Annotated in this window: 56 protein-coding genes, 3 tRNA genes and 2 pseudogenes (2 of these 61 cut by a window edge); 15 read left to right on the top strand and 46 right to left on the bottom strand. The window is 59.5% G+C overall.

What is annotated here, in order from left to right:
• The 13 genes from ACTG3X_RS05440 to ACTG3X_RS05380 all read right to left on the bottom strand — a co-directional run.
• Positions 1-711, bottom strand: partial view of an L-iditol 2-dehydrogenase gene (locus ACTG3X_RS05440; protein ID WP_439110308.1) — the 5' portion only. It extends 63 nt beyond the left edge of the window; only the first 711 of its 774 coding nucleotides appear in the window; the start codon lies at positions 709-711; its stop codon lies off the left edge, out of view.
• Positions 708-1712 carry an ABC transporter ATP-binding protein gene (locus ACTG3X_RS05435; protein ID WP_439110225.1) on the bottom strand — a complete coding sequence of 335 codons (1005 nt, stop codon included), beginning with the start codon at positions 1710-1712 and terminating at the stop codon, positions 708-710. The genes ACTG3X_RS05440 and ACTG3X_RS05435 overlap by 4 nt, the downstream gene beginning before the upstream one ends.
• Positions 1713-1726: 14 nt before the next feature.
• Positions 1727-2557, bottom strand: coding sequence for a carbohydrate ABC transporter permease (locus tag ACTG3X_RS05430; protein WP_439110224.1), 831 nt, complete (start codon positions 2555-2557; stop codon positions 1727-1729).
• A 10-nt stretch (positions 2558-2567) separates the two neighbouring features.
• The gene (locus ACTG3X_RS05425) at positions 2568-3434 is read right to left on the bottom strand and encodes a carbohydrate ABC transporter permease (RefSeq protein ID WP_439110223.1); all 867 of its coding nucleotides are present in this window, start codon (positions 3432-3434) and stop codon (positions 2568-2570) included.
• Between the two features lie 114 nt (positions 3435-3548).
• Entirely contained in the window at positions 3549-4853 is a 1305-nt protein-coding gene (locus ACTG3X_RS05420) for an ABC transporter substrate-binding protein (RefSeq protein WP_439110222.1), read from the bottom strand.
• A gap of 114 nt (positions 4854-4967) precedes the next feature.
• A complete protein-coding gene (locus ACTG3X_RS05415; protein WP_439110307.1) occupies positions 4968-5975 on the bottom strand; it encodes a LacI family DNA-binding transcriptional regulator in 1008 nt (335 codons plus the stop codon).
• A 158-nt stretch (positions 5976-6133) separates the two neighbouring features.
• Complete coding sequence (gene pgi, locus ACTG3X_RS05410) at positions 6134-7741, bottom strand: glucose-6-phosphate isomerase (RefSeq protein ID WP_439110221.1); 1608 nt, start codon at positions 7739-7741, stop codon at positions 6134-6136.
• Positions 7738-8391: a bifunctional 4-hydroxy-2-oxoglutarate aldolase/2-dehydro-3-deoxy-phosphogluconate aldolase gene (eda, locus tag ACTG3X_RS05405; RefSeq protein ID WP_439110220.1), complete on the bottom strand. Its 654-nt coding sequence runs from the start codon at positions 8389-8391 to the stop codon at positions 7738-7740. The genes pgi and eda overlap by 4 nt, the downstream gene beginning before the upstream one ends.
• Before the next feature lie 3 nt (positions 8392-8394).
• Entirely contained in the window at positions 8395-10203 is a 1809-nt protein-coding gene (gene edd / locus ACTG3X_RS05400; protein WP_439110219.1) for a phosphogluconate dehydratase, read from the bottom strand.
• A gap of 11 nt (positions 10204-10214) precedes the next feature.
• Positions 10215-11663: a glucose-6-phosphate dehydrogenase gene (zwf, locus tag ACTG3X_RS05395; RefSeq protein WP_439110218.1), complete on the bottom strand. Its 1449-nt coding sequence runs from the start codon at positions 11661-11663 to the stop codon at positions 10215-10217.
• 3 nt (positions 11664-11666) lie between these two features.
• Positions 11667-12695, bottom strand: a complete 1029-nt coding sequence (gene gap, locus ACTG3X_RS05390; RefSeq protein WP_439110217.1) for a type I glyceraldehyde-3-phosphate dehydrogenase — start codon at positions 12693-12695, stop codon at positions 11667-11669.
• Positions 12696-12768: 73 nt separating this feature from the next.
• On the bottom strand, positions 12769-13695 hold the full coding sequence (locus ACTG3X_RS05385; protein WP_439110216.1) for a carbohydrate kinase family protein: 927 nt from the start codon (positions 13693-13695) through the stop codon (positions 12769-12771).
• A gap of 4 nt (positions 13696-13699) precedes the next feature.
• Positions 13700-14965 (bottom strand): ROK family transcriptional regulator, encoded by a 1266-nt coding sequence (locus ACTG3X_RS05380; protein ID WP_439110215.1) that lies wholly within the window; start codon positions 14963-14965, stop codon positions 13700-13702.
• A 243-nt stretch (positions 14966-15208) separates the two neighbouring features.
• On the opposite strand from ACTG3X_RS05380, the gene ACTG3X_RS05375 reads away from it, so the two are divergent.
• Both ACTG3X_RS05375 and ACTG3X_RS05370 read left to right on the top strand, forming a co-directional pair.
• The gene (locus ACTG3X_RS05375) at positions 15209-18751 is read left to right on the top strand and encodes a CheR family methyltransferase (RefSeq protein WP_439110214.1); all 3543 of its coding nucleotides are present in this window, start codon (positions 15209-15211) and stop codon (positions 18749-18751) included.
• 19 nt (positions 18752-18770) lie between these two features.
• Positions 18771-19154 (top strand): response regulator, encoded by a 384-nt coding sequence (locus tag ACTG3X_RS05370; RefSeq protein WP_439110213.1) that lies wholly within the window; start codon positions 18771-18773, stop codon positions 19152-19154.
• Positions 19155-19162: 8 nt separating this feature from the next.
• Here the strand turns inward: ACTG3X_RS05370 and ACTG3X_RS05365 are convergent, their stop codons facing one another.
• Positions 19163-19861, bottom strand: a complete 699-nt coding sequence (locus tag ACTG3X_RS05365; RefSeq protein WP_439110212.1) for a GntR family transcriptional regulator — start codon at positions 19859-19861, stop codon at positions 19163-19165.
• Positions 19858-21219, bottom strand: coding sequence for a formimidoylglutamate deiminase (locus ACTG3X_RS05360; RefSeq protein WP_439110211.1), 1362 nt, complete (start codon positions 21217-21219; stop codon positions 19858-19860). Before ACTG3X_RS05360 ends, ACTG3X_RS05365 begins: the two co-directional genes overlap by 4 nt.
• Before the next feature lie 82 nt (positions 21220-21301).
• Here ACTG3X_RS05360 and hutI point away from each other — a divergent pair, with 82 nt between their 5' ends.
• Genes hutI through hutU form a run of 3 tightly spaced genes read left to right on the top strand, consistent with a single transcriptional unit; the run spans position 21302 to position 24962 of the window.
• On the top strand, positions 21302-22507 hold the full coding sequence (hutI, locus tag ACTG3X_RS05355) for an imidazolonepropionase (protein WP_439110210.1): 1206 nt from the start codon (positions 21302-21304) through the stop codon (positions 22505-22507).
• Positions 22504-23292: an N-formylglutamate deformylase gene (gene hutG, locus ACTG3X_RS05350; protein WP_439110209.1), complete on the top strand. Its 789-nt coding sequence runs from the start codon at positions 22504-22506 to the stop codon at positions 23290-23292. Before hutI ends, hutG begins: the two co-directional genes overlap by 4 nt.
• Positions 23289-24962 (top strand): urocanate hydratase, encoded by a 1674-nt coding sequence (gene hutU / locus ACTG3X_RS05345; protein ID WP_439110208.1) that lies wholly within the window; start codon positions 23289-23291, stop codon positions 24960-24962. The genes hutG and hutU overlap by 4 nt, the downstream gene beginning before the upstream one ends.
• A gap of 216 nt (positions 24963-25178) precedes the next feature.
• Here hutU and aroQ read toward each other — a convergent pair whose 3' ends face one another.
• The 6 genes from aroQ to ACTG3X_RS05315 all read right to left on the bottom strand — a co-directional run bounded on the left by aroQ (position 25179) and on the right by ACTG3X_RS05315 (position 29268).
• A complete protein-coding gene (gene aroQ / locus ACTG3X_RS05340; RefSeq protein ID WP_439110207.1) occupies positions 25179-25607 on the bottom strand; it encodes a type II 3-dehydroquinate dehydratase in 429 nt (142 codons plus the stop codon).
• Positions 25608-25683: 76 nt separating this feature from the next.
• Positions 25684-25998, bottom strand: coding sequence for a hypothetical protein (locus ACTG3X_RS05335; RefSeq protein ID WP_439110206.1), 315 nt, complete (start codon positions 25996-25998; stop codon positions 25684-25686).
• A gap of 128 nt (positions 25999-26126) precedes the next feature.
• On the bottom strand, positions 26127-26537 hold the full coding sequence (lysM, locus tag ACTG3X_RS05330) for a peptidoglycan-binding protein LysM (RefSeq protein WP_439110205.1): 411 nt from the start codon (positions 26535-26537) through the stop codon (positions 26127-26129).
• A 66-nt stretch (positions 26538-26603) separates the two neighbouring features.
• Positions 26604-28397, bottom strand: a complete 1794-nt coding sequence (locus tag ACTG3X_RS05325) for an ABC transporter transmembrane domain-containing protein (RefSeq protein WP_439110204.1) — start codon at positions 28395-28397, stop codon at positions 26604-26606.
• An 87-nt stretch (positions 28398-28484) separates the two neighbouring features.
• Positions 28485-28558, bottom strand: a tRNA-Gly gene (locus ACTG3X_RS05320).
• A gap of 35 nt (positions 28559-28593) precedes the next feature.
• Complete coding sequence (locus ACTG3X_RS05315; RefSeq protein WP_439110203.1) at positions 28594-29268, bottom strand: SOS response-associated peptidase; 675 nt, start codon at positions 29266-29268, stop codon at positions 28594-28596.
• 111 nt (positions 29269-29379) lie between these two features.
• On the opposite strand from ACTG3X_RS05315, the gene maiA reads away from it, so the two are divergent.
• The 3 genes from maiA (at position 29380) to ACTG3X_RS05300 (ending at position 31761) form a co-directional block, all read left to right on the top strand.
• Complete coding sequence (gene maiA, locus ACTG3X_RS05310; protein ID WP_439110202.1) at positions 29380-30024, top strand: maleylacetoacetate isomerase; 645 nt, start codon at positions 29380-29382, stop codon at positions 30022-30024.
• A 48-nt stretch (positions 30025-30072) separates the two neighbouring features.
• Positions 30073-31107: a TRAP transporter substrate-binding protein gene (locus tag ACTG3X_RS05305; protein WP_439110201.1), complete on the top strand. Its 1035-nt coding sequence runs from the start codon at positions 30073-30075 to the stop codon at positions 31105-31107.
• Between the two features lie 120 nt (positions 31108-31227).
• Positions 31228-31761 carry a hypothetical protein gene (locus ACTG3X_RS05300; protein ID WP_439110200.1) on the top strand — a complete coding sequence of 178 codons (534 nt, stop codon included), beginning with the start codon at positions 31228-31230 and terminating at the stop codon, positions 31759-31761.
• 8 nt (positions 31762-31769) lie between these two features.
• Here ACTG3X_RS05300 and ACTG3X_RS05295 read toward each other — a convergent pair whose 3' ends face one another.
• The 8 genes from ACTG3X_RS05295 to ACTG3X_RS05260 all read right to left on the bottom strand — a co-directional run bounded on the left by ACTG3X_RS05295 (position 31770) and on the right by ACTG3X_RS05260 (position 37080).
• The gene (locus tag ACTG3X_RS05295; RefSeq protein ID WP_439110199.1) at positions 31770-32348 is read right to left on the bottom strand and encodes a GNAT family N-acetyltransferase; all 579 of its coding nucleotides are present in this window, start codon (positions 32346-32348) and stop codon (positions 31770-31772) included.
• Position 32349: 1 nt separating this feature from the next.
• Complete coding sequence (locus ACTG3X_RS05290; RefSeq protein WP_439110198.1) at positions 32350-32745, bottom strand: ketosteroid isomerase-related protein; 396 nt, start codon at positions 32743-32745, stop codon at positions 32350-32352.
• Between the two features lie 2 nt (positions 32746-32747).
• The gene (locus ACTG3X_RS05285; protein WP_439110197.1) at positions 32748-33140 is read right to left on the bottom strand and encodes a low molecular weight phosphatase family protein; all 393 of its coding nucleotides are present in this window, start codon (positions 33138-33140) and stop codon (positions 32748-32750) included.
• A gap of 66 nt (positions 33141-33206) precedes the next feature.
• Positions 33207-33686, bottom strand: a complete 480-nt coding sequence (locus tag ACTG3X_RS05280; RefSeq protein ID WP_439110196.1) for a UPF0262 family protein — start codon at positions 33684-33686, stop codon at positions 33207-33209.
• A gap of 95 nt (positions 33687-33781) precedes the next feature.
• Positions 33782-35086 (bottom strand): histidinol dehydrogenase, encoded by a 1305-nt coding sequence (gene hisD / locus ACTG3X_RS05275; protein WP_439110195.1) that lies wholly within the window; start codon positions 35084-35086, stop codon positions 33782-33784.
• Positions 35087-35174: 88 nt separating this feature from the next.
• Complete coding sequence (locus ACTG3X_RS05270; RefSeq protein WP_439110194.1) at positions 35175-35645, bottom strand: DUF2948 family protein; 471 nt, start codon at positions 35643-35645, stop codon at positions 35175-35177.
• Positions 35642-36913 carry a UDP-N-acetylglucosamine 1-carboxyvinyltransferase gene (gene murA, locus ACTG3X_RS05265; RefSeq protein WP_439110193.1) on the bottom strand — a complete coding sequence of 424 codons (1272 nt, stop codon included), beginning with the start codon at positions 36911-36913 and terminating at the stop codon, positions 35642-35644. Before murA ends, ACTG3X_RS05270 begins: the two co-directional genes overlap by 4 nt.
• A gap of 5 nt (positions 36914-36918) precedes the next feature.
• Positions 36919-37080, bottom strand: a complete 162-nt coding sequence (locus ACTG3X_RS05260) for a hypothetical protein (protein ID WP_439110192.1) — start codon at positions 37078-37080, stop codon at positions 36919-36921.
• A gap of 86 nt (positions 37081-37166) precedes the next feature.
• Between ACTG3X_RS05260 and ACTG3X_RS05255 the strand changes: the two genes are divergently transcribed.
• Both ACTG3X_RS05255 and ACTG3X_RS05250 read left to right on the top strand, forming a co-directional pair.
• Positions 37167-37241 (top strand) — tRNA-Thr (locus ACTG3X_RS05255).
• A gap of 103 nt (positions 37242-37344) precedes the next feature.
• Positions 37345-38355: a hypothetical protein gene (locus ACTG3X_RS05250; RefSeq protein ID WP_439110191.1), complete on the top strand. Its 1011-nt coding sequence runs from the start codon at positions 37345-37347 to the stop codon at positions 38353-38355.
• A gap of 4 nt (positions 38356-38359) precedes the next feature.
• On the opposite strand, the gene ACTG3X_RS05245 is transcribed toward ACTG3X_RS05250, so the two are convergent.
• The 3 genes from ACTG3X_RS05245 to ACTG3X_RS05235 all read right to left on the bottom strand — a co-directional run bounded on the left by ACTG3X_RS05245 (position 38360) and on the right by ACTG3X_RS05235 (position 40084).
• A complete protein-coding gene (locus ACTG3X_RS05245) occupies positions 38360-38842 on the bottom strand; it encodes an RNA pyrophosphohydrolase (protein ID WP_439110190.1) in 483 nt (160 codons plus the stop codon).
• Positions 38843-38851: 9 nt separating this feature from the next.
• Positions 38852-39592 (bottom strand): sulfite exporter TauE/SafE family protein, encoded by a 741-nt coding sequence (locus ACTG3X_RS05240; RefSeq protein ID WP_439110189.1) that lies wholly within the window; start codon positions 39590-39592, stop codon positions 38852-38854.
• A gap of 75 nt (positions 39593-39667) precedes the next feature.
• Positions 39668-40084 (bottom strand): Lrp/AsnC family transcriptional regulator, encoded by a 417-nt coding sequence (locus tag ACTG3X_RS05235; RefSeq protein WP_439110188.1) that lies wholly within the window; start codon positions 40082-40084, stop codon positions 39668-39670.
• 99 nt (positions 40085-40183) lie between these two features.
• Here ACTG3X_RS05235 and ACTG3X_RS05230 point away from each other — a divergent pair, with 99 nt between their 5' ends.
• Positions 40184-40495 carry a cupin domain-containing protein gene (locus ACTG3X_RS05230; RefSeq protein WP_439110187.1) on the top strand — a complete coding sequence of 104 codons (312 nt, stop codon included), beginning with the start codon at positions 40184-40186 and terminating at the stop codon, positions 40493-40495.
• 67 nt (positions 40496-40562) lie between these two features.
• Here the strand turns inward: ACTG3X_RS05230 and ACTG3X_RS05225 are convergent, their stop codons facing one another.
• The 5 genes from ACTG3X_RS05225 to rsfS all read right to left on the bottom strand — a co-directional run bounded on the left by ACTG3X_RS05225 (position 40563) and on the right by rsfS (position 45547).
• Positions 40563-41903, bottom strand: a complete 1341-nt coding sequence (locus ACTG3X_RS05225; protein ID WP_439110186.1) for a S41 family peptidase — start codon at positions 41901-41903, stop codon at positions 40563-40565.
• A gap of 3 nt (positions 41904-41906) precedes the next feature.
• Entirely contained in the window at positions 41907-43049 is a 1143-nt protein-coding gene (locus tag ACTG3X_RS05220) for a murein hydrolase activator EnvC family protein (RefSeq protein WP_439110185.1), read from the bottom strand.
• Positions 43046-44563 (bottom strand): 2,3-bisphosphoglycerate-independent phosphoglycerate mutase, encoded by a 1518-nt coding sequence (gpmI, locus tag ACTG3X_RS05215; RefSeq protein WP_439110184.1) that lies wholly within the window; start codon positions 44561-44563, stop codon positions 43046-43048. Before gpmI ends, ACTG3X_RS05220 begins: the two co-directional genes overlap by 4 nt.
• Before the next feature lie 62 nt (positions 44564-44625).
• Entirely contained in the window at positions 44626-45096 is a 471-nt protein-coding gene (gene rlmH, locus ACTG3X_RS05210) for a 23S rRNA (pseudouridine(1915)-N(3))-methyltransferase RlmH (RefSeq protein WP_439110183.1), read from the bottom strand.
• Position 45097: 1 nt separating this feature from the next.
• Positions 45098-45547 (bottom strand): ribosome silencing factor, encoded by a 450-nt coding sequence (gene rsfS / locus ACTG3X_RS05205; RefSeq protein WP_439110182.1) that lies wholly within the window; start codon positions 45545-45547, stop codon positions 45098-45100.
• 100 nt (positions 45548-45647) lie between these two features.
• On the opposite strand from rsfS, the gene ACTG3X_RS05200 reads away from it, so the two are divergent.
• Entirely contained in the window at positions 45648-46133 is a 486-nt protein-coding gene (locus tag ACTG3X_RS05200; RefSeq protein WP_439110181.1) for a hypothetical protein, read from the top strand.
• A gap of 69 nt (positions 46134-46202) precedes the next feature.
• Positions 46203-47177 (top strand): quinone oxidoreductase family protein, encoded by a 975-nt coding sequence (locus tag ACTG3X_RS05195; protein WP_439110180.1) that lies wholly within the window; start codon positions 46203-46205, stop codon positions 47175-47177.
• Between the two features lie 123 nt (positions 47178-47300).
• On the opposite strand, the gene ACTG3X_RS05190 is transcribed toward ACTG3X_RS05195, so the two are convergent.
• Positions 47301-48146, bottom strand: a complete 846-nt coding sequence (locus tag ACTG3X_RS05190; RefSeq protein WP_439110179.1) for a hypothetical protein — start codon at positions 48144-48146, stop codon at positions 47301-47303.
• A gap of 466 nt (positions 48147-48612) precedes the next feature.
• Entirely contained in the window at positions 48613-49476 is an 864-nt protein-coding gene (locus ACTG3X_RS05185) for an N-formylglutamate amidohydrolase (protein ID WP_439110178.1), read from the bottom strand.
• A gap of 154 nt (positions 49477-49630) precedes the next feature.
• Here ACTG3X_RS05185 and ACTG3X_RS05180 point away from each other — a divergent pair.
• Positions 49631-49705: transfer RNA gene (locus ACTG3X_RS05180), tRNA-Val, on the top strand.
• Between the two features lie 87 nt (positions 49706-49792).
• Positions 49793-49918: a type B 50S ribosomal protein L36 gene (gene ykgO, locus ACTG3X_RS05175; protein WP_085850311.1), complete on the top strand. Its 126-nt coding sequence runs from the start codon at positions 49793-49795 to the stop codon at positions 49916-49918.
• 129 nt (positions 49919-50047) lie between these two features.
• On the opposite strand, the gene ACTG3X_RS05170 is transcribed toward ykgO, so the two are convergent.
• The 7 genes and pseudogenes from ACTG3X_RS05170 to ACTG3X_RS05140 form a co-directional block, all read right to left on the bottom strand.
• A complete protein-coding gene (locus ACTG3X_RS05170; protein WP_439110177.1) occupies positions 50048-51268 on the bottom strand; it encodes a phenylacetate--CoA ligase family protein in 1221 nt (406 codons plus the stop codon).
• A 108-nt stretch (positions 51269-51376) separates the two neighbouring features.
• Positions 51377-52201, bottom strand: a complete 825-nt coding sequence (locus ACTG3X_RS05165; RefSeq protein ID WP_439110176.1) for an ABC transporter ATP-binding protein — start codon at positions 52199-52201, stop codon at positions 51377-51379.
• 70 nt (positions 52202-52271) lie between these two features.
• Positions 52272-53555, bottom strand: coding sequence for an ABC transporter substrate-binding protein (locus tag ACTG3X_RS05160; protein WP_439110175.1), 1284 nt, complete (start codon positions 53553-53555; stop codon positions 52272-52274).
• A 75-nt stretch (positions 53556-53630) separates the two neighbouring features.
• Positions 53631-53780, bottom strand: a pseudogene (locus tag ACTG3X_RS05155) (branched-chain amino acid ABC transporter permease); the annotation flags it as partial.
• Between the two features lie 186 nt (positions 53781-53966).
• Positions 53967-54923: pseudogene (locus ACTG3X_RS05150) on the bottom strand (branched-chain amino acid ABC transporter permease); the annotation flags it as partial.
• The gene (locus ACTG3X_RS05145; RefSeq protein WP_439110174.1) at positions 54923-55174 is read right to left on the bottom strand and encodes a hypothetical protein; all 252 of its coding nucleotides are present in this window, start codon (positions 55172-55174) and stop codon (positions 54923-54925) included. The gene ACTG3X_RS05145 and the pseudogene ACTG3X_RS05150, both read right to left, overlap by 1 nt.
• Before the next feature lie 4 nt (positions 55175-55178).
• On the bottom strand, positions 55179-55309 hold the end of the coding sequence (locus ACTG3X_RS05140) for a branched-chain amino acid ABC transporter permease (RefSeq protein ID WP_439110173.1). It continues 871 nt past the right edge of the window; 131 of the gene's 1002 nt are visible here — the last part of the coding sequence; the start codon falls outside the window, past its right edge; it ends in the stop codon at positions 55179-55181.

The following is a 55309-nucleotide window of genomic DNA, read 5'->3' as shown; positions in this document are numbered from 1 at the left end:
GCTCGCCAGAAAAACGGCCATACCCGTCAAATCGTCCGCGCGCCCCATCCGCCCATACGGAACGGCAGCGCCCACTTCGGCCTTCTTCTGGCCAAGCGGCTTGTTCTCGTGCTTTGCAAAGAAAGCATCCACACCATCCCAGTGCTCGCCATCCACCACACCGGGCGATATCGCATTCACGTTGATGCCATGTTCAATCAGGTTCAGCCCGGCAGACTGGGTGAGGCTGATCACAGCGGCCTTGGTCGCGCAGTAGACCGCAACAAGCGGCTCACCGCGCCGCCCCGCTTGGCTGGCCATGTTGATGATCTTGCCGCGCACGCCCTGCGCAATCATCTGGCGCGCCACCGCCTGCATCATAAAGAGCGTCCCTGTGACGTTGATGTCAAAAGCGCGGGCATGGTCTTCGCGGCTGATCTCGACAAGAGGCGCAGCGGTAAACACTGCCGCGTTGTTGACCAGAATATCAATCTGCCCAAGCTCGGCCACAGCCGCCGCCACACAAGCGTCGATGCTGGCCTGACGGGTCACATCAAGCTCCAGCGCAATCGCTCCCTCGCCCAGCTCAGCTGCCGTGGCCTCGGCCGCAGATATGTTGATATCGGCAATCACAACGCGCGCGCCCTCGGCGATATAGCGTGCAGCAAATGCCCGCCCGATCCCTCGGGCAGACCCCGTGATCAGAGCCGTCTTCCCCGCCAGCCGCATCAGTCTACCCGCAGTCCCTGCGCATCAAACTTATGCAGCTTATCAAGCTGCGGCGTCAGGAATATCTCGTCGCCGTGCTTCACAGGCAGCTCGCCATCCACGCGCACAGTCATCGGGTCACACCCCGGCACGCCATGAATGTGCAAAAAGGTATCAGAACCGAGGTGCTCGGCCACGCCCACAGTCGCTTTCCAAGTGCCTTCGGTTGAGGACACATCCACATGCTCAGGGCGGATACCGATGGTCGCAACACCATGTTTGGCCGCTTCCTCACCCTTGATCAGGTTCATCTTGGGAGAGCCGATAAAACCAGCCACAAACTCGTTGCAAGGCTTGTGATAAAGCTCAAGCGGGCTACCCACTTGCTCAATGAACCCCGCGCGCAACACCACGATACGATCCGCCATCGTCATCGCTTCAACCTGATCGTGGGTCACATAAACCATCGTGGTTTTCAGCTTCTTGTGCAGTTCCGAAATCTCCATCCGCATCCCGACACGCAAGGCCGCATCAAGGTTGGACAGGGGTTCATCAAACAGGAACGCCTGCGGCTCACGCACAATCGCACGGCCAATGGCCACCCGCTGGCGCTGCCCGCCCGAAAGCTGGCCCGGGCGGCGGTCGAGGTAATCGGTCAGGTTGAGGGCTTCGGCTGCCGCCGCAATACGGCGCTCCTGTTCCTCAAGCGGCACCTTTGCCATGCGCATCGGAAAGGCGATGTTCTTCTTCACCGACATATGCGGATAAAGCGCATATGACTGGAAAACCATCGCAAGGCCGCGCTTGGCAGGGGGCACATAGGTTGTGTCGGCCCCGTCAATTTCGATATGCCCTGAAGTGATGTCTTCCAGCCCAGCAATCAGGCGCAGAAGCGTTGACTTACCACAGCCCGAAGGGCCGACGAACACCGTAAATTCACCATCTTCAATCGTGAGATCAAGCGGCGGAATAACTTCCACTTCACCGAAGCGTTTTGACACCTGGCTGAGTTTGATTTGTCCCATTTTCTGGTCCTTCCTTATTTCACAGCGCCGAAGGTGAGGCCGCTGACGAGTTGTTTCTGGCTGAACCAGCCAAGGATAAGAATTGGCGCAATTGCCATTGTCGAAGCCGCACTCAGCTTGGCATAAAACAGGCCCTCAGGGCTTGAGTAGCTGGCAATAAAGGCCGTAAGCGGAGCCGCCTTGGCCGCTGTCAGGTTGAGCGTCCAGAAGGCCTCGTTCCAGGCCAGAATGACGTTCAACAAAATGGTCGAGGCAATGCCGGGAATGGCCATAGGCGTCAGCACATAAAGCACCTCTTCCTTCAGGCTCGCACCATCCATCCGCGCCGCTTCAAGGATCTCGCCGGGGATCTCTTTGAAGTAGGTGTAAAGCATCCAGACAATGATCGGCAGGTTGATCAGCATCAGAATAAAAACCAGAGCGATCTTGCTGTCCAGAATGCCGAACTGAATACAGATCAGATAGATCGGGTAAAGCACCCCCACCGCTGGCAGCATCTTGGTCGAGAGCATCCAAAGCAGGATATCCTTGGTGCGCTTTGAGGGCACAAAAGCCATCGACCACGCCGCAGGCACAGCAATCAGGATACCGAGAAAGGTGGAGCCCCCCGCAATGATGATCGAGTTCCACAAAAAGCGGCCATAGTTTGAGCGCTCAAGAACGTCTGCGTAGTTTTCCAGCGTCCAGTCAAACCCGAGGAAGATGGGCGGATCGGCAATCGCCTGCGCCTCGGTCTTGAAGCTGGTCAGGATCGTCCAGAGGATCGGAAAGAAGATCAACAAGCCAACGGCCCATGCGGCGGCGGTGTTGATGACCTTGCGTTGTTGGGTAATTGCGCGTGCCATGATGCCCTCCTTATTTGTCCAGGTTCTTGCCAACGATGCGCATCAGGAAGATGGCAACGATATTGGCGAGAATGATTGCATAGACGCCGCCCGCCGAGCCGAGGCCCACGTTCTGGCTTTCCAGCACGCGCTGGAAGATGAGATATGTCAGGGTCTTGGTGCCAAAAGCACCGCCCGTGGTGACAAAGATTTCCGCGAAGATCGACAGCAAGAAGATCGTCTGGATCAGCAGAACAACCGTAATCGCGCGGCCAAGATGCGGCATGGTGATAAAGGCAAACCGCTTGAGCGCAGGCGCCCCGTCCATCTCTGCGGCCTCCAGCTGTTCGCTGTCGAGCGACTGGATGGCTGTCAGCAAAATTAGCGTCGCAAAGGGCAGCCACTGCCACGAAACGATCATCACGATCGAGGTGAGTGAAGCCTGACTGAGCCACTCAACAGGCTGCGCGCCGAAAAACTCCCAAAGATGCGCCAGAAGGCCATAGTTGGGATCCATAAACATGTTCTTCCACACCAAGGCCGAAACCGTCGGCATGACAAAGAAAGGCGCAATCACAAGGATGCGCACAAAGCCCTGCCCCCACATCGGCTGGTTGAGCAAAATCGCCAGCAACACACCGAAAATGATGGTGATCAGAAGCACACCGCCCACAATCGTCAGTGTGGTCATCACCGAGGGCCAGAAGGCGCTCGAAGAGACAAAGCGCACGTAGTTGTCAAAGCCCACCCATCCAAGGTCACCGCCCCGCAGGGGCAGATATTTCTTGAACGAGAAATAGAGTGTCATTGTCAGGGGGACGAGCATCCACCCAAGAAGTAGAACCACCGCCGGAGCCATCATAAGGCGCGCCGCTGATCGGGAGTGATGAGTCGCCATGGGGCATATCTCCTCTGTTTGCGGACAAATGCCGCCTCAGATCATCGATAACATATTTTGAAATGGGGTGGCGGGGTAAGGGCGGCGCAATGCGCCACCCCCAGTCTTGCGCCGTTAGCGGTAGCCCGCAGCTTCCATCGCCTCGTTGGTGATGTCTTGTGCTTTGGCAAGCGCTTCTTCAACAGTCTGCTGGCCAGCGTAAGCCGCCGAGAACTCCTGGCTCACTTCTGTCGCAATCCCTGCAAACTCGGGGATCGCCGCGAACTGCACACCCACATAGGGCGAAGGCTCTACAGTCGAGTTCTGCGGGTCAGCCGACAGGATCGAGTCCAGTGTCATCTGTGCAAATGGCACTTTCTGATACTCCGGGTTCTCATAGAGCGACGTGCGCGCACCGGGAGGCACATTGGCCCAACCTTCGTTTGCAGCCACAAGCTCGATATAGTCTTTTGACGTTGCCCACTCGATGAACTCTTTGGCAGCCGCTTCGTTTTGCGTGCCAGCAGGGATCGCAAGCGCCCATGCCCAGAGCCAGTTGGAGCGTTTGCCAAGGCCGTTGTCAGGCGCAAGCGCAAAGCCGACTTTGTCAGCAACAGTCGAGTCGTCGGGGTTTGTCACAAAAGACGCCGCAACTGTGGCATCAATCCACATGCCGCATTTGCCTTGCTGGAAGAGCGAGAGGTTTTCGTTAAACCCGTTCGCCGCATAGCCCGCAGGGCCGCTTTCATCCATCATACCTTTGTAGAAGTTGAGCGTGTTGGCCCAGGCGTCTGTGTCAAACTGGGCGTTCCAGTCCATGTCAAACCAGCGCGCGCCAAAAGAGTTGGACATCGCTGTGATGAAAGCACCGCCCTCGCCCCAACCGGCCTTGCCACGCAGGCAGATGCCGTTGATGTCGTTGTCGCGGTCGGTCATGGCCGCAGCCGCCGAGCGGATGAACTCCCATGTTGGCGCGTCAGGCATGTCCATGCCAGCCGCTTCCATAAGGTCGGTACGATACATTATCATCGAGCTTTCGCCGTAGAAAGGCGCCGCAAAAAGCGTGCCATCGTGGCTCAAACCACCAGCCATTGCAGGCAGGATATCAGCTGCATCATAGTCGGCGCTCAGGTCGTTCAGGCCAACAAGCCAGCCGTTTGCCCCCCAGATCGGCGTTTCATACATGCCGATGGTCATGATGTCGAAAGTCCCGCCCTTGGTCGAGATGTCCGTCGTGACACGCTGGCGCAGAACATTCTCCTCAAGCGTGACCCACTCAACTTCATGGCCGGTCTTGGCTGTGAAATCGTCTGTGTAGCCTTGCATGCGGATCATGTCGCCATTGTTAACTGTGGCGATTGTGATCGTCTCAGCCATCAGGGCGCTGGCGCTGACAAGCGACATAGCCGTGGCTGCAAATAGTTTTGTCTTGATAGACATCCGTAGTCCTCCAATTCGGGATGATAGACCGAAGGTAGAGCAAACAGTAACGCGAGGTCAATATTATTTTAACGCGCGTAAAGAATTGATGTAAACATCTACTTTAACAAGCCCTTACGCAGAGTCCCGCATCACAAGAGAGCCTTCAAAGAGGGTCTCCTCACGCGTTGCAAGGCGCTCGCCTGTGTCCAATATCCTGAAAAGCGTGTTCGCTGCGCGATTCGCAATCGCTTCATAATCCTGCGCAATCGTCGTCAGAGACGGAGAGGTAAAGCGCGAGAACGGGTGGTCATCATGCCCCGCAATTCGCAGCGCAGCCCCCTCGCCATGGCCCACGCGGATGCCCAGATTATACGCCGCCGAAAGCATCCCGATGGCAAGGCGGTCATTGCTGCACAAGATCGTGTCGGTCTTGAAGCGGCCTTCATAAAGCAGCCGCCCCCCCTCCGAGCGCCCGATCTCCTCAAAGCCCCAGCCCTCGCCCTCGACCTGATAGATATGCGCCTCAAATCCGTGCTGCCCCATGCTCTCGAGGTAGGCCTGACGGCGCTTGTTGGCATTCGGGTTCAGCGGTGATTTCATCTCAAACAGGCAGGGCGGCTGACCACTGCGGCACAGATATTCAACGATCAGATCAACGCTCTGGAAGTTATCTGTGCCCACAAAAGCCTCGCACAGCCCGTCGACATTGGCGTCAAACAGCACCACAGGCACATCTTTGCTAAAGTGCTCGATCTCCTTGCGGTCAGACACTCGGCCAAAAGGCGCAAACAAGACACCCGCAGGCTTGAGCGAGCGCAGCGCTTCAAGGTTGCGGCTTTCCTGCTCGGGGTTCCCGTGGGAGCTCATCAATATGGGGCTATAGCCCGCCGCAAGGCAGGCAAGCTCTACAACACGTCCGATCTCGGAGAAAAACGGGTCTGCAAGGTTGGGCAGCACCACGCCAATGTTACGCGTCGTACGTCGGTTCTGGTTCACCGCATAAACATTGGGCCGGTAGTCATATTGCGTCAGCGCCAGCTCGACCTTTTCCCGGGTGGATTGGCGCACGCTCTCTGGATCGTTGAAGTATTTGGACAGCGTGGGGCGCGAAATGCCGCTCACCGCTGCAAACTCTTCCATGTTTTTGATTTTCTGCAAAATACGCTTTCCCGAAAGTTTCCCCAAACACTACGCGAGTAAATATTTCTCAAATATGATCACTCTGGCCCAAAAGACAAGCCCGCATCCTTTGCATACAAAAGAGCGGGCTTGATAGCTTGGTCAAAAAGCGTGGAAAATCAGCCTGTCAGCTTGGCCAAAAGACCACGGGTCGAAGCATCCTTGCCCTCGGCCGATGCCCCCAGAACCATGGGCAAAAGCGCATTGGACAGCTCTTTGCCAAGCTCCACGCCCCATTGGTCAAACGAGTTGATCCCCCAGATCACCCCTTCAACAAACACACGGTGTTCATAAAGCGCGATGATCTGGCCCAGCACAAAGGGTGTAAGCTTCTGATAGGCCAGCGTCACAGAGGGGCGGTTGCCTGCAAAAACACGCTGCGCAGCTTGCCGCGCCTGCGCCTCGCCCTCAAAGCCCAGATCCGCCGCAATCTGCATCGCCGTCTCAAGAGAGCGCCCCACCATCAGCGCTTCTGATTGCGCCAGGCAGTTGGCCTTCAGCAGCGCATGATGCTGCGCAAGTCCCGCCTCATGCCCCTCCGCGGCAATCAGAAACTCCGCAGGGATCACATCACAGCCTTGGTGCAACAGCTGGTAAAACGCGTGCTGCCCGTTTGTGCCGGGCTCGCCCCAGACCACAGGCCCGGATTTCTGCGCCAGCGCTGCACCGTTCAGGCCCACGCTCTTGCCGTTGCTCTCCATATCAAGCTGCTGCAAGTAAGCGGGCAGCCGCGACAACCGCTGATCATAGGGCAAGACAGCCCGCGTGCCATAGCCGCAGATGTTGCGATGCCAGATCCCGACCAGCGCCAGCAGCATCGGCAGGTTGCGCGCCAAAGGAGCGCTCACAAAGTGACGGTCCATTGCCCCCGCCCCCGCGAGAAACGCGCGGAAATCCTCAGCCCCCACTGCCAACATAATCGGCAGACCCACAGGCCCCCAAAGCGAGTAGCGCCCACCGACCCAGTCGGCAAAGCCAAACACCCGCTCAGGCGCAATGCCCATATTGGCCGTCAGCTCAAGCGCGGTCGAAACAGCCGCCAGATGCGCGCCAATCTCTGGCCCCACGCCCGCGCCCAACCAGTCAAGCACCGTCTCGGCGTTGGTCATGGTTTCAATCGTGGTAAAGGTCTTTGACGCCACAATCACCAGCGTCGTTTCAGGGTTCAGCCCCTGCAAAATATCAGCCGCATGGGCGCCATCAACGTTGGAAATAAAGTGGCAGCGCGGCCCGTCATGATAGGGAGCCAGCGCAAGCGTCGCCATCACAGGCCCAAGGTTAGAGCCGCCAATCCCGATGTTGATCACATCGGTAAAGCGCGCGCCGTTTTGCGCCGCAATTGTGCCCTCGCGCACGCCCTCTGCAAAGGCCTCCATACGCGCAAGCGTCTGGGCAATCGCAGGGCGCACATCAGCGCCATCAACCATGAGCGGCGCGCTATCGTCTGCGCGCAGCGCCGTGTGCAAGACAGCGCGCCCCTCGGTCTCGTTGATCTTCTCCCCCGCAAACATCGCCGCGCGCTTCTCGGTCACGCCCGCGGCCTCGGCAAGCTCCATCAAAAGCGCCAGCGCCGCTGGGTCGATGTTGGTTTTTGACGCATCCAGCAGCAAGCCATCCGCCTCTGCAGCAAACTGATCAAAGCGCGCAGAATCTTCCAGCAAGGAGACGATCTTGCGCTCTGACGTTTCGGCTCGGTTGGCGGCAAGCTGCTCCCAAAGCCCTGTCATGACGGCTGGCCCAGCTGTGCCGCCGCACGCGCCAGCGCCTCTATTCCCGCCCAGTCGCCCTTGTCGACCATGGCTTGCGGCGCAACCCAGCTTCCCCCCGCGCAGAGCACGTTGGGCAGGCTGAGATATGTCTCGGCATTGTCAGGGCTTACGCCCCCTGTGGGGCAAAAGCGGATCTGGGGCAAAGGCGCGCCAATCGCCTTGAGCGCAGGCGCACCGCCCGAAGCCTCGGCCGGGAAAAACTTGAGCATGTCATAGCCCCGCGCCAGAAGCCGCATCGCCTCGCTGGCCGTGGCAGCCCCGGGCAAAAGCGGCAGGCCCTCGGCCTCGCAGGCGGCCAGAAGCTCGTCTGTTGCCCCCGGCGACACACCAAATGTCGCGCCAGCGGCCTTGGCTGCGCGCACATCTTCAGGGGTGATCAACGTGCCAGCCCCCACGTGTCCGCCGCTCACCTCGGCCATGGCCGAGATCGCAGCAAGCGCGGCAGGCGTGCGCAATGTCACTTCCAGCGCAGGCAAGCCACCCGCCACAAGCGCCTCGGCCAAAGCCCGCGCTTTGCCCGCGTCATGTACAACAAGCACAGGCACAATAGGGGCCATCGCACAAATTTCGCGGGTGCGTGCACTCGCCTCTTTGGGGGATAGGATCATGAGTTACTCTCCAAATATACTGGCGCCATCCGTGGCCGCGCCGACTGTGTTGCGGAACATAGAAAAGAGCTCGCGCCCCGTGCCCCATTGTGCCGACGACAGGTCAGCCGTGGCATCGGCGCGCGCATCAACGCCCTCGGCCAGAATATCAAGCGTCCCCGCCTCGCCATCCACACGCACGATGTCCCCGTCCTGCACCCGTGCAATCGGCCCGCCGTCAACAGCCTCTGGCGAAACATGGATCGCCGCGGGCACTTTGCCCGACGCGCCCGACATACGCCCGTCTGTCACCAGCGCCACTTTGTAGCCCTTGCCCTGCAAGATCGACAAAAGCGGCGTCAGGCTGTGCAGCTCGGGCATCCCGTTGGCCTTCGGCCCCTGAAAGCGCACGATCACAACAGTGTCGCCCGTAAACTCACCGGCCTTGAACGCAGCCTTCACAGACTCCTGGTCTGCAAACACGCGCGCGGGTGCTTCCACAATACGGTTCTCTGGCGCAACAGCCGAGACCTTCATCACCGCCGTGCCAAGCGAACCAGACATGCGCTTCAAGCCGCCCGTTGGCTGGAACGGATCAGCAGAGGGGCGCAAGATGCGGTCGTTCAGGCTCGCAACAGGGCCATCTCTCCAAGACAGCGCGCCATCGGCATAGACAGGGTCTTTCGTGTAGTGCTCAAGCCCCTCCCCCGCGACAGTCTTTACATCTGGGTGCAAGAAGCCCTCTTTGAGCAGATCACCGATCATATACCCAAGCCCGCCTGCGGCGTGGAAATGGTTCACATCGGCCAAACCGTTGGGATAGACCCGCGCCATAAGCGGCGTCACATCCGAAATCTCGGAGAAGTCTTCCCAATCAAGGATGATCCCGCCAGCCCGCGCCATTGCCACAAGGTGGATCAACAGGTTGGTCGAGCCGCCCGTTGCATTCAGCCCGACGATCCCGTTCACAAAGGCCCGCTCATCCAGAATATCGCAGGTCGGCGTGTAGACCTCGCCCAAAGCACTCAGCGACAAGGCCCGCTGCGCGCCATAGCGCGTGAGCGCCTCGCGCAACGGTGTATTCGGGCTGACAAAGCTTGAACCGGGAAGATGCATCCCCATGAATTCCATCAACATCTGGTTGGTGTTGGCCGTGCCATAAAACGTGCACGTGCCGGGGCCGTGGTAGGCTGCCATCTCGGCCGCCATAAGCGCATCGCGCCCCACTTCGCCCGCCGCAAACTGCTGGCGCACCTTGGCCTTCTCGTCGTTAGACAGCCCGCTTGTCATCGGCCCTGCTGGCAAAAAGACCGCAGGCAAATGTCCAAACGCCTGCGCCGCAATCACCAGCCCGGGCACGATCTTGTCACAGACACCAAGGAAGACGGCGGCATCAAATGTGTTGTGGCTCAGCGCGACAGAGGCCGCCAGAGCGATCACATCACGCGAAAAGAGCGAAAGCTCCATGCCCGCTTCGCCCTGTGTCACGCCATCACACATCGCAGGCACACCGCCCGCAACCTGCGCTGTCCCGCCGATCTCGCGCACAGCCGCCTTGATGACATCAGGATAAGGCGCAAAGGGCTGATGGGCTGACAGCATGTCATTATAGGCCGTGACAATACCAAGGTTGCCCGAGCTGCCATCGCTCAGCCTGTCCTTGTCATCGCCCGATGCGGCATAGGCATGTGCCTGCCCGCTGCACGACAGGTGCCCGCGTGCAGGCCCCTTTGCGCGCGCGGCGGCCATATGCTCAAGGTATTTTCCGCGCGGGCCTTCGCTGCGCGCAATGATCCGCTCTGTCACGCGGTGAATGGTCGAATTCAATGTCATATCCGTGCCTCTCAATTCAGTTCCCGCCAGCGGCGGCCATCGCGGTGCAGCAGCATAAGGGCATCATCCGGCCCCGCGCCTCCCGCGTCATATTCAGCTGGCTTTGCGCCAGTGTTCTCCCACCCCTTCACAATCGGGTCGGCCCAGGCCCATGCCGCCTCAACCTCGTCACCGCGCATAAACAACGTCTGATCGCCCCGGATCACATCCATAATCAGGCGCTCATAGGCGTCTTGCGCATCGGTCTCATGCTCCAGCGCGTCAGCAAAGGTCATGTCCAGCGTCACCTCGGCAAGGCGGAAGCCACCAGGCCCCGGCTCCTTGATCGTGTTGCGCAGGGTAATGCCCTCATCAGGCTGCAACTTGATGATCAGCGCATTGCCACGGCGCGCTTCCATTTCAGGAAAGATCATATGCGGTGGATCGCGAAACACCACAGCAATTTCCGAGCTTCGCGCCCGCAGCTTCTTACCTGTGCGCAGGTAAAAAGGCGTGCCCGCCCAGCGCCAGTTGCCAATATTCACCTTCATCGCAACAAAGCTCTCGGTGCGGCTCTGCGCATCGCCCGCATGGTCACGGTAGCTGCCTTCACCGCCCTTGGCGCGGTACTGGCCGCGCACAATGTCACTCTGGCCAACAGGCTCAAGCGCTTCGATCACTTTTACCTTCTCGTCGCGCACCGCATTGGGCGTAAACTTCGAGGGCGGCTCCATGGCCGTAAGGCACAAAAGCTGCATCAGGTGGTTTTGCACCATATCGCGCATCGCACCCGACTTGTCATAATACTCGCCGCGTCCATCCACCCCGAGGCTTTCCGCCACGGTGATCTGAACATGGTCAATATGGGTTGCGTTCCAGAGCGGCTCCCACAGCGCATTGGCAAAGCGCAGCGCCATAAGGTTCTGCACCGTTTCTTTGCCAAGGTAATGGTCGATGCGGTAAATCTGGCTTTCCGAAAAGCTGCGCCGCAAGTCGGCATTGAGCGCCTCGGCTGACTTCAGGTCGTGGCCAAACGGTTTTTCCACCACAATACGGCTGTCAGGCGTGGCAATCTTGTGAGCGTGCAAGCTCTGCGCAATCACCCCGAACAGCGCAGGCGACACCGAGAGGTAAAACGCGCGCACAACACCGTCACGCAGCTTTGCGCCAAGCTCGGCCCAGCCGCTATCGCCCGTGGCGTCGACAGTGACATAGCTGATCTTTTCAAGAAACGTCGCCACCAGCGCAGCATCTCCCGCCGCACTGGGCGAAAATGCCGCGAGGCTTTCCGCCACCTGAGCACGAAAGCCCGCCTCATCCATCTCGCTGCGCGCCACGCCGATGATGCGGGCCTCTTCAGGCATCTGCCCCACAGCAAAGCGGTGGAACAGCCCCGGCAAAATCTTGCGCTGCGCCAAGTCGCCGCTGGCCCCGAACACAACGAGGTCAAACGGCTCGACAGGAATAACTCTGGAAACCATCGCTCAGCTCGCCATCTGCATATCAGTGTCGCGCATCAAGCGACCCATCCGCGCGCCGGTGTCGAGCATACGGTTGGAGAAGCCCCATTCGTTGTCATACCAGCTCACCACACGGATCATCCCGCCGTCTGTCACCGAAGTCTGCGCCGCCGCAAAGCACGACGAATGCGGATCATGGTTGAAATCAACCGAGACCAGCGGATCAACCTCATAGGACAGAACCCCCGCCAGCGCGCCCTCGGCGGCCTCGGCGATTGCTGCGTTTACCGCATCCGCCGTGGCCGCGCGCTCGGGCATGAAGCAGAGATCAACCATCGAGACATTGGGAGTCGGAACCCGCACAGCAGAGCCTTCCAGCTTGCCCGCCAATTGCGGCAACACCAGCGAAATGGCCTTGGCCGCCCCTGTCGACGTCGGCACCATCGAAACAGAGGCCGCGCGTGCGCGGTAGAGGTCTTTGTGGTTGGTGTCATGGCTGGGCTGATCGCCCGTAAAGGCGTGGATCGTGGTCATGTAACCTGTCTTGATCCCGAATGCGCGGTCAAGCACCATCGCCACAGGCGCAAGGCAGTTGGTTGTGCAGGACGCATTAGAGACAATCACATCCTCTGAGGTCAGCTCGGTGTGGTTCACACCATACACTACCGTACGGTCAGCCTCTTTCCCGGGCGCAGAAATCAGCACCCGCTTTGAGCCATTGGCCAAATGCCGCGCCGCAGCCGTGCGGTCGGTGAACAGGCCAGTGCATTCATAGGCCACATCAACATCGGCCCAAGGCAGCTCTTCAGGGGTGCGGATCGCGGTGAGGCGAATGGCCCGCGCGCCCACATGCAGCACATCGCCCTCAACCCAGACATGCGCGGCGAGACGCCCGTGGACACTGTCATACTTGAGCAGATGCGCGATATTTTCCGCAGGAGCCAGATCATTGATCGCCACCACCTCGATCTCGCTGTCGCCCCGCTCGATCAGGGCGCGCAGAACACCGCGCCCGATACGTCCAAAACCGTTGATTGCAATCTTGAGTGTCATAATCGTCTCCTTTTCGGCGCTAAGTTAGCGCTAACATTTCCGTAAATAAGGGGCCAGATAAACATAGCTCCCTTTAGAGCTCGCTCGCCCAAGGCGGGTTCGCGCCCGCCCGTGAAACAGTGATGGCCGCGACCCGCGCGCCATGGGTGAGAGCCGCGCGCAAAGCCTCGGGGGCGAGCCCGGCAAGCCCCGCCTTGTGCAGACAGCCCAGCTCGGAGAGCTTGGCCATAACGCCCGCGTTAAACGTATCCCCCGCACCAACGGTATCGGCGATCTCGGCCTTGACGGCAGGCACCTGCACCGCCTCGCCACCCGCCATAAACCCTGTCGCGCCCTCCCCCCCACGGGTGAGGATGACAAGAGATGCACCCTTGTCCAGAAGCCCCTCTACTTTCTCGCGCAGCGACAAAGGCTCAGGCGTGATCCAGTTGAGGTCTTCATCGGATACTTTCACAATATCGGAGAGCGCGATCATACGATCCAGCCGCGCACGGTAGCGCGCGATATCGCGGATAAACCCGGGGCGAATGTTCGGATCCAGCATCACAGCGCGCCCACGCCCGTTTTGCGCCAGCAGCTCGGCATAGGCATCTGCCCCCGGCTCGCAAGCAAGGCTGATTCCGCCAAAATAGAGCGCCGTAACCTCGCCTGAAAGCACAGGCATATCGCGCGGCTCCAGCATACGCCCCGCCGAATTTTCGTCATAAAACTCATACGTGGCATGGCCGTCCACCAGCCGCACAAACGCCAGCGTAGTGGGGCGCTCCGAGGTGATGACATGGCTCACATCCACATGGCTGGCGCGCAAACCCGCGCTCAAAAGCTGGCCGAACATATCGCCTGAAAGCCCCGTCAGCATCCCCGTTTGCGCACCAAGGCGGCCAAGGGCAATCGCCGTGTTGTAAACCGCGCCGCCACAATGGGGCACAAAGCCGTCGGCCCCGCCGCGTGTGGGCGTCGGGATCATGTCGATCAAAGCTTCTCCACAGCACAGTATCATCGGCTCACCCTTTCAAAAACGCGTCGCGGTCCACAAGGAACCGGTCTGACAACGGCAAGCTCGCCGCACCCAGTGCTTTGGCATCAAAGCCAATCGTGCCCGCGCCAACCTCAGGGTGCTCAACCCCCGGCACAGCCACTGCGGCCAAGGCGCGCTGCGTGCGCACCACAAGCGCCTCGCGCACCTCTTGCGGCATCGAGCCGTCAATCAGCACCGAGGTAAAATCAATCAGACAGGTCGAAGCCACAATCGCCTGCGCCAGCCCCTGCGCCGCCTGATCAAGCCAAGCCTCAAGCACAGCCGCATCTGCCGTCCAGTCGCCCTGCCGCTCCCACACACCTGCGCTGTCGTGGCCCGCCGCGTGCAACATCTCCTCCAGCGTCACAAGAGACGCCACATCGACAAGCTGGCACCGCGCGCCCGATTGCGTGACAATCGGCACAGAGCCAAGCGCTGCCGCATTGCCGCTCTTGCCCGTGTAGAGCATGTCATCCAGCACAAGCCCGCCCCCGACGAAATACCCGATATAGACATACAGAAAGTCACGTGGCGTGCCCTGCCCACGGCTTTGCGCCCCAAAGACAAGCTCGGCCCCGCAGGCCGCAGAGGCATCGTTGCACAGGTAAACAGGAAAGTCCCACGCCGCGCCGATCTCGGCGGCAATGTCGCGCGTGCGCCACGCAGCAAGCCCCGCAGTGGCAGGCTTTGCATCATTCACCCAATCCCACATCCGAAATGGCAGCGCGATCCCGAGGCCCGCGACCCGCGCCACACTGGCCGCAGGCAGCGCGGCCAGAAAGTCGCGAATGGTTTCGTTGGCAAAAGCCACCGCGTTCTCAGGGGTCAGGTGGTCATGCGCCTTGCGGCGGTGGGCGCGCACCTCCCCCACAAAGTCGCTCAGCAAAAGCTCCGAGCCGCGCCGCCCCACCTTTAGCCCAAGGAAGAACGCGCCATCCGCCGCCAGCCCCATGGGCACCGAGGGCTGCCCCACCTTGCCGCGCACGGGCGCGCCCTTGGTGAGAAGGCCGTCGTCTTCCAAGGCCCGCATGATCACAGAGACCGTCTGCGCCGACAGCCCTGTCAGGCGCGCGATAGCGGCCTTTGGCATCGGGCCACCCTGTCGGATGATCGACAGCACAAGGCGCTCGTTGTAAGCGCGCACGCCCGTTTGGTTTGAGCCGCGCACAGCCCCTTCCACGCCGACGGGCGCTTTTTGCGAACCTGAGCTGGTATGTGCATCCAACGACATAAACGTCCCAAACAGAGCCATGAAAACTTGGCCCCGTATGTCGGTGATTCACACTCTCCTGTCAATAAGTAAATCAAAGTGATTTATCAAGCGACCTACAAGGCAATCCCGCGCCCCGCCACAACCCCAACGCGATTGCGCGACAAAACACCGCGCGAAACTTTCGAAAAGCCCGACACTTTGAGGAGTATGCAAAAGTTTAAAGTATTAAACAAAAGTAAAACTATATATACTAACGAGATAATCACGCGGAAGATCCGACACATGGCAAAAGCATCCGAAATCCCGATTGTAGGAATAGGGGCGTCTGCGGGCGGGCTTGAGGCCCTGAAAGCCTTCATCAGCACAACCTCTCCCTACAGCGGCGCAGGCTATGTGATCGTCCAGCACCTCGCCCCTGACCAAAGGTCTATTCTACACGAACTTCTGCAAAGCGAGACGCCCCTGTCGGTGCGTCAGGCGGTCGATGGAGAGAAGCTGGAGTCCAACCACTTCTATGTCATCCCGCCAGGTCAAGTGGGCGGGCTTGACGGCCAGAACATCAAACTGACCAAGCGCGACACCCACGACAGCCAGCATCGCCCGATTGACACTTTTTTCACGTCGCTCTCAGCCCTTGGCCGCGATGCCTATTGCGTGGTCCTGTCTGGCACGGGCACAGACGGCTCTTCAGGCCTGAAACGGGTCAAGGCCGCAGGCGGCTTTGCCCTTGTTCAGGAAAGCATAGGCGCGCGTTTCCCCGGTATGCCCGACAGCGCCATCGCCACTGGCTTGGTTGATTTCATCCTGCCCAGCGAAAAGCTCGCACGCAGGATCGAAGACATCATCCGCCACCGCCAAAATCTGGCGAGTCCGGCAAGCGCGCGCGACATCAAAAAAGCCATTGAAAAATCTCTGCCCAAGCTCGCGGAGCGCCTCGCCGAGGTCTCTGGCAACGACTTTTCAAACTACAAGCCCGGCACGCTGGTGCGGCGTATAGAGCGGCGGATGAACCTGCTGCGCGTCTCCGAAGTCTCCGAGTTTCTGACCATTCTCAAAGACGACCAACAAGCACAGCTGATGGCGCAAGAGTTCCTCATCGGCGTGACCGAGTTCTTCCGCGACCCTGACGCATTTGACATGCTGCGCGAGCTGGTCGTCTTGCCCCTGCTCAAAGAAAGCGGCGACACCCTTCGCATCTGGGTTCCCGGTTGCTCGACAGGCGAGGAAGCCTATTCGCTGGCCATGCTCTTCACCGAAGAAATGGAAGCGCGCAAAGACCGCCGCGTGCTGCAAGTCTTTGGAACCGACATCGACACACCCTCGCTCTTTGCCGCGCGCGCGGGCATGTTCTCGCCAGCCGCCGTGAGCAAGCTGAGCGCGGCGCGCAAAGACCGTTTCTTCCAAGCCGAGAATGGCCAGTATCGCGCCATTCCCAAGCTCCGCGACAACTGCATCTTTGCGCCGCATAACCTCTTGCAAGACCCGCCTTTCTCCAAGCTTGATCTGATCTCCTGTCGCAACCTGCTGATCTATCTTTCCAGCAACATCCAGAGAAGCGTCATTCCGCGGTTTCACTTCTCGCTAAAGCCTAACGGGCGCCTGTTTCTCGGCCCCTCCGAAGGGCTCGCTGGCGAGGATGAAATGTTTGAGGTGCTCGACAAGCGCCACCGCATTTTCAAGAAAAACAACGAAGCCCCATCCACCTACTCGTCGCTGATAGATATGCAGCGCTTGCCGTCAGGCTCCAAGACCCCGAGGAGATTGCCCCCCATCGAAGAAACACTTAAATATGATGTCTCGCGCGAAGCTCTGGTTGAGCGCGAATTTCTACAGGACTTTGCCGCCCCCTTCGCGCTTGTCTCAAGCGATGGCGCGATCATCTATCTCTCCAAGCGGATGACAGAGTTTGTCCAGCCCGCCCAAGGCGTGCCCTCCACCCAGATAGATGCCTACCTGCTCCCCGAGCTCAGACAGCCCGTGCGCAACACGCTGCTCTCCGCCAAAACATCAAAGTCACGGCAGGTGTTTGAAAACGTGGTCATCGTCGATGGCCCGAGCCATGTCATCTATGATGTTGAAGTCGCACCAAGCGGGGCCGATTTTATCCTCGTGCTCGACAAAGTGCGCACAACCGATACCACAGACCTCAGCGATGCCATGAACGTGCGCGAGGTCGAAGACAAAACCGCGCTTGAGGCTGAAAACATCCAGCTTCGCAAACAGCTCTCGCTGACCCTGTCAGACTTTGAAACATCAGGTCAGGAGCTCAAGAGCACCAACGAAGAACTGATGAGCATGAACGAAGAGCTCCAGTCATCCAATGAAGAGCTGGAAACCTCGCGCGAAGAGCTACAGTCGATCAACGAAGAGCTGGAGACCGTCAACACAGAGCTACAGGAGAACAACAGGCTTCTCACCCGCGTCAACTCCGACCTGAAGAACCTGTTTGAATCCACCGACGTTGCCGTCCTGTTTCTTGACCGCGAATTCTGCGTGCGCAACTTTACACCGCCCACCAGCACCATCTTCGGCATCCGCCGCCGCGACATCGGCCGCCCGATCGCCGACCTGTCTTCGCGCGTCAACTATCCATCGCTGCAAGAAGACGCACTCAAGGTCGACGCCACACTCCAGACGCTTGAGCGCGAGGTTCACATCGACGCCACAGGCGAGACATTCCTGCTGCGCGTAAAGCCCTACCGCACCACAGACAACCGCATCGACGGCTACGTGCTCTCCTTTATCGAGATAACCCAGCGCAAGAACTTCGAAGAAACGCTCCGCCAAAACGAGCAAAAGATGGCGCGGCAATATGCCGAGCTGGAAAACCTCTATGACACCACGCCAGTGGGCCTCTGTCTCATGGACAGAGAGCAGCGCTGGCTGCGCATCAACGAAAGCCTCGCCCAGATCAACGGATTTACCCCCGAAGAGCACATCGGCAAAACCTTCGAAGAGCTTCTGCCCGACATCGAAAACCGCATCCGCTCGGTCTATGCGAAGGTTTTTGAAACAGGCGAGCCTGTCTTGAACCTTGAGATCACAGGCGAGACCAACGCCGCACCCGGCGTCATGCGCAACTGGATCGGTGACTTCTACCCCGTTTGGCAGGACGAAGCGGTCTTTGCCGTCGGCGCCTGTGTTCGGGAAGTCACCGAACAAGCACAGATGGTGGAGCGCGTCCAAGCCCAGAACGCGCGCCAGAAACTGCTCATGGGCGAGCTTCAGCACCGCGTCAAAAACACTCTCGCCATCATCAGCTCTATTTCCAGACTCCTGTTGCGCGACATCAGCGACCCGCTCACCTACCAAGAGCGGCTGGAAAGCCGGCTGTCCGCCATATCGCGCACGCACGACCTGCTGACACAATCCAACTGGACAACAGCCTCCCTCAAAGAAATCGTCACAAACGAGGGCGCGCCCTTTGCCCAGCAAAACAAAAAGCGCATCAAACTCGAAGGCCCCGACCTGTCGCTCAGCGCCGAGCAGGCCCTCTCCGTGGGCATGGCCATTCACGAGCTGATGACCAACGCCGCCAAATACGGCTCTCTCTCTGTGCACAGCGGCTCCGTTGTGGTCAGCACCACCAAAGAGGTCGAGGGCGACGAAACCTTCGCCACCATTTCATGGCAAGAGATAGGTGGCCCCGAGATCACCAAGAAACCCTCCCACCGCGGCTTTGGCAGCTTGGTCATCGAGCGGGTTCTCAAGCACGACCTCAACGGGAAAGTGCACATCGACTATACCAAAACCGGCATGCAATTCAGCGTTCGGTTCCACCTTCCCGAAGGGGCACTCGCAGCCTCGCAGGAGCTGTCATTTTAAAAGGTACGGAGTAATTATTGTGCAAGATTTTGGCGTGCTCATCCTCGAAGACCATTTCATGCTGGCGGTCGTGATAGACGAAGTTCTCAAGAAAGCCGGATATGAAAATGTCCACATATGCGGCTCACAAGAAGAGGCGCTGGACTGTATGCGCCAACATGCCATTGCCTTTGCCTTTCTTGATTTCAATCTGGGCAACGGCCAAACAAGCCAGCCCATCGCCGAACAGCTCGCAGCCGCCAGCATCCCCTTTGTCTTTCTCAGTGGCTACACCTCGACCTTGGGCATCATCCCCGAAGGCCTCGGCGAATTGGGCCGCCTCAGCAAGCCCTCCTCAGAGGCCGACCTGCTAAAATACATGCCGCCGCACACAATCGGACAAAGCACAACCTCCGCGCACTAGCCCTGCGCCTACTGCGTCAGAAGCTGGTAGCCCGGCTTTGTCACCGAGCGCACCGAGGTGATCGGCACATCGTTGAGCCATGTTGTCCGCTCGATCACAAGCAAAGCCGCACCCGCCTTGGCATCCATCCGCGCCGCCAGCGTTTCATCGGCCTCTATCGCATAGAGCCGCACATCACAGCGGCTGTAAGGCTTGTTGCGCACAAGCCATTCGTTCGCGCTTTGCCGTGTCAGGTCAATGGCCTCGATCTCCGCACAGCTCACAAGGCTCACCCAGCGATCCTCAAAAACATAGGCCCGCTGATCGGCCAGATGCAGCGCCTGCACATGCAGCATCTCCTCAGGCGCGCTCAGCCCGAAACTCGCCGCAACCGACAGCGGCGTCACCTCCCGCGCAGCCGAGACAAGCTGGTAGCCATAGGCCGCGCCTTTGGCCTCCACCTCGACGCGCGTGATGGCAATGTCGAGCGTCGCCCGCGTCACAGGGTCGGGGCGCACATGTGTGCCCCCCTTGCGCTTGCGCTCCACAACGCCCGCATCCGCCAGATCCTGCATCGCGCGTTGCACGGTTGAGCGCGCACAGCCCAGCTCTTCGGCAATGTCCTCATCGCGCGGCAGCTTGTCGCCGGGCTGATAGGTGCGGTCAAAAATACGCCCCTGCAATGTATCGCGAATGTCGTGCCAACTGCGGCGTAGCTGTGTGTTCAAATGTCTTGTCCCAATCTCTCGACAACGCTCTGGAATCGCGCCGCCGTCTCGGCGCGTTTGGCGTGTTGGCCATCCTTTACAACATGTCGGCCCGCAGACCAAACATCTTGGACACAGGCCTGCCCGTGCCCGCCAAAGACAAGGCTGTCCAGCACCGTATCGCCCTTGCGGTTGCACAGCCACGCATTGTCTGTGCTCACCCCCACAAGATCGGCCCACTGGCCAGCCGCAATCGCGCCGCCTGCCCGCCCGGCCGCCTGCGCGCCCCCTAGGGCAGCGGCCTCGACAAGCACGCGCCCCGTTGACTGCGCCGCTGTCGCCAGTGCGGCGCGCGAACGGTCGCGCAAGCGCTGCGAATACTCCAGCGTTTTCAGTTCGTCAAAATAGGCGATATGCACGTTGGAATCCGAGCCAAAGCCAATGCGCCCTTGGTGGCCCAGATAGTCCACACCGTTGAATATCCCGTCGCCGAGGCTTGACTCGGTGATGGGGCAAAGCCCCGCCACAGCGCCCGTTGCGGCCAATGCGCGGGTTTCGTCAGCCGTCATCTGCGTGCAGTGAATAAGGCACCAGCGCGCATCCACATCGTGGTTGTCCAACAGCCACTGCGTGGGCCGCGCGCCTTTATGTGCCAGCACCTCCTCGACCTCGGCCACCTGCTCGGCCAGGTGCATATGCATAGGCCCGCCCAGCCTGCGCACAGCGCTCATCCCCGCCTCATCAACCGCGCGCAAAGAGTGGGGCGCCGCACCAATCACATAGTCGGCAGGCCCCGCGCTCACAGCCCGCGTGGCTGCCTCATGCAGGCGCAGATACTGCTCGGGCGTGGTGCCAAAACGCTGTTGCCCGCCTTGAAGCGGGCGCGCATCGCAGCCGCCCCACTGGTAGAGCACAGGCAAAAGCGTAAGGCCGATGCCCACCCCCTCAGCCGCCGCCACAATCCGTTCGCTCAGCTCGCCAGGGTTGCCATAGGCTTTGCCGCCCACATCGTGGTGCAGATAATGGAACTCGGCCACACCCGCATAGCCTGCCTCCAGCATCTCAAGAAAAACCTGCGCCGCAATCGCCTCGATATCGTCTGGCGTGAGGCGGTCAAGATAGCGGTACATCAAGCGCCGCCATGTCCAGAAGCTGTCAGAGGGGTCAGGCCCGCGCATCTCTGTCAGCCCCGACATCGCCCGCTGAAACGCATGGCTGTGCAGGTTCACCGCCGCGGGCAGCAAAAGATCAACCGCGCAATCGGCTGCACCATCCTGCGGCCCAACCGCTGCGATTCGCCCCGCAGCGTCTACATGAACGGCCACATTGTCTTGCCAGCCCAGAGGGGTAAGCGCCTGTTTTGCGTGAATAACTGTCACTGCTGAAACTCCATCGAGATATCGTTGACTTTTTATGTAGCTACATATTATTGATAAGAACAGATTATAGCAAGGATGTGATATGTCAGCGCCCCAAGTCTACACCGAGGCCACCATCGCCACGATGCACCCTGATGCAGAGGGCTATGGCCTGATCGAGCGCGCCGCTCTCGTCACAACAGGCGCCAAGATCACATGGGTCGGCCCCATGGCCGCGCTGCCCGCCGCCTACCAAAGCGCACAGGCCACCTCCCTTGAGGGCCGTCTCGTCACCCCCGCGCTGATCGACTGTCACACCCATATCGTCCACGGCGGCAACCGCGCGCTCGAATTCGAGATGCGCCTGCAGGGTGCCTCCTATGAGGAGGTCGCCCGCGCGGGTGGTGGTATCGTCTCCACCGTCACCTCCACCCGCAACACCAGCGAGGCCGATCTGCTCAAAGCCGCGCTCCCCCGCGCCGATGCGCTGATCGCCGAGGGCGTGAGCACCATTGAGGTGAAGTCAGGCTACGGCCTTGACCACGAGACCGAGCTCAAAATGCTGCGCGTCGCCCGTCAGCTCGCCCAAAAGCGCCCCCTGCGGATCTCCACAACCTTCCTTGGCGCGCATGCCGTGCCCAAAGGTGCCAAGGCTGACAGCTATATCGACGAAGTCTGCCTCCCCGCGCTCAGGGCCGCCCACGCCGAAGGGCTTGTCGATATGGTCGATGGCTTCTGCGAAGGCATCGCCTTTGACGTGCCCCAAATCACCCGCGTGTTTGACGCGGCCCGCGCCCTCGGCCTGCCCGTCAAGCTGCACGCCGAACAGCTCAGCAACATCGGCGGCACACAGCTTGCCGCCCGCTACGGCGCGCTTTCCGCCGATCATGTGGAATACGCCACCGAGGCAGACGCCCGCGCGCTCGCCGCCGCAGGCACAGTCGCCGTGCTTCTCCCCGGCGCGTTCTACACCCTCCACGAGACGCAAAGCCCCCCCGTGCAAGCCTTCCGCGACCATGCCGTGCCCATGGCACTCGCAACCGATTGGAACCCCGGTTCCTCCCCGCTCGGCTCGCTTTTGCTTGCCATGAACATGGGCTGCACCCTCTTTGGCCTCACGCCCGCCGAGGCGCTCGCAGGCGTCACCCGCCACGCGGCACAGGCTCTGGGCCTCAGCGATGCAGGCACACTGGAAGCAGGCAAACGCGCCGACCTTGCGATCTGGGATGTGGCCACCCCCGCCGAGCTCTCCTACGGCATCGGCATCAACCCGTTGCACAAACGTATCTTCGCAGGCCAAGCCACATGAGCTTTCTTGACATCACTCAGGGCCAAAGCCCCCTCGTGCTCGGCCTGCCCCACACGGGCACAGAGCTGCCCGAAGGCCTCGCGGAAAAGCTCAACGCCACAGGGCGCGCGCTGGCCGACACCGACTGGCACATCCACAGGCTCTATGACGGGCTGGTGGACGACGTCACAACCATACGCACCCGTATCCATCGCTACGCGATTGATGCCAACCGCGACCCGTCAGGCACATCTCTCTACCCGGGCCAGAACACAACAGGCCTCTGCCCGACCACAGACTTTGACGGCAGAGCCATCTACCGCGCAGGCCAGGAGCCAACCGCAGATAAAATCGAGGCCCGCCGCCGCGCCTATCACGCGCCCTATCACGCAGCGATCGAGGCCGAGATGGCCCGCATAGCCGCACGCCACGGCTTCGCGATCCTCTATGATTGCCACTCCATACGCTCCCGTATCCCGTTCCTCTTTGAGGGCAAATTGCCCGACTTCAGCATCGGCACAAACAATGGCACGACATGCGCAGAAAGCATCGAAAGCCTTGTCTATGACGCCTGCCAAGCCAGCGGCTACAGCACAGTGCTCAACGCCCGCTTCAAAGGCGGCTGGACAACACGCCACTATGGCCGCCCGACCCAAGGCTGGCATAGCGTCCAGATGGAGCTGGCCCAATCCACCCACCTCACCACAGAAAGCGCGCCCTTCGCCTATGACAAAGCCAAGGCCGAAGCGCTGCGCATCCCCCTCAAAAACATCCTCACATCTCTGCAAAACTGGAGCCCGACATGAGCGACCCACGTAAAAACACCCGCGATATCTACCCGCCCACAGGCACAGAGCTCAACACAAAGAGCTGGATGACAGAAGCGCCCCTGCGCATGCTGATGAACAACCTGCACCCCGACGTGGCCGAAAACCCGCACGAGCTTGTTGTTTACGGCGGCATCGGCCGCGCCGCGCGCACATGGGAAGATTTTGACACCATCGTCGCCTCCCTCAAAGACCTTGAGGATGACGAGACATTGGTGGTGCAGTCAGGCAAGCCCGTGGCGATTGTCAAAACCCACACAGACGCCCCCCGCGTCCTCATCGCCAACTCCAACCTCGTGCCCCATTGGGCCAACTGGGATCACTTCAACGAGCTCGATAAAAAAGGCCTGATGATGTATGGCCAGATGACAGCTGGCAGCTGGATCTACATCGGCACGCAGGGCATCGTTCAAGGCACCTACGAGACATTTGCCGAAGCAGGCCGCCAGCACTACGGCGGCAGCCTCAAGGGCAAATGGATTCTCACAGGCGGGCTGGGCGGCATGGGCGGCGCACAGCCGCTGGCCGCGGTTATGGCTGGCGCCTGCTGCCTTGCGGTCGAGTGCAACCCCGACAGCATCGATTTCCGCATTCGCACCAGATATCTTGATGAGAAAGCCGAAACGCTTGATGAGGCCATGGAGATGATCACCCGCTGGACCGCTGCTGGCGAAGCCAAGTCTGTCGGCCTTCTCGGCAACGCCGCCGATATCTTCGCCGAAATTCACAGCAGAGGCATTCGCCCCGATATCGTCACCGACCAGACCAGCGCACACGACCCGCTCAACGGCTACCTGCCCCAAGGCTGGAGCATGGCCGAATGGCGCGAAAAGCGCGAGAGCGACCCGAAGGCCGTCGAGGCAGCTGCACGCGCCTCAATGAAAGTCCACGTCAAGGCGATGGTCGATTTCTGGAACGATGGCGTGCCCACGCTCGACTATGGCAACAACATCCGACAGGTCGCCCAAGACGAAGGCCTTGAAAACGCCTTTGCCTTCCCGGGCTTTGTGCCCGCCTATATCCGCCCGCTCTTCTGCCGCGGTATCGGCCCGTTCCGCTGGGTGGCCCTGTCAGGTGACCCCGAGGATATCTACAAAACCGATGCCAAGATGAAAGAGCTCTTCCCAGAGAACGCGCATCTGCACAACTGGCTCGACATGGCGCGCGAGCGCATCGCCTTTCAGGGCCTGCCCGCGCGCATCTGCTGGATCGGCCTTGGCGACCGCCACAAAGCGGGGCTGGCGTTTAACGAAATGGTCGCCAGCGGCGAGCTGAAAGCGCCCGTGGTGATTGGCCGTGACCATCTGGACTCTGGCTCTGTGGCCTCCCCCAACCGCGAGACCGAAGCCATGAAAGACGGCTCCGATGCGGTGTCCGACTGGCCACTTCTGAATGCGCTGGTCAACACCGCTTCAGGCGCAACCTGGGTGTCGCTGCACCACGGCGGCGGCGTTGGCATGGGCTTCTCACAGCACTCGGGCGTTGTCATCTGCGCCGATGGCACACCCGAAGCCGCCAAGCGCCTTGAGCGCGTCTTGTGGAACGACCCCGCCTCAGGCGTCTGGCGTCATGCAGACGCAGGATATGAAGACGCGCTTGACTGCGCCCGCGTCAACAAACTGCGCCTGCCCGGCATTCTGGGCAACTGAGCCTTTTGCAGCGCGCGCGACCTGCGCGCGCTGCGTTACCTAATTTTGGGTTAATTCAACGCGGCATCAGGCGGTGCACACATGGTGCACGCAGGGTGCACGCTTTTCACCCCCCGCTTCAGACGGCGCAAAAGCGCGTTAACACTTCGGTGCGCAGCCTCAAGCCTTGAGAAAGCTCAGGCTGCTACAGTCGTCAAAATGCCCTAAAAATATGGGCTAAAGCTGCCCCAAGGCCCATTCCAGCCCCTCGACATAGCCCTGCACACCATGCCCGACGATCACATGATCTGCCCGCTGGCTCACGTAAGAATGGTGGCGAAACGCCTCGCGCTTGTGCACATCCGAGATATGCACCTCCACCACAGGCCCGTCAAAAGCGCTCAGCGCATCAAGGATCGCCACAGAGGTATGCGTGTAGGCGGCAGGGTTGATGACGATCGCATCCGCGACATCCCGCGCCTCCTGAATCCAGTCGACCAGCACCCCTTCATGGTTGCTCTGGCGAAAGTCGATCCGCGCAGCACCCGCCGCGGTACGGCACATCGCCTCAACGTCTGACAGCGTGTCAGAGCCATATATTTCAGGCTCCCGCTTCCCCAAAAGGTTCAGGTTCGGCCCGTTGAGAACAAAGATCGTTTGCGCCATGTCATGCCCTTTCATGCTGGGCGCAACTCTGGCCAGAGCACAGCCAAAGCGCAAGCCCCGTTGGTGGCCAAAAGCCTCAGCGCCAGCTGCGTGTCCAGCCCAGCCCGATCGCCCAGAGCGCGGCGGCATAGGCCAAAATGACAGGCACGGCGTAAAAGAAAGATGTCAGGCCATAGAGGTTGTTGATGGGAAAACTCGCAAAGCTCGCAAGGCCCAGCAGCAAGCCGACAGACCAGTTGCGATCTGTCACTTTATGCACCGCCACAGGCGCTGCAAGCGCGGCCACCAGCCCAAAAAGAACCGCCGCGCGCCCATACTCAAGCGCCGCCGTTCCCGCCACAAACAAAGCACAAAACACCACAGCTACAATACCAATCGCGTAGGAATTCATCTCTTTGCCTCCGTCTCAAAACACTGCCCAACACCTGCCTGACTGTTGCCGCAAGGTCTAGCAAAAACAACAAAAAAGGCCCCCGCACATCTGTGCAGAGGCCTCAAAACAGGTGCAAAAGCCAGGGCTTACGCGTCTTGCGGAATACGCAGAACCTGCCCCGGATAGATCTTGTCGGGGTCGCTCAACATCGGCTTGTTGGCCTCAAAAATTTCCATGTAGCGCGCGCCCGAACCGAGCGCTTTTTCTGACACAGCCCAGAGCGTATCGCCTTTTTCAACGGTGTGAAAATTGGCTTCGCCCGCGTCGTCTTCCACTTCGGCCACGCCGTCTACGTTGCCCACCGCAAGGATGACTTTTTCGCGCATTTCCTCAGAAACAGCATTGCCCGTGACCTTGACCTTGTCACCTTCGATGACAATATCCAGACCCTCGGCATCAAGCCCAAGGTCGGCCACTTCTTTTTTGAGATCTTCGGCTGTAGGCTCTTCGCTCTTGAGGCGTTTGCCCGAGCGCTTGAAAAAACTAAACAGACCCATCTGGTCCTCCATGGTTAAACAACACAAAGAGTTTGGGCCATCCCTGCCCCCGCCACAAGGGGGAAATCAGGCCGCCTCGGCCCCATCGGTAAACTGGAGCCGCGCAAGCCGCGCATAGAGCCCGTTCTCAGCCACCAGCGTATCGTGAGTGCCCTGCGCCACAATGCGCCCGTCTTCCATCACAACGATGCGGTCGGCCTTTTTCACCGTCGCCAGACGGTGCGCCACGATCAAGGTTGTGCGGTCTGCCGAGAGCCGCTCCACAGCCTCCTGCACAGCGCGTTCGCTCTCTGCATCCAAGGCAGATGTGGCCTCGTCCAGCAACAGCAACGGCGCATCACGCAAGATCGCGCGCGCAATCGCCACGCGCTGCTTTTGCCCGCCAGAGAGCATCACACCCCGCTCGCCAAGGCGCGTCTCATAGCCCTCGTTCAACCCCTCGATAAACCCGTGCGCAGCCGCCGCCTGTGCTGCGGCCTCAACCTCGGCATCGCTCGCATCCGGGCGGCCAAAACGGATATTTTCGCGCGCCGAACCAGAGAAGATAATCGGGTCTTGCGGCACAACCGAAATCTGCCCGCGAAAGTCCTCGCGCAGCATCTCGCGCACATCCACGCCATCCAGCAGAATACGCCCCGCCTGCGGGTCGTAGAAGCGCTGGATCATCTGCATGATGGTTGTCTTGCCAGCCCCCGAAGGGCCAACAAAGGCAACGGTTTCGCCAGCCTTCACCTCAAGGTTCAAATCTTCAAGCGCGGCACGGTCAGGGCGCGACGGGTAGGCAAAGCGCACACCCTCAAAGCGCACATCTCCGTGCAAAGGCTTAGGGCAAGCAACGGGCGCATCAGGGTCATTGACCTGATCAACCGCATTGAGCAGCTCAACCAAACGCTCGGTCGCACCTGCCGCGCGCTGCAACTCCCCCCAGATCTCCGAGAGCGCCGCAACAGCCCCCGCAACCATGATGGAGTAGATCAGAAACTGCACCAAAGCGCCCGAGCTCATCTCGCCGGCTCGCACATCGCGCGTGCCTATCCAGAGCACACCGACAACACCGGCAAAGACCAGAAACATCACCGCCACGGTCATGATCGAGCGCACGGTGATACGCTTCTTGGCCACGTCATAGCTCTTTTCTGTCACGTTGGAAAAGTCGCGCCGCGCCACGCTTTCTTGCGCAAATGATTGTACCGTCTGCACAGCGCTCAGTGTCTCGGAGGCCTGCCCCGAGCTGGCAGCGATCCAGTCTTGATTCTCGCGGCTCAGCGTGCGCAAGCGCCGCCCCAGCGTAAGGATCGGCACCACAACAAGCGGCACGATCAGAAGCACAAGGCCTGTGAGCTTGGCGCTGGTAAACAGCATCAGGATCATACCGCCAACGAAGATCAGCACATTGCGCAGCGCCACAGAGACAGACGACCCGATGACCGACTGGATCAGCGTTGTGTCTGTTGTGATGCGGCTCAAAATTTCGCCTGTCATCACGCGCTCATAAAAGCTCGGGGATAACCCGATCACGCGATCAAACACAGCCTTGCGAATATCGGCCACAACCCGCTCGCCCAGACGCGTCACCAGCGCATAGCGCAGCCCCGTGCCCAGCGCGAGAAGAGCCGCAACCCCGATCGCCGCGATAAAGTAGAGATCAAGCACAGCGATATCTTTGGTGCCAAAGTTGTCAATCACACGGCGCACCGCCAGAGGCAGAGTGAGCGAGAGCGCGGCTGTCAGCATCAGCGCAAGGCCCGCCGCCACCACAAGCCACTTGTAGGGCGCCATGAATGGCATCAGCGCCTTGAGCGCCGCCACATCCTTGGTTGCCGCACGCTCTTCGCTCTTGTCCACAACTGTCTTTGCCATATCATCCGCGCCTGTAAAGTCTGGGGCTTTTTGCAGCCCGAGAGCAGGCCCGTCAAGCGGCCACTTGTCGCGATGGTAAGGATTTCTTGGAGCGGGCGGCGGGAATCGAACCCGCGTCATTAGCTTGGAAGGCTAAGGTCTTACCACTACACAACGCCCGCTTCGAGCGCCTGAATATCGACTGAGCGCAGGAGCGTCAAGCGCCCTCGTCATCCAGCCACGGCTCGATCAGCTCACAGCCCGCTGCGCGGTTGGAGTTGACCGCTGCGCTAACCCGATATGCGCTCAGCACATCCTCTGGCGCAGGCCGCATCAGCGCGGCAGCCCCCTTGCCCGCCTCGCCCAGCCACTTGCCCCATGCGTCTGGCTCCAAGACAACGGGCATACGGTGATGCACCTGACCGGCGAGCGCATTAGAGGCCGTGGTGACAAGCGCACAGGTCGCCAAAGGCGTGTCGCCCACCTGCCACGTCTGCCAGATGCCCGCCAAAGCCAGCGGCGCGCCATCTCTGCGGTGGTAATACCACGGCAGCTTTGCTCCGCCCTGTGCTGCCCACTCGTAGTAGCCACTCACAGGCACAAGACAGCGCCGCGCCCGCGCAGCCGCGCCAAACGCAGGCTTCTTTGCTATCGTCTCGGCACGGGCATTGATCAGCAGGGGGCCATCTGTGGGCGTTTTATACCACGCGGGGATAAAGCCCCATCGCATTGAAACAAGCGCCCGCCCGCTCCCGCTGGCGCGCACCACATGCACTGCATCGGTGGGGCAAACATTGTAGTTGGGCACAATGGGCAAGTCGTTTGCAGGCGCCGCCCCAAAAAGCTGCGCCATAGAATCGCTTGGCAAAGTTACCGCAACGCGTCCACACATGGGGCAAGGGTAAAGCAGCGCTAAACCCTGTAAAAGCCTTGAAACAATCTTGTTGCTTTTACGCTATACGTTACTTAACAATTCGTGATCACTTGGGAGGTGTAACGCTTTATGGATTTCTACGGATACTTCCGCAGCTCAAGTTCCTATCGCTGCCGTATTGCCTTCAACCTGAAAGGCATCGACTACAGCTTTAAGCCTGTGCACCTGAAAAATGGCGCACAGCATGAGCCAGCCTTCAAAGCGCTCAACCCCCAAGGCCTCTTGCCCGCTCTGGTGACAGATGAAGGCGATGTGCTGATCCAGTCTCTCGCCATTCTCGAATGGCTTGACGAGACCCACCCGACACCGCCGCTTCTATCATCTGATCCGCTCACACGCGCCCGCGAACGCGGCTTTGCGCAGGTCATCGCCTGCGAGATCCACCCGCTGCAAAACCTGCGGATCCTGAAGTATCTCACAGGTGATCTGGGCGTTGACGAAGCCGCCAAAGACGCGTGGCTCACCCGCTGGCTGCGCGACGGCCTCAAAGCCTGCGAAGACCTCCTCGCACAGCGCAGCACACACACAGAATTCTGCTATGGCGATACACCGGGCCTCGCCGATATCTGCCTTGTGCCACAGGTCTTTTCCGCTGAGCGCTTCGGCATCCGCTACGATGACCTGCCTCATGTTTCTGCCGTTTATGCAGCCTGTCAAAAGCTATCAGCATTTGACAACGCTGCCCCGAAGAACCAGCCTGATTTCGAAGCCTAACGCTCAGCAATCAGGCAAAAACCAGACGTGTAAAAAGGGAGAAAACACATGTCACTTATGAAAAAAGCCATCAGAGGCCTCGCACTTGCGACCGCCCTCACCGCCACAGGCATGGCCGCAAATGCGCAAGACGTTACACTCAAGCTGCACCAGTTCCTGCCCCAGCAGGCCAACGTGCCAAAATATATCCTCGATCCATGGATCGAGCGCGTTCAGGAAGCCTCGGGCGGCGCTCTCCAGATCAACCACTTCCCCTCCATGCAGCTCGGCGGCAAGCCACCAGAGCTGATCGGCCAAGTGCAAGACGGCGTGGCCGACATCGCCTGGACAGTGCTGGGCTACACCCCGGGCCGTTTCCCGCAAGCCGAAGCATTTGAGCTGCCCTTCATGATGAACAACGCCGAAGCCACCTCGCGCGCGTTCTGGGAATACGCCGAAGCCAACATGTTTGACAGCGACTTGAAAGATTTCAAAATCCTCGGTCTCTGGGTCCACGGCCCCGGCCTCATCCACTCCAAAGAGCCGATCACAGATGTGGCCGACCTCAACGGCGTGAAGCTGCGCGCACCCACACGTATCATCAACAAAATGGTGTCAGACCTTGGCGCAACACCCGTGGGTATGCCTGTACCCGCCGTGCCTGAGGCGCTCTCGAAAGGCGTGATCGACGCTGCCGTGATTCCATGGGAAGTGACAGCCGCGCTGAAAGTGCCAGAGCTTGTCAGCAACCACACCGAGTTTGGCAACGAGTCGCTTTACACAACAGCCTTTGTTCTGGTCATGAACAAACAGAAGTACGAAAGCCTCTCTGACGAGATGAAAGCCGCCATCGACGGCCAGTCCGGCGCTGATTTTTCTGCGCTCGCAGGCAAGACACAAGCCGAAGGCGACATCCCTGCGCGTAAGCTCGCAGCCGAGGCCGGTAACAACATCATCACTCTGACAGATGCCCAAGTCGCCGAGTGGAAAGCCGCCGCAAGCGGTGTAGAAGCCGGCTGGGTCGAAGAGATGAATGGCAAAGGCTTTGACGGCCAGGCCTTGCTTGACCAAGCCAAAGATCTGATCAAGAAAAACGGTATGTAAGCCTCACAAAGCTTTCACTCCCGAGCCGCGGCAACCCAGCGTTGCCGCGGTTTTTTTGTAGGGTGTCACAAGCATGAGCCATAGGATAAACTGGCTAAAAACAGGGTAAGCCATGTTCCCTTGTTGGTCACAGTTGGCGAACTGGGCTTTGCCCTGCCGCCCACATACGAGGCCATGCTTCGTCTTGAAACACGCGACCCCGAGGAGCAGCGCCAAGTCTACTACAGTCGCCACCGCGACCAGAAATCTGACTTACGCCACCTCTGCAACCTTAGCGACGGCGGCAGTGAAACGATCATCGCCACAGAGCTTTGGACCGCAAAAAACGGTTCCATCAAGAGCACAGGCGCCCTGTTGGGCAACCCCAAAATCATGATCTTGCGCGACTCTCACTTTACCCGCGAGATGTATGGCGGGGCCCATTTCGACGTCCACAACCTTGCCAAAATCGCCGATCTTGAAGGCGCTATCACACGCGGTGACGCAGACAACGGAGCGCTCTGCCGCGACAGAACCACCACGCGCTACTGCACGATATGGAAGCGCCTGTCCCCCACCGTAAGGATCAAAGCAACACTTGAGCCCCTCGATGCACACTCCGACGCAGACGCCTTGGCTCGGCTCAACCGCACAATTGATGATTTTCTTGCCTAGACCGCGCTTTAAAGCGCCCGCATCCAGACTTGCAGCCGCTTGAGGCTCTCCGCCTCCTCACCAATATCGCGCCAGCCAAACTGCGCCGTGATCCCGTCAAGCGGCGCATAGCCCCGCGCGCGCCAAAAGGCATCAAGCGGGCGGTAGCCCTCAGGCTTCATCGGATGATCCTCAGGGCGCAACACAGCGCAAAACGCCGCGTGATCAAAGCCCAAGCGGCGCGCATGAGACTCGCGATACTCAAAAAAGGCATGGCCAATCCCCTGCCCGCGATACTCTGGCAAAAGCACAGATTCAGCGCAGTAGAATACATCCTCAAGCGCTATCCCCGTGCCCTCAAAAGCCACGGCAAAGTCATCGGCATGGGCCGCCAAAGGCATCCCCGTGGCCGCGCCCACAAGCTCAGCGCCCTCAAAAGCGCCCACGACAATAGCATCCTGCGCACGGTAAGGCTCCAGATAGCGCCGCTCATAAGCAAGGTCGCCATCATAAAGATAAGGATAGGCGGCAAACACCTCGATCCGCAGCCGCGCGACATCGTCCAGCGCAGCGGCCAGCGTGTCCCCTGTGAGGGCACGCAGCTCCATATCAGCGGCTCACTTGCGCCACCCAATCGGCGAGGTTGTAATAGGTCACAACGCGGGTGATCTTTCCGCCCTCAAGGCTAAAGAACGAGCCCGCAGGCAAGCGGTAGGTCTGGCCCTTGGCCTCAGGCAGGCCCGCATCTGTCGCCAAATAGGTGCCGTTGACGATATATTCCGCCGCCGCCCGCGTGCCACCTTCGGCCTCAAAGATCACCATATCGGTCAGCTCTTCGCCATAGCAGCGGCTCATATGCGCGCAAAACTCGGCAAAAAGAGCCTTGCCCACACGCACTTTTCCTTCGTTGACATGGTGGGCCACATCCTCGGCCAGACAGGCCAGCATCGCGTCGGTGTCGCCCGCATTAAAGGCGGCAAAATAGGTTTCAACAGCTGTGCTCATGCTCACTCCTCAGGCTCGCCCCAATGGCTTTTGATCTGTGCAATAATCTGGTCGCGCGCCTCGCGGTAAGCCTCAAGCTTGGCCGCGCGCGTTTCGCCCTTGGCCGAAGGGTCGCCAATCGGCCAATACTCAAGCTCGGTGTGAAAGCCGCGTGTCAGCTCCTCGGCCAGATCGCGGCTCAAAGGCGACAGCGCCACCACCACATCAAAGGAAGACAAGACCTCGCCCATGCGCTCCATCTCGTCAAAGCTGCGCGAGCGGTGGCGCGACAGCTCCACACCCAGCTCTTCGCAAACAGCCACGCTGAACCCGTCAATCTCAAGGTCGTTCTTCACACCCGCCGACTGCACATATGTGCCCATGCCGTAAAAGCGCTTCATCAGCCCTTCTGCCATGGGCGAGCGCACGGCGTTATGATCACAACAAAACAAGACCGATTGGGGAAGCGATTTTACCAAGTCTCAGCCCCCGAAATGCAAAACACAAACAAGGGTAAACAGGCGGCGCGCCGTATCGTTGTCCACCTCGGCCTTGCCCTCAAGCCGCTCGGCCAGAATGCGCGCGCCCTCGTTGTGGATCCCCCGCCGCGCCATATCGATCGTCTCGATCTGGCTGGGAGGCATGTTCTTCACAGCGTCAAAATAGCTCTCACAGATCTGCCAGTAATCTTTCACAACCTGACGAAAAGGCGAAAGCGAAAGGTGGAACTCCGCCGCCTTGTCTTCAGCCTCGGTGAGCACGTCAAAGACAAGCCGCTTCTCGCGGATCGACAGGCCCACACGGTATGGCCCCTCAGGCACAGCCCGTTCGTCCCGCTTGGGAAGCGTAAAGACGTTGTCTTCCAACAAGTCATAAATCGCAACCTTGCGCTCCTGCTCGATCTCCGGCGTCGGCGGCGGGAGGTTGCTGTCATCCAGCTCGATATGAGAAATACGCGACATCATCTTTTGCCTTCTTACCTTCAGCGCAGGCGCGATAGCCTGCCCAGTCCGTCAAACCCTAGCGCGCCACCCGCCAAATGCAACGGCAACCGCACTCAAAGCTCGTTCAAATGGTTGAGCCGCGCCCGCACGCTCAATCCGTGGGCTTCAAGGCTCTCAGCAATGGCAAGCGTCTCTGCCGCCGGCCCAATCGCGCGCAGGGCTGCGGGTGTCATCTTGGCCATGGTTGTGCGCTTCACAAAGTCCATCACCGACAGGCCCGAAGAGAACCGCGCAGAGCGCGCTGTCGGCAAAACATGGTTCGGCCCGCCGATATAGTCGCCAATCGCCTCAGGCGTCCAAGCCCCAAGAAAGATCGCCCCCGCATGGGTGATCTTTTCCGCCAGCGCATCAGGGTCGGCCACACAGAGCTCCAAGTGCTCGGGCGCCATGCGGTTTGACAGCTCGGCCGCAACATCCAAGTCAGGCACAACGATAACAGCGCCAAAGTCGCGCCAGCTTTTCGCAGCAATATCGCGGCGCTCCAGCGTCAGCAAATGCCGCTCGATCGCGGCCTCGACAGCCTTGGCCATCGCCTTATCCGTCGTAACCAGAACCGACTGCGCGCTTTCGTCATGCTCCGCTTGGCTGAGCATATCCAGCGCCAGCCAGTCAGGGTCGTTATCTCCGTCCGCAATCACAAGGATCTCGCTTGGCCCCGCGATCATATCAATCCCGACCTTGCCAAAAACCCGCCGCTTGGCCGCCGCCACAAAGGCGTTTCCCGGCCCGGTGATCTTGTCCACGGGCGCAATCGTCTCGGTGCCATAGGCCAGCGCGGCCACGGCCTGCGCTCCGCCGATGCGGTAAATCTCGTCAACCCCCGCCAGCTGCGCCGCCAGAAGCACAAGCGGGTTGGCCACACCATCAGGTGTCGGCACCGTAATCGCCAGCCGCGCAACACCGGCCACCTTCGCAGGAATCGCATTCATCAAAACAGACGACGGATAGGACGCCAGCCCACCGGGCACATAGAGACCCGCCGCGCTCACAGGCCCCCAGCGCCAGCCCAGCGTGGCGCCGCTCTCGTCCGTCCAGCTCGCATCTTCAGGCATCTGGCGCGCGTGATAGGCGCGGATGCGCTCTGCTGCCAGCTCAAGCGCCGCGCGCTCGTGCTGCGGCACATCTGCCACCAGCGCAGCAATCTCCTCCGGCGAAAAGCGCAGCGTTTCAGGCGTCAGTGTCACGCGGTCAAACCGCTCTGTCAGTTCGATCACAGCCGCATCGCCGCGCGCGCGCACATCAGCAATGATCTCGGCCACAGTGGCGTCCACATCGGGGCTGTCTTCACGCTTGGCGCCCAAGAGCGCCACAAAAGCAGCTTCAAAATCAGTATCGGTGGCGTCCAGAAATTGCGGCATGACGGTATCCTTTCAAGGCTTGGCCCGTCTTAACGCCGCACAGGCCCGCCCTCAAGCCACAGATTGGTCGCAGCCGCGCAAGCAAGGCTTAGCCGTCGTGGTGCGGCGCTTTCCTGGACGGTGCTTTGTAAGGGCGTGTCACGTCTTTCAACGTCACATCAAGCGCCTCACACTCAAGCCGTATCGCCCCGTCGCCTGCCAGCGTAAGCACAAGTTTGCCCGCAGGCGCTTCGCCTGCCTCCCACTCGACCGTGAGCAGCGACAAGACCATGTCTTTGTCTTCACGGCTCACGCCCTGTGTGGCCACGCCCAGCACAGTATCAAACGCAAGCACAGCCTGCACCCGCTCGGGCGCGTGGCGGCCTGCGCCCTTATCTTCCCAGCGAAAGCGGTTGATCAGCAGCGCAAAGCGGCGCGCCTTGCGGTCATACTTCATCTCGGTGACGGGAAAGACAGCATCCTGCACAAGCGCCGAAATCACCTTGAGGTCGTCTGTATCCAGCGCCCCAAGGTTCAGCGGGCGCTCGGCCCCGTCTTCAAAGCTTGCATCCACGCTCATGGCGCTTTCACCCGCTCCACTTTCGCGCCGATGCCCGAAAGCTTGCGCACAACTTTCTCATAGCCACGGTCAAGGTGGTAGACACGGTTCACAACCGTCTCGCCCTCAGCCGCCATACCCGCAAGAATAAGCGAGACAGAGGCGCGCAGATCGGTCGCCATCACAGGCGCACCCTTCAGGCGCTTTACGCCCTTCACAGTCGCCGTGCCACCGTGCACCTCAATATCAGCCCCCATGCGCTCAAGCTCGGGCGCGTGCATGAAGCGGTTCTCAAAAATCTTCTCTTCCAAAACCGATGTGCCCTCGGCGGTGCACAAAAGCGCCATCATCTGCGCCTGCAAATCTGTCGGAAAGCCGGGGAAAGGCTCGGTTGTGACGTTCACAGCCTTGATCGGCCCACGCTTGCGCGCCACCTTGAGGCCAGAAGGCGTCTCTTCCACATCCACACCCGCCTCGTTGAGCTTGGCCACAAAGCTTTCGACAAGACTCAGCTTGCCCCCGAGGCACTCAACCTCGCCGCCGCAAATCGCAGGGGCGAGCATATAGGTGCCCAGCTCGATACGGTCGGTCACAACCTGATGGGTGGCCCCGCCAAGACGGTCAACACCCTGAATGGTGATGGTGCTCGTGCCGTCGCCGTCAATCTCTGCGCCCATCTTGCGCAGACAATCCGCCAGATCGACAATCTCGGGCTCGCGCGCCGCGTTGTTGATCACGGTTGTGCCCTTGGCCAGCGTCGCCGCCATCATGATGTTTTCGGTCGCGCCAACAGAAGCAAACGGGAAGTCGATGACAGCGCCCTTGAGGCGGCCACCACTGGCCTTGGCGTGCAAATAGCCTTCCTTGAGCTCGATCTCGGCCCCCATCTTCTCCAAACCATCGGTGTGGATATCCATGGGCCGCGCGCCAATCGCGCAGCCGCCCGGAAGCGACACCACGGCATGGCCCTCGCGCGCCAGCAGCGGCCCCAGCACAAGGTTGGAGGCGCGCATCTTGCGCACAATGTCATATTCGGCGCGCGTGTTGATCTCGCCGTGGCACGACATGGCAATCACCTGCCCGTCAGACAGCGCAGAAATCTCGGCCCCAAGGCTCTCCAGAAGCTGCGTCATGGTGCGAATGTCGCTCAGGCGCGGCGCGTTGGTCAGCGTCAGCGGCTCTTCGCTCAAAAGCGTGGCCGGCATCAAGGCCAGACACGCGTTCTTGGCCCCCGCAATCGGAATCTGGCCGCTCACAGGGCCACTGCCCGTTACGATAATCTGGTCCATCTGCTCTACCCTTTATCTTTCGCTGTCTCAGCACCGACACTCTTTACACCCGAGCGCGCCTTAGCCTGCGCCTTGCGACGCGCCATATTGGCCTTCAAAGCGGCCTTCAAGCGGTCTTCACGTGCGGTTTCACCCTTGGTATTCGGTTTTGTTTTTTTCGGCTCCATGAAAGCCTCTTATAACGCTGTGCCCATCGCGTCCAGATTGGCCTTGCGCGAAAGCTGATTTGGGTCTAATCACCCGCCACATCGTTGCTGCAGTAGCTCAGTGGTAGAGCGCGTCATTGGTAATGACGAGGTCGGGAGTTCAATCCTCCCCTGCAGCACCAGATATCCTCAAAATCCAGACCATCAGGGGCAAACACAGCTTTGCCCTAAATTATGCGCATTTGCTTGCTATGGCCTGCCTCAGGCAGCAAGAGGCAGCGCAAGATGGATCTCCTGAAATACAGCTTCATACTCGCGATCAGAGCGATTCCACATCTGATCGTTTCCAAGTTCGTGCTGGAAATCCGCTACAGCATCTATGGCAGCCTTGCCATGTTGCTCGCGCTTGGCGCAGTGGTTCTCTCGCCTATGTTCGTTGTGTTCTTACCGCTCACCGCAGCCTTTATGACCACGTGTTTCACACTCACCAACCTGCATTCCATGCTCGGGTTTATCGGCAGCACAGGCAAGCTCAACCAAGAGTATCTGCGCGCCGAAATGCTCAAAATGAGCATGGTGCGCGGCGCTTTTTATATGCTGGCTTCGCTCCCTGTCGTGTTGATCCTGCTGGCCATTTACGGGCTTGAGCACTTCACCCTCTTTTTCACCTCGCCTTGGGAGTTCCTGCGCGCCGACCTCACCATGATGCTTGACCATCGTATCCCCTCGATCTTGCTCGCATCCTTTATCTATGTGCCGTTCTTCTTTGTTGTGGAGGTGCTTTTTGCCGTGCCCATGGCAGGCGCGGCCTACAGCATTGGGGAAACAGATCGCAGCTTCAACGGCTTCTGGGGCATCGGCTACAATTTCTGGCCCATCCTTGTGAGCCGGCTGACATACATAGCCCTCGTCACGTGCTTTACCGCGCTTGTGATAGAGGTCCTGATCCCCGAGGTCAGCCTCGCCTCACTCTGGCATTTTGCCCAGAGCTACCTGACAGGCACAGCGCCTGACAGCCTTGCCTACCCTCTGGCCGAGCCTGCGCTGGACTCTCCCGCCTCACAGCTCGCCGCGCTTGTTCTGATCGTATTCAGTGGCTACCTCTCCCAGCCGCTCTGGCTGGCGACAAGCGTGCTGTCGTTCCGCCGGAAGCTGGAAGAAGAGACCGAGGCCGAAGCGCTGGCCCGCCCAAGCCCCGAAGACGTGGCGGCAGCCCGCGCCGCCGAGGCCGCGCACGCGCGCGTCAGCACCGTTTCGCTCCGCAAAGCGCGTATGCCCGCGCGTTGGCAGGCCTAGAGCCTCAAATCTGCGCGGCAAACTCCGCCAGCACAGCCTCATAGACGTCGCGCTTGAACGGCACGATATTGGCCACCAGCTCACCCGCAGGCAGCCAGCGCCACTCTGAAAATTCGGGGTGCTCGGTCGCGATGTTGATGTCCTCATCCACACCATGAAAGCGCATCAAAAACCACTTTTGCTCCTGCCCACGGTAGCGGCCCTTCCAGATTTCGGGCACCAGATCATGGGGCAGATCATAGGGCAGCCAGCCAGCGCTTTCGGCCTCTATTGTTACCTTGTCTGCGGTCACGCCCGTCTCTTCCCAAAGCTCTCTGAGCGCCGCCGCGCGCACCTCTTCGCCTGCGTCTACGCCACCTTGAGGCATCTGCCATGCGTCTTGGTCGCGGTCGCGCCGCTGGCCCACAAAAACATGGCCCGCGCCGTTTACAAGCATCACGCCCACACAGGGCCGATAGGGGAGTTTGGCAATTTCATCAGCCGTCATAGCAAGCCCTCACTTCAAGAAAAACAGAAGGGTCATCACCAGACCCACAGCCACAATCGCTCCACGCAAGAGCTTCATATTGGTAATCTTACGCGCATATGCCGCGCCAACATAGCCCCCCGCCGTGGTGGCCAGCGCAAGCACCAGCGCACTTTTCCAGGCAATCAACCCCGCCACAGCAAGCGCCGTGGCAGACACGATAGAGAGCAAGGCCGACATCAGGTTTTTCAGCCCGTTCATGCCGTGCAGGTTCTGAAAGCCCATCACCCCGAAGGCCGCAAGCAACATGATTCCGAGGCCGCCGTTGAAATAGCCGCCATAGACCGACACCACCATCAGCGCAGCACTGCCGCCCAGCGCGCCAAGGCCTTTGCCCTTGAGCATCTGCAATATCTTCGGCCCCGCCGCAAAAACGCCCGTGGCCAGCAAGAGCAGCCAAGGCACAAGGCCCACAAAAGCCGCCTCGCTCGTCACTGTCAGCAAGAGCGCGCCAATCAGCCCGCCCAGCGCCGCTATCGCCAGCATCCCGCGCAGGCTTACAGCCCCCTCAGCCGAGATATCACGGCGAAACGCCCAAGCGCTGCCCGCATAGCCCGGGATGGCGGTCAAAGTTGCCGTTGCATTGGCCATGATCGGCGGAACGCCAAGCCACACCAGAGCCGGAAACGAAATAAACGTGCCGCCCCCTGCCACAGCATTGAGCGCGCCCGCCGCAAAGCCAGCAGCGCATAGCACCAAAATTTCCAACATGTCCTGCTCCCTCTTCTTGCGCCCTTTCTGGCGCAAGGGCAGAGCCGCCACAAGAGGCGAGGCGCAGTCAGCCCCCTAACAGCGCCGCGTCAGCACAAGCGATGACAGCGCAGATGAAATCATGGCGCTCGCCCCGATCTTGTCATTGAGCGCCGTGAGGGCCGCCGGGTTTGGCACGCGGCAGCGCACCAATGCGTCAATCTCGCCCGAGAGCGACAGCACCTCCTCAACCCCCGCAAGCGAGGCCAGCCAGGCCAGCGCAGGCTCACAGGGCCGCGCGGCAATGCGCACGAACACAACCGCGCTGACAAGCCCCGCCGCCTCGGCGTTGTAGTCGGTCACATAGCCAGTGATCACGCCACTTTGCTCCAGCCGCCCCACACGGTCCTGCACGGCTGTGCGCGACAGGCCGATCTCGCGGCCAAGAGCCGCAAAGCTCAGCCGTGCATTGCGCGCCAATGCGGCCAATATCTTCTGGTCGGTATGATCCATGCCCATTCCCCCGTTTCGCAGCCCAATGGCGTCGGTCTGCAAGTGGTCGCGCTGTCGCGCCTGCTCTAGAATTTTTACATCACACAGGGAGAAGCTGACATGAAAAAAATATCCGCCCGCGACTTTACCGGCACAACCGCATGGGATGCCGTTCTGATCGAGCGCATAAAGGATGCGACAGTGCGCCTGCATTGGACAGATGCACCTTACAAATGGCACATCAACGATGGGCCCGAAGTCTTTGTCGTGCTCGATGGCACCGTCGATATGCATGTCCGCCGTGAGGGCCGCGAAGACGTGCTGCGCCTTACGGTGGGCGATATATTTCACGCCGCATGCGGCGATGAGCACGTCGCACACCCCGATGGCCCCGCGCGTGTGCTTGTCATCGAAACGGCAGGCAGCGTCTGAACGCGGCACACACGAAAAAGGGCCGCGCCCTCACAGGCACGGCCCTCTGCGTCACCCAAAGAGACGCTTACTTCTCTTGCGGCACGAGCGCTGAGAGCCCTTTGAGAATATCAATCGCATAGGCGAGTTGATAATCCTCGGCGCGCAGCTTGGCAGCGGCCAGTGCCTTTTCCTGATCTTTCTTGATCTGTTCGATCTCGTCTTCAGACAGGCTGTCGTTGCTGATGCTGCCGCGCAGGTCGGCTTCTGTGCGGGCGTTGAAGGCGGCTTCGTCTTCTTCTGCCTCAGCCTCCGGCTTGCGGCGCGGCTGCTCGACAACGATGTCAGGTGACACGCCCAGCGCCTGAATGGAGCGGCCCGATGGCGTATAATAGCGCGCTGTGGTGAGGCGCATCGCGCCCTCGCCCCGCAGCGGCATCACCGTCTGAACCGAGCCTTTGCCAAAGCTCTTTGTGCCAACCACAATCGCGCGGCGGTGGTCTTGCAACGCCCCCGCAACAATCTCGGACGCCGAAGCAGAGCCACCGTTGATCAAGACAACAACAGGCTTGCCACCCGTCAGATCACCGGGTGTGGCATTGTAGCGGTCGCCATCCTCGGGGTTGCGCCCGCGAGTTGAAACAATCTCGCCTGTCTCAAGGAAGGCATCCGAAACCGCAATCGCCTCGGTCAGCAAACCACCGGGGTTGTTGCGCAGATCAAGGATAAAGCCGTTGACGTTGTCCATGCCGCCCGCTTCTTCCACCTGCTCCTTGATCCCCGCCGCAAGGTTGGGCGAGGTCTGGCGGTTGAACGTGGTCACACGCAGCACAACACTTGTGCCCTCAATGCGCGAGCGCACCGCCGTCAGCTTGATCGTGTCGCGGATGATCGAAATTTCGAGAGGCTCGTCTTCGCCTTCGCGCGCCACGGTGATGACAATCTCGCTGCCCACAGGGCCGCGCATCATCTCGACCGCCTCATCCAGCGTCAGGCCCAACAGGCTCTCGCCATCAACATGGGTGATAAAGTCGCCCGCTTCCACGCCCGCCTCATCAGCCGGGGTGCCATCCATCGGCGAGACGACTTTTACAAAGCCCTCTTCCTGCGTCACTTCAATACCAAGGCCGCCAAACTCGCCGCTGGTTTGCACTTTCATGCCCTCGGCATCTTTGGGGCTCAGGTAGCTGGAGTGCGGGTCAAGCGAAGTCAGCATCCCGTTGATCGCAGCTTCAATCAGCTCACCCTCGTCGACTTCTTCAACATATTGCGCGCGAATGCGCTCGAAGATGTCACCAAAGAGATCAAGCTGTTGGTACACATTGGTTGTCTTGGCAGATTCTTGAGCCAGCAACGGTGCGGCCACCTGCGTGGTGATAATCACGCCTGCAAGCGTTCCAGTCGCGGCTGCCATGAGGAATTTCTTCATGTCTCACTCTTCCCTATCTGTGCGAAACCAGCTTTCAGGATTCACGGGTTCATTATCTTCTCTTACTTCCAAATACAGCGATTGTGAAAGGTCACTTCCCGTTCCATCACCGACTTGTGTCAATATTTCGCCAACAGCGGCGTCTTTTCCGCCCATCAGGCCCAAAGGCGCGCCCTCGGCAATCACTTCACCCGTGCGCCCGTAAACCACATCAAGCCCCGCAAAGATGATGAGCAAGCCCGCCTTGGGCTCCAGGATCATCACATTGCCAAAGTCCAGCAGCGGCCCCTGGTAGCGGATCGTGGCCGCCATCGGCGCGCTCACCAGCGCGCGTGGCCGCGTCGCCACAAGGATACCCGCACGCGTGATCCCAGCGGCATCCGCCTCGCCCGCGCGGCGCAAAAGCCGCCCCGCCACAGGCAAAGGCAGCGCCCCCTTGCGCGCCGCGATATCTGCGCTGGCACTTGCCTCAAGAGGCCCACCGCTGATCTCGCCCAACCCTTCGGCAAAGGCCGCGAGCGTATCGGTCGTGGCAATGAGCAGCGCTGTCTTCACAGGGTCTTCGCTAAACTTGCGCGGCAGGTCGACACGGTCGCCAATCGCCTGGCTCAGCGCGGTGCGCGCCTCCTGCACGCCTGTCAGCCCGTCTTGCAGCGTGGCCTCGGCCCCCGCCTGAAGCTGGCGCAGCGTGCTCACCTCAAGCAAGGTCTCGCGCAAGCTGTCTGCCTGAGCGTTCAACGCAGGGGTCATCTGGCTCACAATCATCCCCGCGCGCGCCGTGCCCAGCGCGCCCTCGGGGTGCAAAAACAAGCTCGGCGAGCCAACCCGCCCCCGCGCCTGCAACACAGTCAAAAGCGCGGCGATCTCCTGCTCCTGCCCGGCCAGTTTAAGCGTCAGCGCACGCTCGCGGATCACCGCGCGGCGCAGCCCCGCGCGCACAGCGCTCAGCCCTGCCTCATAGGCCTTAACCGTCTCGCTCAAAGCCGCCACACGCGCCCGCCCGCCCTTGGCGGCCTCAAGCAGGCCTTGAGCGGCGCGCAGCTCGTCCAGGGCAGCCGCAGCCGCTTCGGCGGGGCTCGCCTCTTGTGCTTGCGCCCCCAACGGCAGCGCCAGCATCAGAGCCAGAAGCGCCACACCTATCTTCATGTGATCAGACTTTCGCCAGTCATTTCCTCGGGCTGCGGCAGGCCCATCAGCTCAAGCAAGGTCGGCGCAAGGTCACTCAGCCGCCCTTCGCGCAAAGCCGCGCCCTCAGGCCCGCCCACAAGCACAACAGGCACAGGGTTCACCGTATGGGCCGTATGCGCGCCGCCACTCACAGGGTCGGTCATCATTTCACAATTGCCATGATCTGCCGTGACAATCATCGCGCCTCCCGCCGCCTCAAGCGCCGCCAGCACACGGCCAAGCCCTTGGTCCACCGCCTCACAGGCCTTGATAGCGGCCTTCAGATCGCCCGTGTGGCCGACCATATCGGGGTTGGCGTAATTGGTCACAATAAGGTCATAGCCCTCTTCAATCGCCCCGACAAAAGCGTCGGTCACTTCGCCGGCGCTCATCTCGGGCTGCAAATCATAGGTCGCCACCTTGGGGCTCTGCGCCATATAGCGTTGCTCGCCCTCTTCAGGCTCTTCCTTGCCACCGTTGAGGAAGAAGGTGACATGCGGATACTTTTCGGTCTCCGCCAGACGGAACTGGCGCAAGCCTTGCTTGGCCACCCACTCGCCCAGCGTGTTCACAATCACCCGTGAGGGAAACACCGTGTCCATATAGGCCTCATGGGCCTCAGAATATTCAACCATCCCCAGCATGGCCAGCTTGGGCCGCGCGCCCACATCAAAGCTGTCAAACCCGGGCTGCGCCATGGCAGCGAGGATCTCGCGCGCACGGTCGGCACGGAAGTTGAGACAGAAGACACCGTCCCCCTCCTGCATCCCGCCATAGCCCCCCAAAACCGTGGCCGAGATAAACTCGTCGGTTTCACTGCGGTTGTAGGCGTTGGAAATCGCGCCATGCGCATCGGCCGCTTTATAGCCGCTCTGGCCCAGAACCATCGCGTCATAAGCCTCTTTCACGCGCTCCCAGCGGTTGTCCCGATCCAGCGCAAAGTAGCGCCCCGTGAGGGTCGCAATGCGCGCATTGGCAGGCAAGGCTTCGGTCAGAGCCGCAAAATAGCCATAGGCCGACTTGGGCGCCACATCGCGCCCATCCGCAATCGCATGAATGGCCACAGGCACACCTGCCGCCGCAATCGCATTGATCGAGGCAATCATATGCACAAGCGAGCCGTGCACACCGCCATCCGACACCAGCCCGACAATATGCGCCGTGCCGCCCGTCTCTTTCAACTTGGCAATAAACGCCTTCAGCCGCGCATTTTCAAAATAGCTGCCATCCTCGATGGCCAGATCAATCTGCCCAAGGTCCATCGCCACAACGCGCCCCGCGCCGATATTGGTGTGGCCCACCTCGGAGTTGCCCATTTGCCCGCTGGGCAAACCCACATCAGGGCCATGGGTTGTGAGAAAATTAGAGGGGCAATGGGCCATGATCCGGTCAAAATTGGGGGTCGTGGCCAGCAAGGGCGCATTGGCGGCGCGCAGCTCGGAATGCCCCCACCCGTCAAGAATACATAAAACAACCGGTTTTGCTCTGCTCATGGCCACATCCTCTTTGCACCAGCGTTTACGCCCCTTGCCCGCGCGGGGCAACACCTGCGCACTCAAACGCGATGATAAGGCGCGCCTGCCAGAATAGAGGCCGCGCGGTAAAGCTGCTCTGTGAGCATCACCCGCACAAGCATATGCGGCCATACCATCTTGCCAAAGCTGACAGAGTGCACAGCCCGCGCCCGCAACGCAGGCGCAATGCCGTCAGCCCCGCCAATCACAAAGGCCACATCCTGCGCCCCCGTGTCGCGCCAGCCCGCCAGACGGGCGGCAAAGTCAGGCGAGCTTTCCACGCGCCCGCGTTCGTCAAGGCAGACAAGCACAGCGCCCTTGGGCAAGGCCCGCTCCAGAAGCTGCGCCTCGGCCTCCATGCCGCCACCCTTCTTGTCTTCCACCTCAACAAGCGAAAGGGCGGTGAGCCCCAGCCCCCGCCCTGTGCGCTCAAAGCGCTGCACATAATCATCAATCAGCGCCTTTTCAGGCCCGCCCCTCAGGCGGCCCACGGCGCAGATGGTCAGCCGCATATCAGGCCTTATCTGCCTCAGGCGTCAGCCACATTTTCTCAAGCTGGTAAAACTCGCGCACTTCGGGACGGAAGACATGAACGATGATATCGCCCGTATCCACCAAAACCCAGTCGCCCGTGTTCTTGCCTTCAATCTTGGAGGCACGACCGTAATCGACCTTCAGATGCTCGGCGAGCTTTTCAGAAAGCGCTCCGACCTGACGCGATGAGCGCCCGGAGCAGACAACCATATAGTCGCCAATAGATGTCTTCCCGCGCAGATCGATCTGCACGACATCTTCAGCTTTGTTGTCGTCTAGTGATTTGAGAATGATAGCGAGCAGCTCCGAGCTGCTCAGCACTTTGGCCTTTGCTTGGGCCGCATCCGCCGCGCCTTTGGCCGCAACAACGTTTGGTGACAGGACGAAGTCCCTCCTTCTTACACATCTGAAAGCCCCGATGCCGAGCATGGCTCAAGCGTAACACCCATAAGGTAAATGCTCAATGACAGCTTCTCGCACCCGCGAAAATATGCGAACCATGCTTAACCACGCTGCTCTGGAGACTTCAATGCGTTTCGGTCCTGTTGTTTGCGCCCTGTTTTGCGCCGCTCTGCCTTTTGCCCCCCTTTCAGCGCAAGACGCCACCACCACCATAGCGGCAAACCCGCCCGCATGGGCCGCAGGCCAGACAGGCGCAACCGCCTTTGCCGCCGCCAAAGGCTCCCAAGGCGTCATGGCAACGCTCGCCTTTGAAAAAGGCAAAAGCGGTGCCGAACTGGTTGTCTCGGGCCTCTGGGAGACAACCCCGCTCACCCTGCGCCTCTGGGTTGCCTACACGGGCGCGCGCGCCGTCCCGCTTGACACCTACCGCTTTGCCGAGCTGACAGAGCTGGGCGGCCAGACCGCCTATAAGCTCACCCTGCCGCCGAGCGCCCTGCGCACGCTCAAAGGCGGCGACACGCTGGTGATCGAAGATCTCACCACCCGCGCCGAAATCCCGCTCACAGGCTCCTCCAAAGCCATCGCCGCAGCCGAAGCCGCCGCAGGGCTCTAGGCCGCAACGGAACGTTGGACATCCTCGCCAGAGTGGTATCATGGTGCCGCGAACAGGAGAGGAAACCAAATGGCACTTACAGCAATCATCGAGGCCCATGGCGGGCCAGAGCAATTCAAACTGGTCGACCTGCCCGTGGGCGAACCGGGCGCAGGCGAAGTGCGTATCGCACATAAAGCCGTCGGCCTGAACTTCATCGACGTTTACCAGCGCACGGGCCTTTACCCCATGCAGCTTCCCCATGCGATGGGCATGGAAGCCGCAGGCATCATCGAGGCTGTGGGCGAAGGTGTTACACACCTCAAAGTCGGCGACCGCGCCGCCTATGCCTGCCAGCCCCCCGGCGCCTACACCCAAGCGCGTGTCATGCCGGCCGCGCAGGTCTGCCCGCTGCCCGAAGGCATCTCTTTTGAAGAAGGGGCCGCCATGATGCTCAAAGGCCTCACGGTCGAGTATCTCTTTCACCGCACAACGCCCCTCAAAGCTGGCGATACCGTCTTGTTCCATGCCGCCGCTGGCGGTGTTGGCTTGCTGGCCTGCCAATGGGCGCGCTCCGAAGGCATCACCCTGATCGGCACCGCTGGCACCGACGAGAAATGCCAGCTCGCCAAAGACCACGGCGCAACCCACTGCCTCAACTACCGCAGCGGCGACTGGGCCGCACAGGTGCAAGAGCTGACAGGTGGCAAAGGCGTGGACGTGGTCATGGACGCCGTCGGCAACGACACCTTTGAAGGCTCGCTTGACTCGCTCAAACCCCTCGGCATGATGATCTCCTTTGGCAACGCCTCAGGCCCCGTGCCGCCGTTTGATGTGGGCTTGCTGGGCAAAAAAGGCTCGCTCAAAATCACCCGCCCGACGCTCTTCACCCACATCGGAGAGCACGAGACCTGTCAGGCCATGGCCCGCCACCTCGCCGAAAAGGTGCTGTCAGGCGATGTCAAAATAAACATCGGCCAGCGCTTTGCCCTCGGCGATGTCGCCAAAGCCCACGAAGCGCTGGAAGCCCGCCAAACGACAGGCTCCACCGTTCTGGAAATCTGAGGTCACACCTCAAACCACCCCGTGACCCACCAAGGCCGCCCGCACCCATTTTGCAGGCGGCCTTTTTCTATGAAGATGCCACAAGCAGATCACCCGATATAGAAACTTGCTTGATGCAAACCGTCAGCTGTCGAGTGTCGCGTTGATAAATGGAATGAGTTGAGTTTCCTCTAGCGGTGAGTGTCCACGGCGACTTTCATCCAAATTTCTATATTCTTCGATAACCAATTTTTTGATCATTCGCCCATTACTGTAATACCTATCTGACACAGCCTGTAAAAATATCCCAAGCTGTGTCCGGATGTGTTTCGTGTCTTTTACATTCATCAATAAAATGATTTTTTCAGGTGGGCTTTCAATCTCCCACCAGTGAAACACACTCTTAAATTCCTTAACCCCAGCATCTCTAAGAATGGTTTCATTAAAGCTGAAAGGAGACTTCAGCAGATCCACTTGCGGAATATCTGCTATAATAGTTGCTTCCCTGATCAACTCAGCCATTGCAAGGGCAAAGAACCCACCTGCAGACGCTCCATAAATGCAAACATTTTCATTCTGTACTTCTAGGCGATTTGCCAGCCTTAAAATAAATTCATTGGCAAGTTCAATTGCCCCAGGAAGCTGCCACCAGCCCCCTCGTATTCCCCGCTTCAAATATAAGGTTGGATCGTTGAATGTAACGAATGACCCATCAAAATAACTGTGCCATTTGGTCCTATAAAAGTATGGCAGCTCAGACCTGTTTTTTGTTAGGGCATCTTGTCCAAATACAAAAAGCTTATTCCGGTCTCGAAGAAACACAAAGACATCCAGACAAACGTCTCCTCTCACTACTCGACACCAGACAGGTTGATTGTAAGGAATTTGGATATTTTCCAAATCTATCTCAATACGCGTTATTGTGGATTCGAGCCTTTGTGTTTTGAACGGACCTGAGGAAAACGAACATTGTTCCATAAAAACTTCCATACTTATCTACTGTTAAAAGTTACGAACGAGAACGCCAATACCACCCTTGGTGAGTAGGTTAAGCGGAAAGCCATCACTTTTCAGCTTTCTACTCACTCGCGGCACCAAGGTCTATTGTCAACGTTAGGCGGCATATTTGTTTGGCCAAGGTGGCCAGAAAATGACCTGACCTTTTTCGGTTTCCACCCCAAATCTCTGACCACCACAATTTATATTGCAAGACGAGTAAAGAAATCAAAATAAACTTCTTCCGCACGCCGCGTTAACTTAATTTCGGTTAACCAAAGCCCCGTAGAGGCGGTGCACGCATGGTGCACGCCCGGTGCACGCATATCACCCCCCTCTTTTTGGAGCGCCAAAAAGCGTTAACCTCTTTGCACGGCCTCTAAACCCGCAGCAAAGGCACAGGTGATAGGCTCACCCCCATGGCTACTAATTCTTTGAAAACAGGCGCTTTTCGCAGGGGTTACTCAGCTGCCAGAGGCTTGGCCTCTTTGCGGCCAATCTCGCAGACCTCTGCCGTAACCGTCTTGAGCAAGCGGCGAAACGCCTCAAAGTTGCCATTCGGGCGTATCATCTGCTCGTTCATATAGATCGAGCGGTCAATTTCGATCTGGATCGCATGTTGCCCCCGCGACGGGCGGCCATAGGTCTGGCAAATATAAGCGCCTGCAAACGGCACGTTGCGCACGACATGCAGGCCTGCCGCTGTGAATGCAGCGTCCAGACGGTCGACAATCTCGGCGCTGGCTGACGCGCCGTGACGGTCCCCGATGACAATCTCGGGCCGCCGCACCAGCCCGCGCGCAGCCATGTCCATCGCTTCGTGCGGCATCGAGTGGCAGTCTATGAGAATCGCCTCGCCAAAAGCGGCGCGAGACTGGTCCAGAAGCTTGGCGAGCATCTGATGATAGGGCCGCCAGTAGATGTTGATACGGCGTTCGGCCTCGCTCACAGGCAGCTTGCCACGATAAATCGCGCGCCCGCCCGCCACCACCCGGGGCACCACGCCCAGCCCCGACGCCACGCGCGGGTTGTGCCCCCGTGCTGTCACGCCTTCAAACAAGGCGGGGTCCAGCTCGTCTGGGGCGCGGTTGAGGTCCACATAAGCGCGCGGCGCGCCCGCCGTCAAAAACGGCGCACCGCACTTTGGCGCATGGGAAAAGAGCTTGTCTACAAAGGCATCTTCCGATGTTCTGATGGTATGCGCATCCAGAATTGTCTTGCGCAGAAAGGTCCAGGGATAGTCCCGCCCGCTGTGCGGCGAGGCAAACACAACCGAGGTTGTGCGCCGTTCTGGGTGGATCAAATCATAGGCGACACGCGGCATTCTGGCTCCTGCTCTAAGGGCTGAGTATAGCTCAAAGAATTGAAGCGTCAAAAGCTCTTGATCATATCTGCGACTCCTTTTATAGACACGAGGCGCTGGCGCGGAATTCCGCGTCCCTTTTTGTTTAAGGGGACAAGAAAAACCAAGCCAGTTCGGGCGATTAGCTCAGTGGTAGAGCACTTCGTTGACATCGAAGGGGTCACAAGTTCGAACCTTGTATCGCCCACCATGAACGTTTCACCGCACAAGAGGCAACTCTTGCGCACCCGCTAAACCAAAGGCGCAAGGCCTGCGCCGCGACAAAGGAGATAACCTCATGAAGGTTAGAAACTCACTTCGCTCGCTCAAGAGCCGGCACCGTGATTGCCGCATCGTGCGCCGCAAGGGCCGCGTCTATGTGATCAACAAAACACAGCCGCGTTTCAAAGCCCGTCAGGGCTGAGCCAAGCGAAAGCTTGCAAAGCAAAAAGAGCCGCACCTGCAAAGGTGGCGGCTCTTTTCTTTTGCGCCCCATAAAAAAGCCAAGGCGCAAATACGCCTTGGCTCGTCAGGTTCAGTCGTAATTGCGGGCTCAGTCGTAGTTGCGCAGATCCTCGATAACCTTGCCATCGTTTGGCAAACTGCCCTTGGCCACAAGCTCGATATCGCCCTTCAGCTTCAGAACCTCAGCAACAGATTTGGCATAGGCCCCAGCGTCACCACCCTCGGCCTCGACCATCACAGTCATCGCATCCATCTCGCCTTTGCGCGTGGCAACAACACGGGCTTTCACAATCTCACCGTGCTTGGCCACAAAGGCCGCAACCTGCTCGGGGCGTACAAACATACCCTTGATCTTGGTCGTCTGGTCCGCGCGGCCCATCCAGCCCTTGATCCGCATATTGGTGCGCCCACAGGGGCTTTGCCCCTCCATCACAGCGCTCATGTCACCCGTCGCAAAGCGGATGAGCGGATAGTCGGGGTTGAGCGTGGTGACAACAACTTCACCCACCTCACCAACGGCCACAGGGTCGCCCGTGCCGGGGCGCACAATCTCAACGATTACGCCCTCATCCACGATCATTCCTTCCATCGCTGAAGTCTCATAGGCAATCGTGCCGAGATCTGCCGTGCCATAGCTCTGCAAGCACATAATACCACGGTCTTTATATTCCTGACGCAAGCTCGGAAACAAAGCCCCGCCGCCGACAGCCGCCTTGGTAAACTGGAGCTTCAGCCCCATCTCGTCCGCCTTATCCAGAATGATCTTGAGGTAGTCAGGCGTGCCCACATAGGCCGTGCAGCCAATGTCATGCGCCGCTTGCGCCTGTAGTTCGGTCTGGCCGACACCCGCAGGCAAAACAGCTGCACCAACAGCGCGCGCGCCACTCTCAAACATCATACCCGCCGGCGTGAGGTGGTAGGAAAAGCAGTTCTGCACAATATCGCCCGCGCCAATTCCTGCAGCGGCCATGAAGCGCCCTGCGCGCCACCAGTCGTGGCTCACATTTCCGGGCTCATAGATCGGTCCGGGGCTTTGGAAGATATGCGCAAAGCCCGCCGCATGTGTGGCGGTCAGCCCACCAAAGGGCGGCGCTTTTTTCTGTGCGGCACCAAGATCTGATTTGCGCAGCACAGGCAAAGCCGCCAAGGCCTCGACACTTGTAATCCGGCTGGCGTCAACGCCGTTCAGGCTTTTCCCGTAGCCGTCAAGCCTCTGCGCCAGCGCGATTTGCTGGGGCAAACGCTCGGCTATCTCTGCCGCGCGGGCGTCGGCAGACCGTGTTTCCAACTCATCAAAAAACTGGCTCATCGGTGAAACTTTCTCGTGCTTATCATGCCGTGCAAGACGGCGTTTGGATGGGCTGGTATAGGCCTGCTTATGCAGCGCCTCGTCACGTCATATTCAGGCCGGGCAGCCTTAGCTGAGCCAACGCTTGCGGCGGCGATAAGAGCGTACATCGCGGAAGCTCTTGCGCCCGTCATCCGACATTCCAAGGTAGAATTCTTTCACATCGGGGTTCTCGCGTAGCTCTGCAGCAGGGCCATCCATAACAACGCGGCCAGACTCAAGAATGTAGCCGTAGTGCGCAAAGCGCAGTGCCACGTTGGTGTTTTGCTCCGCCAACAGGAAGGTATAGCCCTGCTCCTCATTGAGCTGCTTCACAATCCCGAAAATCTGCTCCACGAGCTGCGGAGCAAGACCCATTGACGGCTCATCCAAAAGGATCGTCTCGGGGCGGCTCATCAGCGCGCGGCCAATGGCAACCATCTGCTGCTCACCACCCGAGGTGTAGCCAGCCTGGCTTTTGCGGCGCTCTTTCAGCCGCGGAAAATAATTGTAGACCATCTCAAGGTCAGCATCGACAGCCCCCTTGCCCTCGGTACGCGTGTAGGCGCCTGTGAGCAGATTTTCCTCAACGGTGAGGTGCTCGAAACAGTGCCGCCCTTCCATAACCTGAATAACGCCGCGCTTCACAACATCAGCTGGGTCAAGGTGTTGTGTCACCTCTCCACGGTAGCTCACGCTGCCTTTTGTCACTTCGCCACGCTCCGAGTGAAGCAGATTTGAAATCGCCTTCAGCGTGGTTGTCTTCCCCGCGCCGTTCCCGCCCAAAAGGGCCGTGATCCCGCCTTTGGGAACTTTCAAGGAGACGCCTTTCAAAACCAGAATGACGTGATTGTAGATCACCTCGATATTGTTGATCTCGAGAATGGTTTCGTTTGTTTCACCAGCATCCAGCATGTCAGGGCTCGCTTGTTTGAACTTCGGTTAAAAGGTTGGCCGCCCGCACTGCGCAGGCGGCCAGAGGCGCTTAGTTGCAGCGCATTTCGATGCCGTTTTCAGCAGCAAATGCTTCTGAATCTTCAGTGATCAGCGGCAGGATAACGTCCATGTCTGATTCAACGAAGTCAGAGATCATTGACCATTCTTTGGCCGATGCATCCCACTGCGTGATCGCACCGAGGCCGGGGCCACCGTGGTTCTCGCAAGACACAGCGAAGCTAGGGCCGAAGTTCGGCATGCCAAGCTCTGTCATACGCTCTTCAGTGATCTCGAGCGCTTCCATGCCATCGCGCATCATAGCGGCCGTGATCTGGGCTGTGCCGTGGATCTCTTGAGCTTTACGCGCCGCTTCAGCCGCGAGCATCGCCGCATACATACCGCGGTTATACACCACTGTGCCGACTTGGTCGCCCGCGCCAGCCGCAAGGCCTTTGTCAACAACATGTGTCTTGATGTCGTCAAAGATCGGGAAGTCATCACCAACCGCGTGGAACGTGACAGATTTGTAGCCATTGGCCGCATCACCCGCAGGTGTCACGTCATGCTCCGCACCTGACCACCAGATCCCGATGAAGTTTTCCATAGGGAAACGGATGTTTGCCGCTTCCTGGATCGCCACTTGGTTCATAACACCCCAGCCATACATGATGACATAGTCTGGGCGCTCACGACGGATCTGAAGCCACTGTGACTTCTGCTCCTGACCGGGGTGGTCAACTGCAAGCAATGTCAGCTCATAACCGTGCTTGGCCGAGAGCTCTTCGAGCGTGCGGATCGGCTCTTTGCCGTAAGCAGAGTTGTGATAGACCAACGCAACTTTTTTACCTTTGATGTCGCCACCGTTGGTGTCCAAGATGTGGTTGATCGCAACAGATGCGCCGTTCCAGTAGTTGGCAGGGTAGTTAAAGACGTTGCTAAACACCTTACCATTTGCAGCCGATGTACGGCCGTAACCCATGGTGTGGAGCGGGATACCGTCAGCCGTCACTTTGGGGATCAGCTGGTATGTAATGCCCGTTGAAAGCGGCTGATACACAAGCGCGCCTTCGCCCTTTGTGGCCTCATAGCATTCAACGCCTTTTTCAGTGTTGTAGCCTGTTTCGCACTCGGGGACTTTGGTCATCACGCCACCGATACCACCGTCACGCTCGTTGAGCAGTGTGAAGTAGTCCGCATAGCCATCCGCAAACGGAATGCCGCCTGCCGCATATGGACCTGTGCGATATGACAGTGACGGGAACACGAGGTCTGCCATCACTGGGCCTGCTGCCATCACGGCAGCCACGGCCATAGTTGCTAGTTTCGTCTTCATCGGGGTCTCCTCCCTTGGTTATATCCGATGCAGGCCACGACTTTGCGCCGAAGCCCATATTTGTTGCCGTGCCCCTTAGTGGGGGAACGGCCACAACCGTAGTTTCTCTTTCGCAACGCGCCACAGCTGGGCAAGCCCGTGTGGTTCGGCGATGAGAAAGATAATGATCAAAGCCCCCACGATCACGAGCTGCAAGTGCGCCACGATATCTGTGGGCCACCCCATGCCGCCGATGGAAAGTGCATAAGCCATGAAGGTCGCAAGGCTCGCAAAGATCCAGTAAATACCGGATCCGGCAATCAAGCTACGTGTGCGGACGATGTTGATCAGCAGCATCACGACCGAAGCAGCAAAGCCCGCCAGGAAGATCCAGCCCATCACAGAGGCAAACCCAGAAATCTCGTCTGTGCTATCCGCCAGCATGAGCTTGAGCAGAACAGGCAAGAGCACAAGGAATGCAGCCCCTGCAAAAGAGCCGAAGATTGAGCCGAGGCCACCAATGATCACCATGAAGAGGACAATAAACGACTTCTGGATCCCGAAGGCTTCGCCAACTTCAACCGCGCCAAGATAGACCGCAAAGAAAAGCGCGCCAGCGATGCCGATGTAGAACGAGCTCACAGCAAAAGCGCTCAGCTTGGCTTTGAGCGGGTTCACCCCGATGATCTCGGCCGCAATATCCATATCGCGAATGGCCATCCATTTGCGCCCTGAGGCACCACGCGTCAGGTTCCGTGCTACAACCGCACAGATCGTCGTAATGACCAGACAGAAGAGGTAGGTCGCCCAAGCCTCGGTGCTCGGCCCCGTAATGGCGACCCCGAAGATTTCACGCTCTGGCGCACTGATCTGGCCTGACGCCGAGTAGTTATAGGCCCATGACCATTTGTTGAAAAGCCAGACAAGGAAGAACTGCGCCGCAAGCGTTGCAACCGCGAGGTAAAACCCCTTGATGCGCAGGCTTGGCAGGCCAAAGAGCACACCAACGATCGCTGTCACAACACCTGCCAGAATAACCGAGAAGAAGATATTGATTGGCGGCAGCGCATATTGCACGCCATCAATCCAGATATCGAGCCCGGTCATGAACTTGTAGCAAGCGTAAGCCCCCACAGCCATGAAGCCCCCCGTACCCAGCGAGACCTGCCCGCAGTAGCCAACCAGAATGTTCAGGCCAATGGCCGCAATCGAGTAGATCAGGAACGGCAGGAAGATGGCGCTGACCCAGTAGTCATTGATCAGAAAAGGCACCATCGCAAAGGCTACAAAGAGCACAAAGTAATAGCGATAGCGGTCAAACTTGATCGGAAAGGTCTGCCCGTCGTCCTGATAGGATGTTTTGTAGTCACCAGCCTCACGATAAAACATCAGACTTTCTCCCCGTTGTGTTCTTGGTGGCTCAGATCAACGCGGTTTGTGCGTTTGGCATAGCCTGTTTCTTCTGCGTGCCGCACCAGCTGGAAATAGGCCCATATGCCAATCCCCGCGCCCAATGCAGCCAGTATGACGGCGGTGGTTACTTGGCTCGCGCTGTCGGCGCTGGCCGAAAAAGCGAGGTAGCCAAAAGCCCAGAACCCGGCCCATGCAATGACATTGATAACTGCGATCAACTTCATCATCGCGCTAGACCCTCTCGATGATCTTCTCGCCAAACAGCCCTTGAGGGCGGAAGACGAGGAAGATGAGCGCGAGAACATAGGCAAACCAGTTTTCTGTCGCGCCACCCACGAGGGAGCCAACAGAGAATTCAAAGA

The sequence above is a fragment of the Lentibacter sp. genome (genome assembly GCF_965658795.1).
Classification (GTDB): domain Bacteria; phylum Pseudomonadota; class Alphaproteobacteria; order Rhodobacterales; family Rhodobacteraceae; genus Lentibacter.
The sequence above is the reverse complement of the archived record's forward strand: the minus strand, read 5'-3'. Positions and strand labels throughout refer to the sequence as shown.

Excerpts from the sequence above, each read along its gene's own strand:
- ACTG3X_RS05425 (WP_439110223.1), bottom strand. The coding sequence starts at position 3,434 with ATGGCGACTCATCACTCCCGATCAGCGGCGCGCCTTATGATGGCTCCG.
- ACTG3X_RS05245 (WP_439110190.1), bottom strand. The coding sequence starts at position 38,842 with ATGACGGCTGATGAAATTGCCAAACTCCCCTATCGGCCCTGTGTGGGC.
- gpmI (WP_439110184.1), bottom strand. The coding sequence starts at position 44,563 with ATGAGCAGAGCAAAACCGGTTGTTTTATGTATTCTTGACGGGTGGGGG.
- ACTG3X_RS05270 (WP_439110194.1), bottom strand. The coding sequence starts at position 35,645 with ATGAGCGTGGATGCAAGCTTTGAAGACGGGGCCGAGCGCCCGCTGAAC.
- ACTG3X_RS05420 (WP_439110222.1), bottom strand. The coding sequence starts at position 4,853 with ATGTCTATCAAGACAAAACTATTTGCAGCCACGGCTATGTCGCTTGTC.
- rsfS (WP_439110182.1), bottom strand. The coding sequence starts at position 45,547 with ATGCTCGGCATCGGGGCTTTCAGATGTGTAAGAAGGAGGGACTTCGTC.
- ACTG3X_RS05220 (WP_439110185.1), bottom strand. The coding sequence starts at position 43,049 with ATGAAGATAGGTGTGGCGCTTCTGGCTCTGATGCTGGCGCTGCCGTTG.
- hisD (WP_439110195.1), bottom strand. The coding sequence starts at position 35,086 with ATGCCGCAATTTCTGGACGCCACCGATACTGATTTTGAAGCTGCTTTT.
- lysM (WP_439110205.1), bottom strand. The coding sequence starts at position 26,537 with ATGGGTCTGTTTAGTTTTTTCAAGCGCTCGGGCAAACGCCTCAAGAGC.
- ACTG3X_RS05375 (WP_439110214.1), top strand. The coding sequence starts at position 15,209 with ATGGCAAAAGCATCCGAAATCCCGATTGTAGGAATAGGGGCGTCTGCG.
- edd (WP_439110219.1), bottom strand. The coding sequence starts at position 10,203 with ATGACATTGAATTCGACCATTCACCGCGTGACAGAGCGGATCATTGCG.
- ACTG3X_RS05290 (WP_439110198.1), bottom strand. The coding sequence starts at position 32,745 with ATGAGCACAGCTGTTGAAACCTATTTTGCCGCCTTTAATGCGGGCGAC.
- ACTG3X_RS05280 (WP_439110196.1), bottom strand. The coding sequence starts at position 33,686 with ATGTCGCGTATTTCTCATATCGAGCTGGATGACAGCAACCTCCCGCCG.
- ACTG3X_RS05385 (WP_439110216.1), bottom strand. The coding sequence starts at position 13,695 with ATGATACTGTGCTGTGGAGAAGCTTTGATCGACATGATCCCGACGCCC.
- ACTG3X_RS05430 (WP_439110224.1), bottom strand. The coding sequence starts at position 2,557 with ATGGCACGCGCAATTACCCAACAACGCAAGGTCATCAACACCGCCGCC.
- ACTG3X_RS05305 (WP_439110201.1), top strand. The coding sequence starts at position 30,073 with ATGTCACTTATGAAAAAAGCCATCAGAGGCCTCGCACTTGCGACCGCC.
- ACTG3X_RS05185 (WP_439110178.1), bottom strand. The coding sequence starts at position 49,476 with ATGCCGCGTGTCGCCTATGATTTGATCCACCCAGAACGGCGCACAACC.
- ACTG3X_RS05240 (WP_439110189.1), bottom strand. The coding sequence starts at position 39,592 with ATGTTGGAAATTTTGGTGCTATGCGCTGCTGGCTTTGCGGCGGGCGCG.
- hutI (WP_439110210.1), top strand. The coding sequence starts at position 21,302 with ATGTCAGCGCCCCAAGTCTACACCGAGGCCACCATCGCCACGATGCAC.
- ACTG3X_RS05190 (WP_439110179.1), bottom strand. The coding sequence starts at position 48,146 with ATGGAAGTTTTTATGGAACAATGTTCGTTTTCCTCAGGTCCGTTCAAA.
- pgi (WP_439110221.1), bottom strand. The coding sequence starts at position 7,741 with ATGACAGGGCTTTGGGAGCAGCTTGCCGCCAACCGAGCCGAAACGTCA.
- murA (WP_439110193.1), bottom strand. The coding sequence starts at position 36,913 with ATGGACCAGATTATCGTAACGGGCAGTGGCCCTGTGAGCGGCCAGATT.
- eda (WP_439110220.1), bottom strand. The coding sequence starts at position 8,391 with ATGATCCTATCCCCCAAAGAGGCGAGTGCACGCACCCGCGAAATTTGT.
- rlmH (WP_439110183.1), bottom strand. The coding sequence starts at position 45,096 with ATGCGGCTGACCATCTGCGCCGTGGGCCGCCTGAGGGGCGGGCCTGAA.
- ACTG3X_RS05380 (WP_439110215.1), bottom strand. The coding sequence starts at position 14,965 with ATGGCTCTGTTTGGGACGTTTATGTCGTTGGATGCACATACCAGCTCA.
- ACTG3X_RS05145 (WP_439110174.1), bottom strand. The coding sequence starts at position 55,174 with ATGATGAAGTTGATCGCAGTTATCAATGTCATTGCATGGGCCGGGTTC.
- ACTG3X_RS05230 (WP_439110187.1), top strand. The coding sequence starts at position 40,184 with ATGAAAAAAATATCCGCCCGCGACTTTACCGGCACAACCGCATGGGAT.
- ACTG3X_RS05415 (WP_439110307.1), bottom strand. The coding sequence starts at position 5,975 with ATGGAAGAGTTTGCAGCGGTGAGCGGCATTTCGCGCCCCACGCTGTCC.
- zwf (WP_439110218.1), bottom strand. The coding sequence starts at position 11,663 with ATGGTTTCCAGAGTTATTCCTGTCGAGCCGTTTGACCTCGTTGTGTTC.
- gap (WP_439110217.1), bottom strand. The coding sequence starts at position 12,695 with ATGACACTCAAGATTGCAATCAACGGTTTTGGACGTATCGGGCGCGGT.
- ACTG3X_RS05435 (WP_439110225.1), bottom strand. The coding sequence starts at position 1,712 with ATGGGACAAATCAAACTCAGCCAGGTGTCAAAACGCTTCGGTGAAGTG.
- hutG (WP_439110209.1), top strand. The coding sequence starts at position 22,504 with ATGAGCTTTCTTGACATCACTCAGGGCCAAAGCCCCCTCGTGCTCGGC.
- ACTG3X_RS05295 (WP_439110199.1), bottom strand. The coding sequence starts at position 32,348 with ATGGAGCTGCGTGCCCTCACAGGGGACACGCTGGCCGCTGCGCTGGAC.
- ACTG3X_RS05195 (WP_439110180.1), top strand. The coding sequence starts at position 46,203 with ATGGCACTTACAGCAATCATCGAGGCCCATGGCGGGCCAGAGCAATTC.
- ykgO (WP_085850311.1), top strand. The coding sequence starts at position 49,793 with ATGAAGGTTAGAAACTCACTTCGCTCGCTCAAGAGCCGGCACCGTGAT.
- hutU (WP_439110208.1), top strand. The coding sequence starts at position 23,289 with ATGAGCGACCCACGTAAAAACACCCGCGATATCTACCCGCCCACAGGC.
- ACTG3X_RS05260 (WP_439110192.1), bottom strand. The coding sequence starts at position 37,080 with ATGGAGCCGAAAAAAACAAAACCGAATACCAAGGGTGAAACCGCACGT.
- ACTG3X_RS05235 (WP_439110188.1), bottom strand. The coding sequence starts at position 40,084 with ATGGATCATACCGACCAGAAGATATTGGCCGCATTGGCGCGCAATGCA.
- ACTG3X_RS05335 (WP_439110206.1), bottom strand. The coding sequence starts at position 25,998 with ATGAATTCCTACGCGATTGGTATTGTAGCTGTGGTGTTTTGTGCTTTG.
- ACTG3X_RS05315 (WP_439110203.1), bottom strand. The coding sequence starts at position 29,268 with ATGTGTGGACGCGTTGCGGTAACTTTGCCAAGCGATTCTATGGCGCAG.
- maiA (WP_439110202.1), top strand. The coding sequence starts at position 29,380 with ATGGATTTCTACGGATACTTCCGCAGCTCAAGTTCCTATCGCTGCCGT.
- ACTG3X_RS05285 (WP_439110197.1), bottom strand. The coding sequence starts at position 33,140 with ATGGCAGAAGGGCTGATGAAGCGCTTTTACGGCATGGGCACATATGTG.
- ACTG3X_RS05165 (WP_439110176.1), bottom strand. The coding sequence starts at position 52,201 with ATGCTGGATGCTGGTGAAACAAACGAAACCATTCTCGAGATCAACAAT.
- ACTG3X_RS05160 (WP_439110175.1), bottom strand. The coding sequence starts at position 53,555 with ATGAAGACGAAACTAGCAACTATGGCCGTGGCTGCCGTGATGGCAGCA.
- ACTG3X_RS05250 (WP_439110191.1), top strand. The coding sequence starts at position 37,345 with ATGGATCTCCTGAAATACAGCTTCATACTCGCGATCAGAGCGATTCCA.
- aroQ (WP_439110207.1), bottom strand. The coding sequence starts at position 25,607 with ATGGCGCAAACGATCTTTGTTCTCAACGGGCCGAACCTGAACCTTTTG.
- ACTG3X_RS05170 (WP_439110177.1), bottom strand. The coding sequence starts at position 51,268 with ATGAGCCAGTTTTTTGATGAGTTGGAAACACGGTCTGCCGACGCCCGC.
- ACTG3X_RS05325 (WP_439110204.1), bottom strand. The coding sequence starts at position 28,397 with ATGGCAAAGACAGTTGTGGACAAGAGCGAAGAGCGTGCGGCAACCAAG.
- ACTG3X_RS05225 (WP_439110186.1), bottom strand. The coding sequence starts at position 41,903 with ATGAAGAAATTCCTCATGGCAGCCGCGACTGGAACGCTTGCAGGCGTG.
- ACTG3X_RS05200 (WP_439110181.1), top strand. The coding sequence starts at position 45,648 with ATGCGTTTCGGTCCTGTTGTTTGCGCCCTGTTTTGCGCCGCTCTGCCT.